General features: G+C 48.3%; 53 protein-coding genes (1 of these 53 running past the window's edge). 27 read left to right on the top strand and 26 right to left on the bottom strand.

Annotated elements, in window-relative coordinates:
• Window positions 1-50: the final stretch of an ABC transporter ATP-binding protein gene (locus tag ACKTR5_RS06135; RefSeq protein ID WP_407880016.1), read on the top strand. Its footprint begins 1372 nt before the window's first position; the window shows 50 of its 1422 coding nt (coding positions 1373-1422); its start codon lies beyond the left edge, outside the window; the stop codon is at window positions 48-50.
• A complete protein-coding gene (locus ACKTR5_RS06130) occupies window positions 47-703 on the top strand; it encodes an energy-coupling factor transporter transmembrane component T family protein (RefSeq protein WP_407880015.1) in 657 nt (218 codons plus the stop codon). Before ACKTR5_RS06135 ends, ACKTR5_RS06130 begins: the two co-directional genes overlap by 4 nt.
• 65 nt (window positions 704-768) lie before the next feature.
• Here ACKTR5_RS06130 and ACKTR5_RS06125 read toward each other — a convergent pair whose 3' ends face one another.
• The gene (locus ACKTR5_RS06125; RefSeq protein WP_407880014.1) at window positions 769-1746 is read right to left on the bottom strand and encodes an alpha/beta hydrolase; all 978 of its coding nucleotides are present in this window, start codon (window positions 1744-1746) and stop codon (window positions 769-771) included.
• A gap of 123 nt (window positions 1747-1869) precedes the next feature.
• Here ACKTR5_RS06125 and ACKTR5_RS06120 point away from each other — a divergent pair, with 123 nt between their 5' ends.
• The 7 genes from ACKTR5_RS06120 (at window position 1870) to ACKTR5_RS06090 (ending at window position 8856) form a co-directional block, all read left to right on the top strand.
• Entirely contained in the window at window positions 1870-3678 is a 1809-nt protein-coding gene (locus tag ACKTR5_RS06120; protein WP_407880013.1) for a M3 family oligoendopeptidase, read from the top strand.
• Between the two features lie 12 nt (window positions 3679-3690).
• Entirely contained in the window at window positions 3691-4629 is a 939-nt protein-coding gene (locus ACKTR5_RS06115) for an alpha/beta fold hydrolase (protein ID WP_407880012.1), read from the top strand.
• A gap of 4 nt (window positions 4630-4633) precedes the next feature.
• Complete coding sequence (locus ACKTR5_RS06110; RefSeq protein WP_407880010.1) at window positions 4634-5056, top strand: helix-turn-helix domain-containing protein; 423 nt, start codon at window positions 4634-4636, stop codon at window positions 5054-5056.
• A 13-nt stretch (window positions 5057-5069) separates the two neighbouring features.
• Complete coding sequence (locus ACKTR5_RS06105) at window positions 5070-5948, top strand: SAM-dependent methyltransferase (protein ID WP_407880009.1); 879 nt, start codon at window positions 5070-5072, stop codon at window positions 5946-5948.
• Between the two features lie 10 nt (window positions 5949-5958).
• Window positions 5959-6126, top strand: a complete 168-nt coding sequence (locus ACKTR5_RS06100) for a hypothetical protein (protein ID WP_407880007.1) — start codon at window positions 5959-5961, stop codon at window positions 6124-6126.
• A 188-nt stretch (window positions 6127-6314) separates the two neighbouring features.
• Complete coding sequence (locus tag ACKTR5_RS06095) at window positions 6315-7697, top strand: GntP family permease (protein ID WP_407880005.1); 1383 nt, start codon at window positions 6315-6317, stop codon at window positions 7695-7697.
• A 13-nt stretch (window positions 7698-7710) separates the two neighbouring features.
• A complete protein-coding gene (locus ACKTR5_RS06090) occupies window positions 7711-8856 on the top strand; it encodes a glycerate kinase family protein (protein ID WP_407880003.1) in 1146 nt (381 codons plus the stop codon).
• Between the two features lie 71 nt (window positions 8857-8927).
• On the opposite strand, the gene ACKTR5_RS06085 is transcribed toward ACKTR5_RS06090, so the two are convergent.
• Complete coding sequence (locus ACKTR5_RS06085; RefSeq protein WP_407880001.1) at window positions 8928-10976, bottom strand: amidase family protein; 2049 nt, start codon at window positions 10974-10976, stop codon at window positions 8928-8930.
• A 246-nt stretch (window positions 10977-11222) separates the two neighbouring features.
• The gene (locus ACKTR5_RS06080; protein WP_407880000.1) at window positions 11223-11630 is read right to left on the bottom strand and encodes a MarR family winged helix-turn-helix transcriptional regulator; all 408 of its coding nucleotides are present in this window, start codon (window positions 11628-11630) and stop codon (window positions 11223-11225) included.
• Window positions 11631-11705: 75 nt separating this feature from the next.
• Between ACKTR5_RS06080 and ACKTR5_RS06075 the strand changes: the two genes are divergently transcribed.
• Window positions 11706-12182, top strand: coding sequence for a GNAT family N-acetyltransferase (locus tag ACKTR5_RS06075; RefSeq protein WP_407879999.1), 477 nt, complete (start codon window positions 11706-11708; stop codon window positions 12180-12182).
• Here the strand turns inward: ACKTR5_RS06075 and gloA2 are convergent.
• Window positions 12139-12519 carry an SMU1112c/YaeR family gloxylase I-like metalloprotein gene (gloA2, locus tag ACKTR5_RS06070; protein ID WP_407879998.1) on the bottom strand — a complete coding sequence of 127 codons (381 nt, stop codon included), beginning with the start codon at window positions 12517-12519 and terminating at the stop codon, window positions 12139-12141. The genes ACKTR5_RS06075 and gloA2 overlap by 44 nt on opposite strands.
• A gap of 460 nt (window positions 12520-12979) precedes the next feature.
• Between gloA2 and ACKTR5_RS06065 the strand changes: the two genes are divergently transcribed.
• Complete coding sequence (locus ACKTR5_RS06065; RefSeq protein ID WP_407879996.1) at window positions 12980-13678, top strand: VTT domain-containing protein; 699 nt, start codon at window positions 12980-12982, stop codon at window positions 13676-13678.
• 57 nt (window positions 13679-13735) lie between these two features.
• On the opposite strand, the gene ACKTR5_RS06060 is transcribed toward ACKTR5_RS06065, so the two are convergent.
• Genes ACKTR5_RS06060 through ACKTR5_RS06050 form a run of 3 tightly spaced genes read right to left on the bottom strand, consistent with a single transcriptional unit; the run spans window position 13736 to window position 15714 of the window.
• Window positions 13736-14236 (bottom strand): hypothetical protein, encoded by a 501-nt coding sequence (locus ACKTR5_RS06060; protein WP_407879994.1) that lies wholly within the window; start codon window positions 14234-14236, stop codon window positions 13736-13738.
• Between the two features lie 23 nt (window positions 14237-14259).
• Window positions 14260-14688, bottom strand: a complete 429-nt coding sequence (locus ACKTR5_RS06055; RefSeq protein WP_407879992.1) for a hypothetical protein — start codon at window positions 14686-14688, stop codon at window positions 14260-14262.
• 15 nt (window positions 14689-14703) lie between these two features.
• Window positions 14704-15714 (bottom strand): lipoate--protein ligase, encoded by a 1011-nt coding sequence (locus ACKTR5_RS06050; RefSeq protein ID WP_407879990.1) that lies wholly within the window; start codon window positions 15712-15714, stop codon window positions 14704-14706.
• A 303-nt stretch (window positions 15715-16017) separates the two neighbouring features.
• On the opposite strand from ACKTR5_RS06050, the gene ACKTR5_RS06045 reads away from it, so the two are divergent.
• The 3 genes from ACKTR5_RS06045 to ACKTR5_RS06035 all read left to right on the top strand — a co-directional run bounded on the left by ACKTR5_RS06045 (window position 16018) and on the right by ACKTR5_RS06035 (window position 19950).
• Window positions 16018-16473, top strand: coding sequence for a universal stress protein (locus ACKTR5_RS06045; RefSeq protein WP_407879989.1), 456 nt, complete (start codon window positions 16018-16020; stop codon window positions 16471-16473).
• 242 nt (window positions 16474-16715) lie between these two features.
• Window positions 16716-18941, top strand: a complete 2226-nt coding sequence (locus tag ACKTR5_RS06040) for a mannosyltransferase YkcB-related protein (RefSeq protein WP_407879988.1) — start codon at window positions 16716-16718, stop codon at window positions 18939-18941.
• A 31-nt stretch (window positions 18942-18972) separates the two neighbouring features.
• Window positions 18973-19950: a glycosyltransferase family 2 protein gene (locus ACKTR5_RS06035; protein WP_407879987.1), complete on the top strand. Its 978-nt coding sequence runs from the start codon at window positions 18973-18975 to the stop codon at window positions 19948-19950.
• A gap of 81 nt (window positions 19951-20031) precedes the next feature.
• Here ACKTR5_RS06035 and ACKTR5_RS06030 read toward each other — a convergent pair whose 3' ends face one another.
• From ACKTR5_RS06030 to ACKTR5_RS06015, 4 genes are all read right to left on the bottom strand, one after another.
• Complete coding sequence (locus ACKTR5_RS06030) at window positions 20032-20913, bottom strand: DegV family protein (RefSeq protein WP_407879986.1); 882 nt, start codon at window positions 20911-20913, stop codon at window positions 20032-20034.
• A gap of 155 nt (window positions 20914-21068) precedes the next feature.
• The gene (locus tag ACKTR5_RS06025; protein WP_407879985.1) at window positions 21069-21515 is read right to left on the bottom strand and encodes an 8-oxo-dGTP diphosphatase; all 447 of its coding nucleotides are present in this window, start codon (window positions 21513-21515) and stop codon (window positions 21069-21071) included.
• Window positions 21516-21689: 174 nt separating this feature from the next.
• Complete coding sequence (locus ACKTR5_RS06020) at window positions 21690-24074, bottom strand: phosphoketolase family protein (RefSeq protein WP_407879984.1); 2385 nt, start codon at window positions 24072-24074, stop codon at window positions 21690-21692.
• Between the two features lie 302 nt (window positions 24075-24376).
• Window positions 24377-25105, bottom strand: a complete 729-nt coding sequence (locus tag ACKTR5_RS06015) for a GntR family transcriptional regulator (RefSeq protein ID WP_407879982.1) — start codon at window positions 25103-25105, stop codon at window positions 24377-24379.
• A gap of 134 nt (window positions 25106-25239) precedes the next feature.
• Between ACKTR5_RS06015 and ACKTR5_RS06010 the strand changes: the two genes are divergently transcribed.
• Complete coding sequence (locus tag ACKTR5_RS06010; RefSeq protein WP_407879981.1) at window positions 25240-25737, top strand: aminoacyl-tRNA deacylase; 498 nt, start codon at window positions 25240-25242, stop codon at window positions 25735-25737.
• Window positions 25738-25741: 4 nt separating this feature from the next.
• The gene (locus ACKTR5_RS06005) at window positions 25742-26530 is read left to right on the top strand and encodes a hypothetical protein (RefSeq protein ID WP_407879980.1); all 789 of its coding nucleotides are present in this window, start codon (window positions 25742-25744) and stop codon (window positions 26528-26530) included.
• A gap of 68 nt (window positions 26531-26598) precedes the next feature.
• Here the strand turns inward: ACKTR5_RS06005 and ACKTR5_RS06000 are convergent, their stop codons facing one another.
• Window positions 26599-27270 (bottom strand): HD domain-containing protein, encoded by a 672-nt coding sequence (locus tag ACKTR5_RS06000; protein ID WP_407880041.1) that lies wholly within the window; start codon window positions 27268-27270, stop codon window positions 26599-26601.
• Between the two features lie 202 nt (window positions 27271-27472).
• Here ACKTR5_RS06000 and ACKTR5_RS05995 point away from each other — a divergent pair, with 202 nt between their 5' ends.
• The 4 genes from ACKTR5_RS05995 to ACKTR5_RS05980 all read left to right on the top strand — a co-directional run bounded on the left by ACKTR5_RS05995 (window position 27473) and on the right by ACKTR5_RS05980 (window position 32410).
• On the top strand, window positions 27473-28423 hold the full coding sequence (locus ACKTR5_RS05995; protein WP_407879978.1) for an ABC transporter ATP-binding protein: 951 nt from the start codon (window positions 27473-27475) through the stop codon (window positions 28421-28423).
• Window positions 28416-30038: an ABC transporter permease gene (locus tag ACKTR5_RS05990; RefSeq protein ID WP_407879976.1), complete on the top strand. Its 1623-nt coding sequence runs from the start codon at window positions 28416-28418 to the stop codon at window positions 30036-30038. Before ACKTR5_RS05995 ends, ACKTR5_RS05990 begins: the two co-directional genes overlap by 8 nt.
• Before the next feature lie 216 nt (window positions 30039-30254).
• A complete protein-coding gene (locus tag ACKTR5_RS05985; RefSeq protein WP_407879974.1) occupies window positions 30255-31724 on the top strand; it encodes an MDR family MFS transporter in 1470 nt (489 codons plus the stop codon).
• The gene (locus ACKTR5_RS05980; RefSeq protein ID WP_407879972.1) at window positions 31724-32410 is read left to right on the top strand and encodes a DUF4811 domain-containing protein; all 687 of its coding nucleotides are present in this window, start codon (window positions 31724-31726) and stop codon (window positions 32408-32410) included. Before ACKTR5_RS05985 ends, ACKTR5_RS05980 begins: the two co-directional genes overlap by 1 nt.
• 68 nt (window positions 32411-32478) lie before the next feature.
• On the opposite strand, the gene ACKTR5_RS05975 is transcribed toward ACKTR5_RS05980, so the two are convergent.
• Genes ACKTR5_RS05975 through ACKTR5_RS05960 form a run of 4 tightly spaced genes read right to left on the bottom strand, consistent with a single transcriptional unit; the run spans window position 32479 to window position 38050 of the window.
• The gene (locus tag ACKTR5_RS05975) at window positions 32479-33420 is read right to left on the bottom strand and encodes a Ppx/GppA phosphatase family protein (RefSeq protein ID WP_407879970.1); all 942 of its coding nucleotides are present in this window, start codon (window positions 33418-33420) and stop codon (window positions 32479-32481) included.
• 23 nt (window positions 33421-33443) lie between these two features.
• Complete coding sequence (locus tag ACKTR5_RS05970) at window positions 33444-35609, bottom strand: RNA degradosome polyphosphate kinase (RefSeq protein ID WP_407879969.1); 2166 nt, start codon at window positions 35607-35609, stop codon at window positions 33444-33446.
• Window positions 35610-35621: 12 nt separating this feature from the next.
• Window positions 35622-37151, bottom strand: a complete 1530-nt coding sequence (locus ACKTR5_RS05965) for a Ppx/GppA phosphatase family protein (RefSeq protein WP_407879967.1) — start codon at window positions 37149-37151, stop codon at window positions 35622-35624.
• A gap of 11 nt (window positions 37152-37162) precedes the next feature.
• Complete coding sequence (locus ACKTR5_RS05960; protein ID WP_407879965.1) at window positions 37163-38050, bottom strand: polyphosphate kinase 2 family protein; 888 nt, start codon at window positions 38048-38050, stop codon at window positions 37163-37165.
• A 272-nt stretch (window positions 38051-38322) separates the two neighbouring features.
• Here ACKTR5_RS05960 and ACKTR5_RS05955 point away from each other — a divergent pair, with 272 nt between their 5' ends.
• The gene (locus ACKTR5_RS05955) at window positions 38323-39129 is read left to right on the top strand and encodes a Cof-type HAD-IIB family hydrolase (RefSeq protein ID WP_407879963.1); all 807 of its coding nucleotides are present in this window, start codon (window positions 38323-38325) and stop codon (window positions 39127-39129) included.
• A gap of 68 nt (window positions 39130-39197) precedes the next feature.
• Here the strand turns inward: ACKTR5_RS05955 and ACKTR5_RS05950 are convergent, their stop codons facing one another.
• Complete coding sequence (locus tag ACKTR5_RS05950; RefSeq protein ID WP_407879962.1) at window positions 39198-39983, bottom strand: alpha/beta fold hydrolase; 786 nt, start codon at window positions 39981-39983, stop codon at window positions 39198-39200.
• Window positions 39980-40735, bottom strand: a complete 756-nt coding sequence (locus ACKTR5_RS05945; RefSeq protein ID WP_407879960.1) for a type I pantothenate kinase — start codon at window positions 40733-40735, stop codon at window positions 39980-39982. Before ACKTR5_RS05945 ends, ACKTR5_RS05950 begins: the two co-directional genes overlap by 4 nt.
• Before the next feature lie 37 nt (window positions 40736-40772).
• Here ACKTR5_RS05945 and ACKTR5_RS05940 point away from each other — a divergent pair, with 37 nt between their 5' ends.
• On the top strand, window positions 40773-41678 hold the full coding sequence (locus tag ACKTR5_RS05940; protein WP_407879958.1) for a LysR family transcriptional regulator: 906 nt from the start codon (window positions 40773-40775) through the stop codon (window positions 41676-41678).
• A gap of 113 nt (window positions 41679-41791) precedes the next feature.
• On the opposite strand, the gene ACKTR5_RS05935 is transcribed toward ACKTR5_RS05940, so the two are convergent.
• The 3 genes from ACKTR5_RS05935 to ACKTR5_RS05925 all read right to left on the bottom strand — a co-directional run bounded on the left by ACKTR5_RS05935 (window position 41792) and on the right by ACKTR5_RS05925 (window position 45725).
• On the bottom strand, window positions 41792-43387 hold the full coding sequence (locus ACKTR5_RS05935) for an acyl CoA:acetate/3-ketoacid CoA transferase (RefSeq protein ID WP_407879957.1): 1596 nt from the start codon (window positions 43385-43387) through the stop codon (window positions 41792-41794).
• Between the two features lie 84 nt (window positions 43388-43471).
• Complete coding sequence (gene fabV, locus ACKTR5_RS05930; protein ID WP_407879956.1) at window positions 43472-44686, bottom strand: enoyl-ACP reductase FabV; 1215 nt, start codon at window positions 44684-44686, stop codon at window positions 43472-43474.
• Between the two features lie 286 nt (window positions 44687-44972).
• Window positions 44973-45725 carry an MIP/aquaporin family protein gene (locus ACKTR5_RS05925; RefSeq protein WP_407879954.1) on the bottom strand — a complete coding sequence of 251 codons (753 nt, stop codon included), beginning with the start codon at window positions 45723-45725 and terminating at the stop codon, window positions 44973-44975.
• A gap of 385 nt (window positions 45726-46110) precedes the next feature.
• Between ACKTR5_RS05925 and ACKTR5_RS05920 the strand changes: the two genes are divergently transcribed.
• A complete protein-coding gene (locus tag ACKTR5_RS05920; RefSeq protein ID WP_407879952.1) occupies window positions 46111-46908 on the top strand; it encodes an enoyl-CoA hydratase-related protein in 798 nt (265 codons plus the stop codon).
• A gap of 65 nt (window positions 46909-46973) precedes the next feature.
• On the opposite strand, the gene ACKTR5_RS05915 is transcribed toward ACKTR5_RS05920, so the two are convergent.
• Window positions 46974-47408 (bottom strand): MaoC family dehydratase, encoded by a 435-nt coding sequence (locus ACKTR5_RS05915; protein WP_407879950.1) that lies wholly within the window; start codon window positions 47406-47408, stop codon window positions 46974-46976.
• Between the two features lie 309 nt (window positions 47409-47717).
• A complete protein-coding gene (locus ACKTR5_RS05910; protein ID WP_407879949.1) occupies window positions 47718-48692 on the bottom strand; it encodes a DMT family transporter in 975 nt (324 codons plus the stop codon).
• A gap of 156 nt (window positions 48693-48848) precedes the next feature.
• Between ACKTR5_RS05910 and ACKTR5_RS05905 the strand changes: the two genes are divergently transcribed.
• Window positions 48849-49664, top strand: a complete 816-nt coding sequence (locus ACKTR5_RS05905) for a sugar phosphate isomerase/epimerase family protein (protein WP_407879948.1) — start codon at window positions 48849-48851, stop codon at window positions 49662-49664.
• On the opposite strand, the gene ACKTR5_RS05900 is transcribed toward ACKTR5_RS05905, so the two are convergent.
• The 3 genes from ACKTR5_RS05900 to adhE all read right to left on the bottom strand — a co-directional run bounded on the left by ACKTR5_RS05900 (window position 49659) and on the right by adhE (window position 53816).
• Window positions 49659-50342: a CPBP family intramembrane glutamic endopeptidase gene (locus tag ACKTR5_RS05900; RefSeq protein WP_407879947.1), complete on the bottom strand. Its 684-nt coding sequence runs from the start codon at window positions 50340-50342 to the stop codon at window positions 49659-49661. The two genes, ACKTR5_RS05905 and ACKTR5_RS05900, sit on opposite strands and share 6 nt — an antisense overlap.
• A gap of 70 nt (window positions 50343-50412) precedes the next feature.
• Window positions 50413-50976 (bottom strand): hypothetical protein, encoded by a 564-nt coding sequence (locus tag ACKTR5_RS05895; RefSeq protein ID WP_407879945.1) that lies wholly within the window; start codon window positions 50974-50976, stop codon window positions 50413-50415.
• 203 nt (window positions 50977-51179) lie between these two features.
• The gene (gene adhE / locus ACKTR5_RS05890) at window positions 51180-53816 is read right to left on the bottom strand and encodes a bifunctional acetaldehyde-CoA/alcohol dehydrogenase (RefSeq protein WP_407879943.1); all 2637 of its coding nucleotides are present in this window, start codon (window positions 53814-53816) and stop codon (window positions 51180-51182) included.
• A gap of 406 nt (window positions 53817-54222) precedes the next feature.
• Between adhE and ACKTR5_RS05885 the strand changes: the two genes are divergently transcribed.
• The 3 genes from ACKTR5_RS05885 to ACKTR5_RS05875 form a co-directional block, all read left to right on the top strand.
• Window positions 54223-54786: a L,D-transpeptidase gene (locus ACKTR5_RS05885; RefSeq protein ID WP_407879941.1), complete on the top strand. Its 564-nt coding sequence runs from the start codon at window positions 54223-54225 to the stop codon at window positions 54784-54786.
• Between the two features lie 30 nt (window positions 54787-54816).
• On the top strand, window positions 54817-55728 hold the full coding sequence (locus ACKTR5_RS05880; RefSeq protein ID WP_407879939.1) for a D-alanyl-D-alanine carboxypeptidase family protein: 912 nt from the start codon (window positions 54817-54819) through the stop codon (window positions 55726-55728).
• Between the two features lie 234 nt (window positions 55729-55962).
• Window positions 55963-57671: adhesive domain-containing protein (locus tag ACKTR5_RS05875; RefSeq protein ID WP_407879938.1), on the top strand; the 1709-nt coding region annotated here is incomplete at its 3' end.

Below are 57671 nucleotides of genomic sequence, written 5' to 3'. Positions count from 1 at the left end.
GGCACATCCACCTAATCAATCACCAACTCCACTACGAGGCTTCCCTATGAACCCAACCATTCTCCTCAGCTTAATTCTTTTGATCGGTATCGAAATTTCGTTTACCAGCGTCATCTGGGCCAATGTTTTGATTCTTATCATCAGTCTCTTTATTATGTGTTGGCGACGTGCGCCCTTAGTATCGTTTGTTCGTCTCGCCCTCATTCCACTCATCCCCGCAGTCGGGATTTGGTGTTCCATCCGGTTCACAACGAGTGGTCAAAACGCCCACTTTGCTTGGGTTCTTGCCACCCGGATCTACGCCTATGCTGGCCTCGGCGGCCTCTTTACGTTTTCAACGACCCCTGCAAAAACGTTGGCCTCACTGGAACAAAATGCCCACCTCCCGACAACCTTTGTTTACGGCATGGTTGGTGCGCTTAACTTTGTGCCACAGATTCGTCGCGAGGTCACCATCATTCGGGCCAGTGCTCAAATGCGCGGCATCACGCTTCATTTCTGGTCACCACAGCTGCTTTTCAAGGCCATCGTGGCCGCCCTTAACTGGTCCGAAAATTTGGCCGAGGCCATGACTTCTCACGGCTTTACTGAAAATGCGCCCCGAACACACGTGACTGTCGTTTCGGTTCCAATCTGGAATTATTGGGTCGCTGGCATTAGCTTACTTTGCCTACAGGCCGTGTTGTTTAGCTCGTTATCGTAAGTCTAAAAAAATCGCTTCTTCGTTGACGACAAGTCAATGAAGAAGCGATTTTTTTACGACAAGGATTATTTAAAATGTTGATCTAAAAACGCTTGGATGTGTGCTTGATAGGCCGTTGGATCATGCCGGAATGAGGCAGCGTGTTTTGCCCCCTTCACGATCCATAGCGATTTTGGTCCGCCAGCAGCGCGGTAATTTTTATAAACCATGCTGGTTGGCACGAACGTATCCTTATCACCGTGAATAAAGAACATCGGTTTATCATTTTTCTTCACCGCATTCACCGAGCTGGCTTCCGCATAATTATACCCGGCGCGAATCTGACTGATTTCACTCACGATCCCCACTAGTGGCCATGCGGGGAGTCCATACATCGACTTTGCCTGATAGCTGATTTCATCCTTCACCGATGTGTAGCCACAGTCCTCGATGTAGGCCCGAACTTGTTTAGGGACATCCGGTTCGCCGCTGACCATCATGGTCGTTGCGCCACCCATCGACACACCAAACATCAGCAGTTGACTGTCTGCGCCATTTTTTTGCACAACTTGTTTAAGCCATTTTACATAATCACGCCGATCTAGCCAGCCATAGCCAATGTACTTCCCCTGTGACTGCCCGGCCGCCCGATCATCCGGGATCAGCACGTTAAAGCCCATGTCATGAAACATGGTCCCATAGGCCGCCATTTTGTCTTTGTTCCCCCCAAACCCGTGCGCAATCACCACCGTTTTCTTTGTGGGAGTTGCTGCTGGCAAGTAATCAGCAACAAGCTTTAACTGCCCGGGTTGACCTGTAATGGTCCACCGCTGTTTGTGCTGCTTTTTAAACCACTGATCACGACCATACAGTGGATCACTATGTTTTAACGGTTGATTATTGATAAACGCTTTGTGGCTCCGCACCTCCGCCACCTGGAAAAAGTACGTCCCCGCGGCCAATAAACCACCGCAGACTAAACAAACCAGCACAATGAGACTAACGACCCATGCCCGGCGGTGACCATGAGAACTTTTGCCGTGGCGATTTTGATTCTGTTTCATTTATTGACCCCCTATACTAATTTGTTCACCTTACCACGCCTGCCAGCCTTCTTCAACGGGTGTTCCTCGCAAATGACTGCTATAATGGCCGTAACATAATGTTCACTTTTAGGAGGCACCATCATGAAATATCAACAAACGTGGGCTCTCGACAACATTTTCCCCGGTGGTTTCGAGTCACCAGAAGCCGCCGCGCGCTTAACAGCGCTGACCGCAAGTATCGCAACGTTAACACAGACCCTTGCTGAATTGGATCTGACCGCTGATGCACCCGCTTACTCAGCACTAACGGCCTACATTGTCACGCGTGATGAGACTGCCGATGGTTTAAAGGAACTCAGCGTCTTTTGGACTGCTCACCAATCTGCTGATTTCAATAACCACGCCATTGCGCCAAAAATCGCGCGGTTAAACGAGGTTTCCGCTAAGTTTGCCGATCTTGACGTAACACTTGGTAAACGTCTTGCGACGGTCAGTGATGACGCGTTCACCACGCTTGTTGCCACACCAGCCCTCGCACCGATTGCCTTTAACCTTACCGAACTACGCACTCATGCCAATGAACAATTAGATGAAGCCACCGAAAGTGTTATTAATCAGCTCTCTGTTGACGGCTTAACCGGGTGGAGTACGCACTATGACACCATTGCCGGTCAAGTCGCAGTGCCGTTTACCGATGCTTTTGGCCATCAGCAGACGCTTTCTGCTGGTCAAGCCCTAAACCAACTCACCGGGGCCGCTGATAATCAGACCAGAGACCACCTCATGGCCGCCTATGAATCTGCATGGGGGCAACAAGAGGCCGTGGCAGCGGACACACTCAATCACCTTGCTGGCTTCCGTTTACAAGTCGATCGGCTCCACAACACGACTGACTTCCTAAAGGCGCCGCTGGAACAAAACCGGATGAGCCGGCAGACACTTCAAGCCATGTGGAACGTTGTGGAAGCCAACAAGGAAATGTTTATTCCATACATGGATCGGAAGGCTGCCCTGCTTGGCAAGTCATCATACGACTGGCAGGATCAATCAGCGCCCATTACCGTTGCTGGTTTTACCCAACCACACATTGATTACGATGATGCCGCGGACTTCATCATCAAAAACTTTAATCACTTTAGCCCCCAAATGGCTCACCTGGCCCAAACCGCCTTTGACAATCAGTGGATCGAAGTTGAAGACCGCCCTGGCAAACAGCCTGGCGGTTACATGGAGGATGTGCCTGAACGACAGGAATCACGAATCTTTTTAACGTATACTGGCACACCAGAAGATGCGTCAGCCGTCGCTCATGAGCTGGGCCACGCCTTCCATTATAGTGTTGTGAAGGATCTGCCCACCATGCGCCGTGATTATGCCATGAACGTCGCTGAAACTGCTTCAACGTTTGCCGAATTGGTGGTCGCTGACGCAAACGTTCAGGCTGCTAGTTCCGTTGGCGAGCAGTTGAACCTATTGGACACAAAGCTCCTCAATCCAGTTGCCATGTTCATGAATATTCGTGCCCGGTACCTATTCGAGACCAACTACTATAAGGAACGACTGACTGGTCCCGTCACCCCTGCACGGTTAAACGATTTAATGCTTGCTGCTCAAAAGTGGGCCTTTTCCAATCACCTTGGTACGTATCATCCCCATTTCTGGGCCAGCAAGTTACATTTCTACATTGACGACGTTCCGTTTTATAACTTCCCGTACACCTTTGGCTACCTGTTTAGCCTCGGGATCTACGCCAAGGCCCAGGCTTCTGGGGATGATTTTGAGGACCAATACATCGCACTGCTTCGCGACACGGCCAACATGTCCACGGAAGAATTGGCGAAAAAGCACCTTGATGTTGATCTGACCCAGCCAGACTTTTGGCAAGCTGGTGCCGACCTTGTTAAAAAGGACATTGACGCCTTTATGAAGTTGTCTGATCCACTTGTTTAGGAGGTGAACCGTATGTCGAGTACGACGTTTACCTGCCCATCGACGGATCGTCACCACCAACTGGTTGGCCGCCAGTGGCTACCGACACCCCCAACCCCCATCGTTGGAACGCTACAAATCGTTCATGGAATGGCTGAACACATTAACCGCTATGCTCACTTTGCGACCTTCATGAGCGCGCACGGCTGGGTGGTTGCCGGTGCAGATCATCTGGGTCACGGTCAAACCGTTGGCCACTCCCCACTTGGTTACTTTGGGGCGCATGATCCGGTCACCCACCTTATTGACGATGAGCTCGTGGTGGCAAAACGACTCCGGCATGACTATCCTGACCAACCCCACATTCTTCTTGGGCACTCAATAGGTGCCATGATCGTGCAGCTGTTCTTAACCCGCTACGATAGCTGGGTGGACGGCGCTGTCATCATTGGCTCCGCTGCCCGTAATCCGGCGCTTATCCTTGGCCGGCCCGTAACAGCCCTCCTAAACAAACTGGCGCCAAAACGTCCCAACCATTTCCTCGACAACATGGCCTTTGGCGGTTACGCCCGGCGGTTTCCAGAATCCTGGCCGTTTCAGTGGCTCTCTGCAAATCCCGAAAATGTGCACGCTTATAACCATGATCCTCTCGCTGGTTTTACGTTTACCAACAATGGCTTTAATGTGCTGTTTGAACTTGCTGATCGATCAACGCGGCGGCACTGGTACCAAGGTATTGATTCCCACATGCCGATGCTTTTCATGAGTGGCCAAGATGATCCTGTCGGTGGCTTTGGTCACGGGCCAAAACGGCACACCGCACGCCTCCGTCATGCTGGCTTTAACGACGTAGCGTTACATTTATGGCCACAAATGCGCCACGAAATCCTAAATGAGGGTGACCGTGAACGGGTGTATGCGGTACTATTAGAGTGGTTAAGCAATCATCAGACTCCCCTAGAAAGAAAGTGACAGAATGTTTCCTGAACGTTTACGCGCGATTCGCCGCGGGCGCCACATTACGCTCGACCAACTGGCCAATGCTTTAAATCAGAATTTGACCCCCAGTGAAAAACCAAATACCGCTTCGCAAATTGGTAACTGGGAGCGTGGCATTCGGACCCCCTCGTACATTGAAGTCCGCAAACTCTCCGAATTTTTCGATGTTTCACTGGATTACCTTACGGGTAAGGCAGAGCTGGATGAATATGATCTTGGTCGGTTATTTCTTTCTGGTAAACGATTGACGTTTAATAACGACACCCTCAGCAGTCAGGATCGTTATGAAGTGTATCAACTCATTGAAGGTTACATGCACGGCCGCGAAAGTCGCCGCGAGGATGTGCCATTAGACCACCAGGAAGAACTTGATCTTGGCTACGACATGCCAACAAACTAAGGACGAGGCTGACATGACTCCCAAACAACTCCGTAAATTAAAGCAACAAGTCAAACACCATGAACCGGCACTCGATCAAAACGGACTTAATCCACACGCCGGTGCCCATAATGATTACATTCGGCAGCTGACCCATTTTCGTGAGCAGTTTGCTGATTTTAGTGAGGCCGTTTTTCTGATCAATCAGGTTTTAGAAGCAGACCGGTTACTCTCACGGGGCTTACTTCCCCAACCGCTTCCCGAGCTGCTACTGCCTGAAACGCTTCAGGACACGATTTATCAAACGATCCTTGCCCGTTACCCTCTTGGTGACCCGCGTGGTGATACGGTGTGGAATGCACTCTCAACGGCCTTGCCACAACTAGATGAGGCCCTTCGCGGGTTTCGGGACTACCTTGAAGCCACCTATGGGATGTGGGCCTACATTTCGGCCCCATTCGTGAACGACCTCAGCCAGTATCTGAACGGTCGGCCAACCCTCGAATTAATGGCTGGTAATGGGTACATTTCAAAAGGGCTCCGGGATAAACGGCCCCAGCAAACCATCTTCACCACTGATTCCAAGGACTGGACCAAAGAAAACGAAACGGGCAAACATCCGGTGACGGCCATTGAACCACTTGATGCGCTTGCCGCCATCGCCAAGTATGGCCACCAGGTCGACGCCATCATTATGAGCTGGTCACCTGATGGTCAAGACATTGATTGGCAGGTTCTTTCGGCCATTCGGCAACTGACACCCCAGCCCGAATTCATCGTGATCGGTGAACAAAACGGCGCCACTGATTCAAAAGTCTTCTGGACGAATGCCCATTTGACGGCACCAACCAGTCTAAACAAACATTTTAGTCACTTCGATCTCATTCATGATCACGTTTACCTAGTCAAGTGAGGCTTTTAAAATGAACAAACAACTTCGCGACGCGCTTTCATTCGCCGTTGCCGGACTCTTTTTATTGGCCTTTGGCTTATGGGCTAAGCAGCTCCCCTCAGGCGCATTCGGGGCGGTCTTGCTGGCCGTTGGTCTGTACAATCTCTATAATTACTGGCACGACCATCACACAGATTAGCATCATTCAATTAATCCAGGGCCCCCAGTTCACGCACCTAAGTGGTTGTGAACTGGGGGCCCTGGATTTTTAGCCCACCCGTTCGGGTAATTTCATATCCTTTTCAGGTGAGAAGTTTGCGCCACAGTAAGCCCAAATGAACGGTTGAATGTGGCGCATGACAAAAAAATACCATCGGTCACGCCGCGATGGCACTACAAAATGTAACCGCTTTATTTTATGCTAAGAATGAACTTAAACCCTTATTGGAGGTACACATTGTGGCAAACGTAACGGTTAGCTGGCTTGGGGCGGTTATCGGCCTGGCGTTAGCGATCTTTCTGATTTTACGAAAACTCAATCCGGTCTATTCATTATTACTTGGAACAATCGTTGGGGCCGTCATCGGTGGCGCCAACCTGGTTCAAACAACAAACATTGTGGTTGCTGGGACCCAAAGTGTGATGGGTACGGTAGTCCGCGTTTTGGCTGCCGGCGTTTTAGCTGGGGTCATGATGGAATCCGGCGCTGCCAACACCATCGCCAAAACAATCGTTAATCAATTTGGTGAGGGCCTTGCCATTTTTTCATTGGCCCTGTCAACCATGATCATTACGGCCGTTGGTGTGTTTATTCCCGTCGCTGTATTGATCGTGGCTCCGATTGCACTAGAAGTTGGTAGCCGTATGAAAATTTCTAAACTTGCGTTGCTAGTTGCCCTATCCGGCGGTGGCAAGGCTGGCAACATCATTTCACCCAATCCTAATACCATTGCGGCAGCACACGGGTTTCACTTAGAGCTAAGCGCCGTCATGGTGGCCGACTTTATTCCGGCACTCTTTGGCTTAGCAATGGCCGTCCTCCTCGCGACGTTATTAAAGAATCATGGCGCCATTGCCAGTGCAGAAGATATTGCGGCTAACCAGGCCACGGGCACAACCCCCGATCCCGCTGACTTACCTTCATTTAAGTCAGCAATCGTGGCCCCATTGATTGCCGTTATTTTATTGTTGATCAATCCTATTGGCAGTATTTTTCACATCAGTGCTTTAGAAAAATTCCAGGTGGACGCCATGTACATTCTCCCCCTCGCCGGCATCATCGGCATGTTTGCCATGCACCAGGGGCGAAAGATTTTGGCCTACACTAAGTCTGGCATGGCACGGATGACGGACGTTGTGTTAATTTTAATTGGTGCTGGTGCCATTGGTGGCCTGATCACCGCGTCAACACTTCCGGCGGCTATTGTCCATTTGATCAAGCTATCAGGGATTTCTGGAACCTTCCTGGCACCCATCGCCGGAATTCTAATGGCCGCCGCCACGGCCTCAACGTCAACGGGGGTCATTCTCGCCACCGGTTCGTTTGGCAAGGCAATTCTCGCATTTGGGACGGCCCCACTCGCTGCCGCTGTGATGGTCCACACCGGAGCAACGGTGATCGATCACCTGCCACAGGGAAACTACTTCCACGTGACCGCTAACGCGATGAACATGGATTTAAAGGGGCGGATGAAGTCTGTGCCTTACGAAACGGCTGTTGGACTCACCATGACAATTGTTGGCACCATCATGTATGGCTTTTTGTTCTAACGGAGGATAAAAAATGAAAATTGTTATCGCACCAGACTCATTTAAAGGGAGTGCCACGGCAAAGGAAGCCGCCGATGCCATCGAAGCAGGACTCAAACGTGTTTTCCCGGATGCGAACTATGAAAACATCCCCATGGCTGACGGCGGTGAAGGTACCGTTCAGTCGTTAGTGGATGCCACTCACGGCACATTTCGTACCATTACTGTTTCAAACCCGTTGCAAGAACCAGTTCCAGCACGCTACGGCATCCTTGGCGATGGAAAGACAGCCGTCATCGAAATGGCAGCTGCTAGTGGCCTTCAGTTTGTTAACGAGCAAACGAAAAATCCCCTGATCACAACCACTTACGGAACCGGTCAATTGATTGCAGATGCACTGGCTCAAGGACTGACCGACATCATCATCGGGATCGGCGGCAGTGCCACAACGGATGGTGGCGCGGGGATGGCCGAAGCACTGGGTGCTAAGCTCCTTGACGCAGCGGAAACCCCGATTAGCCGCGGTGGTGGCGGGCTCCGCGATTTAGCCACCATTGACGTTAGCGCCATGAATCCGCTACTGGCAAACGCCCACATCCGCATTGCCTCAGACGTCACCAACCCGTTAGTGGGCAAGACTGGTGCCGCCGTTGTGTTTGGCCCGCAGAAAGGCGCTACTCCAGCAATGGTCGCTCAATTAGATGCCAACCTAACTCATTATGCCCATGTCTTGAAGAACTGCTTAAAGATCGACCTCGCCGACCACCCCGGAGCCGGTGCTGCTGGCGGTTTGGGCGCTGGTTTACTCGCCTTCACCCACGCACACATGGAAAAGGGAATCGAAATTGTGGTCGAAATGACCCGGCTAAAAGAACGCGCAACGGACGCTGACTTTGTGTTCACCGGTGAAGGTGGCATTGATTTTCAAACGCAGTACGGCAAGACCCCCATGGGGACGGCTCAAGCAGCGCATCGTGTGAGCGATCACGTGACCGTGATTGCGCTGGCCGGTAACGTTGGCAGCGGCATTGACCAGTTGTATGACCTTGGGATCGACGTCATCATGGGCATTCTTCCCGGTGTTGAAGACCTCCCCACGGCAATCAGTCAGGTGCAGACTAATCTCACAACGGTCGCAGAAAATGTCGCCAGGTTGATTTACCGGTCACAACTAAACTAACGTTACTTCAATTCACGTACTAACTTAAAACGACTGACTTCTCGAAAAATCGAAAAGTCAGTCGTTTTAAATTAGTGAACCCTTTCAATATCACGCACTTTCTTCAAGCGCCGTTCATCCAGGGACGCCACAACAAATAGTAATAAGATGCCCCACGTAGTCATTTCGCCGCGGACCGTTTCGCCCGTTTGGGGAAGCGTTCCCGGCTTCAGCTGGGAGCGCCCGTCATTTGGGTCACCGACAGTCGTGGAACTTGGAGTGATTGATTGTAAGGACACCTGCTGAGACATCGTCCTGGTAGCCACCGCTGCCATCGCCGGCTTCATCACGGGAACTTCTGGGTTACCGGGATTGGTGGCACGACTTGTGGTCGGCTGTTGCTGTGCAGAAGCACCGCCTTGTGAATTTGGTGCTGATTGGCCGTTACCATTGGTGGTTGGCTCCGGTTGTTGCGTTGGCTGCGGCCACTCCTTAAAGAGCCCCGCCTGTTCAAACAACGTTCCTAAGGCCATTAAAAGATCATCCTGGTCGCGGCCTGCCTCAAACTGAACTCCGAGTGGCAAGCCCCCAGTTGTCACATAAGTTGGTAAACTAATGGCCGGTTCACCTGATAAATTGGCTAACTGCGTAAATGGTGTTTTTGATAACCCATATAACCATGCATCATAAATCAGTGCCATTTGCTGATCAAACGGTAATGACGCCATGGTTTCGATTCGGTCAACATCGGCCGGCAAAACAATTGGCTCCATGTTTTTCGGCGCCACCGTCGCCGTTGTTGGCGTTAGGTACAGCGGATATTCTTTGTGGAACGCGCTCATTTGTGCCGCAATGTTTGTGAGTTCCGTTTGGCGTCTTGTTGTAAACGTCGGGTCTGCCTGCTGCTGTTTTAAAGAAGCTTGGTACAGCGCGTAGGTGATGGGCGAAACCTGTTTATTAACCACGTCCTGCCAGATCAGGTTGCGATGGAACTTCTGATTAAAGAGGTAGTTAGCGATGCTACCCGTCGCGGTACTCGACTCATAATACAGTTTCATCAACTGAACCCCGTCAACCGGCGCCGCCTTCTCAACGACGGTGAACCCCTGCTTCCGTAGAAACGCCACCGTGTTCAGCACGGCTGCCTTAGCGTCATCACTGACGGGCGTTCCAACTGGCGAGGTAAGCGAATACGCCACCGGCACCTGCTTGAGATCACTCAGCAACGGGGCCGTTCCCGGTTTAGCCCGAAGCGCATTAAACAACGTTTCCGTATCTGCCATGGTCCGTGTCTCCGCAAAATTGACGGCCCCGATTGTCTTACTGTCCCAGGCTAAAATTCCCTGGGTTGGTTTCAAACCAACGACCCCAGTCCATGAAGCAGGAATACGAATGGAACCACCCTCGTCGTTTGCCAGTGCAATTGGAACGGTCCCGTTCGCCACGGCGGCTGCCGCACCACCAGAAGATCCACCGGGATTCCGCGTGACGTCCCACGGGTTACTAGCTGCCCCGTACAAATTGGAGTTTGTCACGTTAAACAGGCCTAGCTCCGGAAAATTTGTTTGTCCAACAACCACAAAGCCAAGATCTTTCATCTTTTTAACAAAGCGACTGTCAAAATTCGTCACGTTTCCCGCCTCAAACGGTAAACCATTTGTGTTCGGTTCACCCGCAACCGTGTGGGTGAGCCCCTTAACCAGAATTGGGACCCCGTAAAATGGCGCCGTTCGATCACTGATCGGTGTTGCATCATCTGCTTTAGCGTCCTGAAGCGCTGCGTCTTTTCGCACGGTAATCACATCGTTTAACGTTGGGTTGGACTGATCAATCGACGTTAACGTTTGGTTCACCAACGCTGTACTTGTTGTGGTGCCGTTACGAACGTCATTCGCCATCGAAACGGCCGATTGCGGCTGGGTTTGCGGCGGCGTAGTGGTTGTTTCAGCCGATTGGGACTGTTTGATTGGCGTCGCCGTGGTTTCTTGTGGCGTTTCTGCTGGTTGCTGAACCGCTGTGGTGGTTGGTTCGGTCCCCGTTGGTTGGTCACTAGCGAAGGCTGGTTCGATCGGTGCCGCAATCATACCGATCACCGCAGTTGATAGAACTAACTTTGTAATGGCTTTCTTTATAAACCGCATTTTCACACCCCTCAGTGCTGTTCGTTTTCTATGTAAGCGCTTAACGTTTCCATTTTAGCTCATTTCCAGCGATCAAACGTCAGCAATGCAAGAAAAATTCACAATCTTTCACGTGTGGCGTCTTGACCACATGATTTCAATAATCAGCGTGGTGGCTCGCCAACCATCCTTCACAGAAAAAACACCTGATCCCCGCGGTTACGGGAATCAGGTGCATTATTTTCTTATTGGCTGGTGGGAAACCACTCACAGCTGCTTATTGATTTTGGTCAGTAGTTCAGCCAGTAATTGCTGTTCACCAGGCGTCAACGAGCCGATTGTCCGTTCTGCAACACCACGCTCAAATGCATGAATGCTCGGATACAACGCCTGTGCTTGCGCCGTCGGGTATAACCGGCGCACCTTCTTATTAACGGCATCTGCACGTTTTTCAACGTAGCCTTCCGTGATTAACTTTTGAACTGCCCGAAAACTGGTGGTTCTATCCACCGCCATGTCCGTCGCTAATTCGTCAAAAAACAGTCCGGGCCGTTCGCAAATTCGCAGCAGGTACTGAAACCGATTATTATTTAATCCTTGTGCCGCAAATGCGTGGTTGGCACTGGTCGTTGCCCGTCTCGAAAAGGTACCCAACCGCCTTAATTCATCAATCATTGTAAACTCCTTGTTGCATTTGCAATAAAGCAAACCTATACTAGAGCGCAATCATTCAAAAGGGGTACTTCGCTTATGTGGCTTTTAAAATCATTCTCAGAACTCTCAACAACTGAATTATACGACATAATGGTGGCAAGAATCCAAACTTTCGTGGTTGATCAGCACCGTGTGTACCAAGAAGTCGATGAAATTGATCCCCGAGCGCGCCATCTTTTTAACTACGAAGACAATCATCTTGTTGCATACGCACGAATTTTCACAGAAGGCACGACCGTTACGTTTGGTCGTGTCCTGACCACCCCCGCCGTTCGTGGCCAGGGCTATGGACGGGTTCTTTTACAACACGTCATGGCAACCCTTGCCGCACGCTACCCAAATTACCTCATCCAAATTGAGGCACAGGTTCAGGTTCAAAATTTCTACCGTAAATTTGGGTTCCAACCCGCAGGCGAGGTGTTTCTTTTCAACACCACACCGCACATTCGCATGACCCATCAACCGCTGACTACTCGTGAAGTTCAATCGGCAAGCCATCTGGATCATGAATGAAGGTCATTGCCTTTCCCGTAAATTCATCGTTGCGAATTGGTTCGGCCTTAACCCCCAGTTCAGCGAGTTCAATGACCGTTTGGGCCACATCATCCACGGCAAACGCCACGTGACGAAGCCCCAACGCTTCAGGATACGTCAGCCGCTCCGGACTATTGGGCCGGATGAACAGTTCTAATTGAACGGTGCCTGAACACAGCATCATTACCGTATCGTGTTTAACGGGCCGATCATATTCGCTCACAAGTTGAAAACCAAGTTTGGTCATGTAAAAATCCTTCGCCCTGGCATAACTTGAAACCACAATCCCAATGTGGTGCATCTTGCTTAATTCCATTTCGACCCCCGCAACAACTCATAATAGTTTTTATATTTATAGTGTAGCATACACGCCGGCACCACAGCTTCTCCAAAGCTGTCCTCGCATTAGTTAGCAATTTAGTCACATATTCTTCATGACCAATAAAAAACGCCTACAGACGTAGGCGTTTGGTTGGCATGTTCAGTATTAACCTTCTGAACTTAAGGTCGCTCTTCAATAAAGAAGAACTGAGAACGTCAGTACCCAATAGTAGTCGGTGGGTAGACCGCCGGGTTCCACAACCCAAACGATCAAGCACTCCATATACGATGGAAAAACGTACCCCTGACTTCGATAGCCACTAGCCTCCGCAGAGGAACGACATCACTGTCGTCTGGCTGATCTCGACTCATCGCATGTCAATAATATAACACCTCTAAAATAAAAGCGCAAATCGCTAGGAAACTTAACTAAATATCGGTATGATAACCGTATTATGACAAAATTTATTGCATCTACACGCCTTGCCTGGGTCCTCGAATTTATTTTTAACCCACTCAAATTTTTAGTTCCCTGGACAAACCATCTCGATTACTGGGGTTACATCATCCTTTTTGCGGTGCTGTTTCTTGAAAGTGCCTACCTGCTCTTTTCCTTTCTCCCCGCTCAATCCTTGCTCTTCGTGGCCGGCGCCATTTCTGCCAGTCATCAATCGGTGCTGAACATCTACATTCTCCTGGTTGGTTTCATCCTCATGACCCTCTTGGGGTCGATCATAAAGTATCAGACTGGGTTGCGCCTCAAGGAGAAAGCCACGGCTAAAAAACAAGCTGATCCTGATGATCACCAACCAACAACAAAGACCATGCGGCGCTTATCGCAATCTGAAGAATACTTTCAAAAGTACGGTGGTAGTTTCTTGATCATCGCGCGCTTCATTCCCATTGTTGGCCTGTTCATGCCCCTAATTGCTGGTGAAACAGCCATGGATCGCCACGATTTCCATGTTTTTAATACCATTGGTGTCACAGCGTGGATCCTAATCGCAACCCTCGCTGGCTTCTTCTTCGGCAAAACCGAATTCGTCGAGAACTACTTCACCTTCATTTGTATCGGTATTGCCCTTCTTCCGGTTGTCATCCACGAAGCAAGCCGTTTTCTTCATGAATGGATCGATGCAGTTCGTGCCCGGTAATCTTCAAAATGAAAAAATGTCACGCCAACATTGGCGTGACATTTTTTACATTTTCAGTTAATCAGCTTCTGGTTCATCCGTGTCAGCTTCTTCAGCTGCGGCGGCCCGTTGTGCCAACTGGTTCAGTTGTTCTCGAACCCAATCTGTCACCCGTTCGGCTACAGTCTCCGGATCGTCCAAAAAGGCCTGAACGGAACTAATTAGATCAATCCGCATTTTAGAAACGTTAATTGCTGGTGAATCGAAGATGAGGTAAAGGTTCACCTCACGCTCCTCATCAGAATCCAGCATTTTATCAATTTCCTTTGCATAAGCAAACGGCAAGTTGATAACAGAACTTTCTAACCGGATGTTGATGGGTTCATCATGGTACCCTGTTACATCAAAGCGCGTTTGAACCAACTTTCCGTCCTGCAACTGTTCTTGTGCAAACGCCAAACTTCCCGTCATGATCATGGCTGGATCAGCAGTTAATTCATCAAACGTTGTGATGCCAGACGTTGCGGCGTACGTTTCTTCTTCCAGTGCTGTCAAAAAATCAGCGATGTTAATTTTCATTCGTTCTGACTCCCGTTTCTCTTTTAATGGTGCGACTTTTCTTCGCGTTCAACCCAAATCTGGTTGTTTTCCTCATAATCGTGCCGGAAACGCGCCCCTGCGACAAAGGCTTCAAAGTTGGTAATCAACCCAATAACCGCAAAGAGGTCGATCACTACCTTTGCAATCATCGCACCATGTTCAGTAAATGTTCGCATCATCGCCAACAGCAAGACCGCCGTTAAAATAATGAGGACCAGGGATTGTGGGTACACAGAAAAGCGCCAGTTAAAGGCAAACATCAGCACCGGGATCAACGTTAAAATGATCATCAACGCCTCATTGGCTAAAAATGCTGGCCACTGCTGACTGGCCGATCCGCCAAAACCAAAGTAACTCCCCGCGTTAACAATCGTATAAAAAAACCAGGCTGCAATGGTTAAACTAACCACACGTACACGTGCATCTCTCATCTAGTAAAACCCTTTCTATGCCAACAGATCAATGAGTTGTTCCTTTGAAATGCCAACGAAATATTTACTGAGGTCTACGTCACGTAATGCACCTTCTAAGTGATCACGGTCATACTTAATGTCCGTCAGCTGATCCGATAGGGTCGTCACATCTTCTGGCCCAAAGAAATCGCCATAGAATTTCAGGTTCACAATTTTCCCATCCTGAACGTCAAGCCGTGCATCAATCGTCCCGTAATCAAAGTGTTGACGTTTTTTCACCGTAAACGCTGGTGAATTTCCGTAAACCCAGTCCCAATTATTGTAATATTGTTCGTACAACTTGTCGATTTCTTTCTGATCTTCCGGGGTGACAACATATTCATGTGACTTGATGTCAGCTAGGTCGTTAACATCAAATAGTTCTTTCAGTAAAAGGTCCCGGAACGTTGGAACATCAATATCCTGATAGTCTGGAGCAAGGTACGGCCGCAGGTTCGTCACCCGTGAGCGAACTGATTTAATTCCCTTTGAGGCAATTTTATCTTCTGGAACGTTCAACGCATGGGTCACAACGTCCAGATCAACATCCAACATCAGGGTTCCATGAGAGAACGTCTTCCCGTTTCGTGTGTACATGGCGTTACCGGAGAATTTACGACCGTCCACCAAAATGTCATTTCGACCAGAAACTTGAACGGATTCAGCCCCCATCTTTTGCAAGGCCGTTACGATCGGCTTCGTGAATGACTTAAAGTCCCCAAAAGCTTCACTGTTTGAGTCCACCACAAAACTAAAGCACAGGTTCCCTAGATCCTGATAAACCGCTCCACCACCGGACAACCGGCGCGTTACCCGAATGTTATGTTCCTGAACGTACTTCTGGTTGATTTCTTCCATCGTGTTTTGATTCCGGCCCACGATGATACAAGGTTCTTCGTAATAGAACAAGAGTAATGGTTCGTCAAATTGCTTGTTATTCATTAAATATTGTTCAGTTGCTAAGTTTTCACCAATGTTGTGCGATGTCATCGAAACATAATACATAATGGTTAGCCCCCTAAGTCAAATCAACAATAACGGGTGAGACTTCATCCGCCCATTCTGCCGTTACGTTGATGTTAGCACTTTCTGAAAGCGGACACAATTGTGATGTTGCCGCGTTTCATCATTGTGACTTCACAAACTTTTTCTTGCCCGTTATCCCCCTCATTCCAGTTACCACAATGAAAAAACCACGCACTTTTTCTTCTCCAATGGAGTAAATCGCTTACATTATTAGTAATAAACGGTATAATAAATGTAAGGTACAATCAACGTTTTTAATCGAGAGAAGGGTGGCATGTAATCATGTTACAACAATATAAAAATATCCTCGCGCCAGTCGACGGTTCCAAGGCCACTGACCCAGTCCTTGAAAAAGCCATTGAAGTTGCAAAACGCAACGACACACATTTAGATATCCTGAACGTGTTGGAAGTTAACCAATTTTCTGACAGTTACGGTGGTGCTGTTAGTGGTGACGTCATTTACCGGTTGGTAGAAGACGTTCAAAACCGCTTAGAAGCCTTAAAAAAGCAGGCTGAAGATGCTGGTGTTAAAGATGTTGATATCCACGTCCGGTTCGGGAACCCGAAACCCGTCATCTCCCGTGAATTTCCTCATGATCACGGCAACGAATTGATTGTTATGGGAACCACCGGTCTAAACGCCGTTGAACGGTTAATGGTTGGTTCTGTAACCAACTACGTAAGCCGTAACGCCGACGTTGACGTTTTGATCGTTAAAATTAACGCCGATAAATAAGCATCAACAACAAATTGAATTCAAACTAAAGGGGCCAAAATCAATAATGATTTTGGCCCTTTTATTGTGCATTAATCCGTCACTTTTCCTCTACTCATTCACGCTATTCTCCCCGTTTAAGCTTTGGTTTAGGTTCAGTTAAGTCCACTTTATGCCTGCACGGCTATCCTAGAACGTAATGTTTTAGCAATTGGGACTTCTACTCATCGTTAATCCATAAACTCAACCTAGGAAGTGACGCTATGAAACAACGTTTAAAACACTGGGATTGGTGGCTCGTCGGGATTTTGATCCTCGCCGCCTTTCTTTACGGATGGAACATCTGGCAGGCTGGTTCTGCCAATGATTTCTACACCTCAGCCATTGTCAGCATGACGAAGAGTTGGAAAAACTTTTGGTATGCTAGTTTCGACCCTGCAGGCTTCATCACCGTGGATAAGCCGCCAGTCGCCTTATGGTTCATGGCCATCTCGGTTAAGATCTTTGGTCTGCACGGATGGAGCATTGTCCTCTCATCCGTCCTGTTCGGAATCGGTTCCGTGTGGTTGATCTACGCGATGGTTAAACCCTATTTTGGTCGCCTGGCTGCTAACCTGAGTGCCCTGTTCATGACCATTACCCCGGTCGTAGTCGCCGATTCGCGAACAAATAATATGGATGCGACCCTGGTCTTTTTCTTATTGTTAGCCGGTTACCTATTACAAAAAGCCGTTGTTAACAAAAAGACATGGTTAGTTGTCGTTTCGTTTGCCCTTATCGGGGTCTCCTTCAACATCAAAATGTTGCAAGCTTTCATGCTTCTACCAGCAATGTACTTCTTTTACTGGATTGCGAGCACGGTTGGCTGGAAGAAAAAGGTCCTTCACTTACTGTATGCGACAGCTGCCCTCGCCGTCTTCACCTTAGCGTGGCCACTTGCCGTTGATTCCACCAGTAAAAGTAGTCGCCCGTACATCGGTAGCTCATCGACAAACTCCGTTTTAAACCTTGCCTTTGGGTATAACGGGTCACAACGGTTACTCGGCCAATCGACCGGAACCGGGAGTCGTTTCCCCGGCATGGGCTCAACTGGTAAGTCTGAAGGATCAGCCTCGAAAACGGGCACCCCACCAACCGGGAGCAAGACGGGTAAAGCGCCATCCGGCACGAAAAAGCCAACGGGTAGCGCACCAACTGGGATGAAACAAACAACTGGTGGCAAAGCTGCGACCGGTGGCAAAGCTGCGACCGGTGGCGCAACAGCCGGTGGTGGCGGTGGTGCCTTTAACATCGGAACTGCTGGCCCATTCCGACTCTTCCAACAAGCGCTTGGTGGTCAGGTCAGCTGGTTCTTCCTACTCGCCCTAACCGGTTTGATTGGGAGCTACCTTTATGAATCCGACCGGAAGAAAAAGTGGTGGCAAACCACGAAGAATCAACAACAGCTTTGGTACTGGGCCGCATGGTTGGTTCCCGTCGCTGGCTTCTTCAGTATTGCCGGTTTCTTCCACCCCTACTACATGATTATGCTTGCACCGCCACTTGCCATTCTCGCTGGAATTGGTGTTGCGACCTACTTGAAAGCCATTAAGACAGGTCGGCAATTATGGCAACGGTTCATTTTTGCTGGTGGTCTTTTGGCCACGGCTGCACTTCAAGCCTGGTACGTTTATTCTGACTATCCATGGCTCAGTTGGCTCATTGGACTTGGATCAGTGGCAACAGCGGCCCTAGTTGCCTTTGTCTTTACCACCTATCGCAAAGCAATGGCAACAACGGCCACAGCCGTTACGATTTTATCGTTAGCCCCTGGATTTTGGTCCTTAACACCAACAATTGCCGCTGAATCCGCAGCGATTCCAACAGCTGGTCCTGATCTATTAACCAGTGGTGGTGCCTCCAGTGGCGGAATGGGCAGTGAATCAGCTAATACTAAACTGGTTAACTACCTTGAAAAACACAATGGGACCGCCAAGTATCTGTTTGCGACAATGGATTCTGGAACCGCAGCCCCGTACATCATCAAAACCGGGAAAGCGGTGATGACGATCGGCGGATTTAACGGAACTGATAACGCCATCTCTTTGAAGCAGTTCAAGAAGTTGGTCAAAGAAGGCCAAGTTAAATACTTCTACGTTGCTGGTAAGAGCAGTAGTAGCAGCGCCATCGTTAAGTGGGTTGAGAAAAACGGAACCAAAATTAGTGCCTCAAAATATGGCGGAACCTCAACAACAACCAGCAAATCAGCGGCTAAAACAGCCGCACCAACGAAAAAACAAGGGGCTGCGCCAAGTGACATGGGCGGTAATGGTGCCCCTGGTGGTGCACCGACTGGCATGAAGAAACCAAGTGGCACAAAACCATCTGGGACAAAACAACCAGGCGCAACAAAACCAACCACCAAGGGCGCGACCTCATCAACAAGCACAAAGAATGCCCAACCAATGGGTGGCGGCATGAGTAGCGGTACCCTTTACCAATTAAATTAATCTTGTTGCCTTTAGAAAGGACGTGAGGATCATGCCCGAAGCAATCCCACCGTTAATTTCCATCGTCATGCCCGTTTACAATGAAGAAGCGTTAATCATGAAGACGTTGCGCACCGTCCAGGGCTTCATCAACCAGCGACCTGAACGTTACGAAGTGATTTTTGTGGACGACGGGTCTAGTGACACAACCATTGATAAACTTAAAAAGGCCAGCGCGTTTTACCCTGACATGCGGTTAATTCGCTTTTCACGAAACTTTGGGCATCAGCTGGCCATTACCGCTGGCATCCGCTATGCCACAGGTGACGCAGTTGTCGTGATGGACGCAGATCTTCAGGACCCACCAGCCGTCATCGGTGACATGATCAATGCCTGGCAACGTGGCGCTGACGTTGTCTACGGTCAACGATCACAACGCGATGGTGAATCCTGGTTTAAAAAGACTTCCGCTAGTGCCTTTTACCGCTTATTACACGCCATTACGAACGTTGACATTCCCGTCGATACCGGCGACTTTCGGTTAATGGATCGTAAGGTCGTGAACGTTCTTGATCAAATGAACGAAGACGAACCGTTTGTCCGGGGCATGGTCAGCTGGATCGGTTTTAACCAACAGGCTGTTACGTACGAGCGCCAACCGCGAACAGACGGCGAATCCAAATATCCCCTCCGGAAGATGATTCGACTCGCAATGGATGGCGTCACCTCATTTTCAAACCTCCCGTTAAAACTTGCGACTTGGTTTGGAACCACGCTGTTTATTGCCGCCCTGGTCGATGTCATCAGCGCCATCTGGTTCGGCTTTACGCCAACCATCATCACCCTCTGCGCGCTTCTCATTATCGGCGGTATGATCCTCACTAGTATTGGCTTTCTCGGCCAATACCTGGGACGTATTTTTAATCAATCACGTGAACGGCCGCTGTACATTGTGGCGGAGACACGTGGCTTCCCCACTCTGGCTCAGCAACCCGCAAGCCAGCCAGTGTCCCTAAGTCACCAACAATAATGACCGATGCCCCTATTTCTACCGACACTAAAGCGACTGCCTTCCCAAAAATCTGGGAAAGCAGCCGCTTTTCTTTTGTGCTTATTCGCCGAGTGTCTGCCAGTCTTCTGCCCACACAAGGCCCATCACTTTTTCACCTGTATGAACACCGATAGACGCGCCGATGTGCGCAGTTTCAAAGGCTGGTGTAACGCCAGTCGCAGTTTCAGCGGAACTTGATAGATCCGTCAACCATTCCTCGCTGGCCGTTGGGTTATTCCCGTCGATGATTCCCACCCGGACTGGAGCGGTTATTGTCGTCAAGGACTGTTCAAAGTCCTGTTTCACCTTTTGAAACGCCCGTTTAGCCGTTCGTTCCTTCGTTAACCCGACGATTTTAGCATCTTCAAACGTCAAAATTGGTTTGATCCGCAATAAATTCCCCACAAAGGCCGAACTATTCGTAATTCGCCCCGTGCGCAATAAATGACTGAGGTCGTCGACAACAAAGTACACGTGTGTCGTCGCTCTCAGGTGTTCTAAGGCCGGTAAAATATCAGCGGCATTCTTCCCCGCCTTGGCCATCTTTGCGGCTAACAGCGCCAACCAGGCCTCACCTTCGCTGGCCATTTGTGAATCAAACGGATAAACCTTGATGCCAGTCACGGTCGGTGCGTACGCCGTGAGGTTCTGCAAAAAGGTCGTGATGCCACTAGAAAGATGAATGCAGATCACTTCATCATACCCGTCAGCAATCAGTTCATCGAACACCGCTTGCATTTGCATCATTGTCACTTGTGCCGTGGACGGCATCTTTTTTTCTTCCCGCATCCGTTGATAAAATTGTTCACTCGTAATGTCAACGTTTTCGAGGTATGTCTGGGTCCCAAAAATCACCGTGATGGGGACCACGTGAATGCCTGCTGCCATCGCAACCTCTGGGTCTAAATAACTGGCACTATCTGTAATGACTGCTGTCTTCATCGTCCTTGCCTCACTTTTGTATTCGGTCGGTGTCTTGTCGCAATCATTTCGCCAACAAACACGACGTTATCGAGCTTTTCACCCGGATATTCTCATGACTTTATTATACGCGCTTTGATAAACAATCACGAGTGAGCACTCACTTAAATTCGTTTTTATTTGAATTCACCCTTAGGGTCATTTAAGTAGCTGAGCTCAGAAATATTCCGTTTTTCAAACACTTCTAATAGCTTATCCACATCTGTTGCAAAGTGATGTTCAAAAAGTTCATCCCGGCGCATCCAGCAAACGGTCCCCTCAGAGGAGGAACGAACTTCTCCAGAAAAGGAGTCGGTCCGAAAAAGGGCCACGATGTAGCGACCATTGTCCGTCATAAATTCCTTGAATCCACAAAAAATCGGGTTATGGATCGTCAGCCCAGTCTCTTCTTTAACCTCGCGAATGGCTGAATCAACGAAACTCTCACCCTGCTTCACATGGCCACCAGGAAAGGTGTAGCCCGGCCAATCGGGATTTTTCCGATCTTCCACCAGAATTTGATTTGTTTCATTGTCAGACACAAGCACTAAGTTAGTCAGTTCCACTACTTCTGTTTTTGCCATTGGTTTCACCTCGCCCTGTTCGTTCAGATTAGTCCTAATATTTTATTATTAAACTAATCTCAAGGCGACGCAACGTTTAACACGAATTAATTCCCATTCGTAACACAAAAACGCACATCAATCCGAAGATTGATGTGCGTTTTCAAATCGGTCAACACTCAAGTAATCGCGAAATTACTTGATGTCTTTCCATTGCCATGCGTTTACTTCTGGCATGTCGGTACCTTCATCACGGATGAATTGGTTATGTTTAGCAACCATGTCGTCCATGTGTTGAGTGAATTCGCCGGCTTGTTCAGCAAACTTAGATGCGTTGATGGCATCCTTAGCCAAGTGGTAACGGTCCATTTCGTTCAGAACACGCATGTCAAATGGTGTCGTGATGTCCCCGTTTTCACGGTAACCATGGAAGTGAACGTTGTGGTTGTGACGGTCGTAAATCAAACCACGCAACGTGTTTTCGAAACCATGGAAAGCAAAGATAACTGGCTTGTCAGTTGTGAAGTAACGGTCGAATTCTTCGTCCGTCATTCCACGGTCGTCTTGGTCGTCACCCTTCTTACGAAGCTTCAACAGGTCAACAACGTTGATGAAGCGGAACTTCAATTCTGGGAAGCTTTCGTGCAGTAATGAAACGGCAGCTAAGCTTTCCATCATTGGTTCAGTCCCAGCTGCTGCAAAGACAACATCTGGTTCAACGTTATCGTCGTTAGAAGCCCAAGGAATGATTCCCAAACCGTTGTTAACCAATTCCGTAGCTTCGTCAATGGAGAACCATTGAGTCCGTGGGTGCTTGGAAGCAACGATCAAGTTGATCACTTCGCGACTTTGTAATGACTTGTTCATAACAGCTAACAATGAGTTAGCGTCAGCTGGCAAGTATTCGTTAACCAGTTCATGACCCTTTTCAGCCATGTGACCAAGCATACCTGGGTCTTGGTGAGTGTAACCATTGTGGTCTTGTTGGAACACAGTGGAAGTGTTGATGATGTTCAATGATGGGTAATCGTGACGCCAGTTTTGTTCTTGCGCCTTACGTAACCACTTGTAGTGTTGTGTCAACATTGAGTCGATAACACGCGTGAATGATTCGTATGAAGCGAAGAAACCATGACGACCAGTCAGAACGTAACCTTCTAACCAACCTTCAGCTTGGTGTTCTGACAATTGAGCGTCAAGAACACGGCCTGAATGAGCCACGTATTCATCGTTAGGTTCCTTGATGTCTTCCATCCATTGACGGTTGGTAACATCAAAGACATCCCAGAGACGGTTTGACATCGTTTCGTCAGGTCCCATGATCCGGAACGTGTTTTCGTTTTCTTTCATCGTGTCAGCAGTGAATTCTGATAACACTTGCATGTCCATCCGTTGCTTGCTGTTGTCCTTCAAATCACTTTCAGGAACGGCAAATTGACGAATGTCAGCTAACTTCAATGGTTCTGGGTGAACCCCACCGTTAGTGATTGGGTTCATAGCCATCCGACGGTCACCCTTAGGTTCAACGGCTGACAAGAATTCCTTAGGAGTTCCGTCTTCGTTGAACAATTCTTCAGGCTTGTATGACTTCAACCAGTCGATCAACAGATCAACGTGTTCCATGTGGTTAGCGTCAACAGGAAGTGGAATTTGGTGAGCACGGAATGAGTTTTCGATTGGGTTACCGTTCAAGTCCTTCTTAGGACCAGTCCAACCCTTAGGTGCGCGAAGCACGATCATTGGCCATACTGGTAATGAGTCGTCGTTGTTTTCACGAGCATTCTTTTGAATAGCTTGGATCTTTTCAACGGCTTCATCAACTGCCTTAGCCATGTCTTGGTGGGCAGTCTTGTGGTCGTCACCATCAGTTTCAACAAAGATTGGTGACCAGCCCATTCCTTCGTAGTACTTAGTTAAGTCAGCATCGCTCATCCGTGAAAGGATCGTTGGGTTAGAAATCTTGAACCCGTTAACTTGAACGATTGGCAAAACAGCACCGTCGTGGATTGGGTTGATGAACTTGCTTGACATCCATGAAGCAGCCAGTGGGCCAGTTTCTGATTCCCCGTCACCAATTTCAACAGCAGCAATAACGTCAGGGTTATCTAAGATAGCACCAACACCGTGTGAAAGTGAGTAACCAAGTTCGCCACCTTCGTGGATTGAACCTGGTGTTTCAGGAGCAGCATGTGAAGCAACCCCACCTGGGAATGAGAATTGCTTGAACAAGCGTTGCATACCTTCTTCATCCTGAGTGATACGTGGGTAACGCTCAGTGTATGAACCATCAAGGTAGGCGTTTGAAACCATGACCTGACCACCGTGACCTGAACCTTCGATGTAGAACATGTCCAAGTCGTACTTCAAGATGGCACGGTTCAAATGTGCGTAAATGAAGTTTTGAGGAACGATTGTCCCCCAGTGACCAATTGGCTTAACTTTAACGTCGTTTGCGGTTAAGTCACCCTTTAACAATGGGTTGTCCTTTAAGAACAATTGCCCAACTGAAAGGTAGTTAGCTGCGCGCCAGTAGGCGTCAACTGTGTCTAAGTATTCTTGTGAGTCGTAATCAACTGCCATGAATAGTTACACTCCTTCAATTTGTCTTTTTATCAACACGATATGCTGTGAAATCCACCGACTTTTGTCCGGTTAATTTACAGTTACTATAATAGCCGGTTTTAAATAAAAGTCAACCTTTCTGAAAATTGGTACGACCCAATTGTTCAAAATAAAACAATCGACCCTTATTTACATAGTGAAAACCGCTCCCTCATTCAGGTTTGCGATCCACTAATCTGCCGCCATGGTAACAAATTAGCGCTTAAAAAGAACATAAAAAATGCTAAGAATTAAAGATTCTTAGCATTTTTTAATATCTATCAGTCAGCATCAAGGTCGACGAATGTGTTGTACTTCATGTATTGGTAGTGAATTCGCATATTTGAAACTTCGAACGGTGTGCCATCATCTAGAAAAAAGATCCCACTCATGACGCCCACGGGTTCATTTTCGGCCAATGAAAGCAACGTTTGATCTTCCACTGTTGACGGTTCTGCCGCTACAGTCATAAAGGATTTCGTCACGGAAACGTGCTTAATGTCTTCTAGGTAGTTAAAGATGGAACCGGACACCACGGTGGACGACAATTCTGGCATGATTTTGATGGGAATAAATCCCGTTTCGATCATCACTGGTTGATCATCCAGCATCCGCAGCCGTTTGATTTGGTAAACAAAATCGTCTTCATTAAGGAAAAGATCTTGCTGCAATTCCGGCATCGCAGGAACAACCTGAAAATCCAGCAACTTAATGCTTGGCTGTTTACCGTCCACCCGCATGGAATCTGTAACTCCCAAATTACGCCCTTCATAACTAAAGACCGCTTGGTTTTTCAGATAGAGTGGGTTAACAAACGTGCCTGATCCCCGCTTTTTAAAAATGATCCCCTGCTGGGCCAGTACATTCAACGCGCGTTTCACGGAGGAGCGACTCACTTGGTACTCGTCGCTCAAACTCCGTTCGTCCGGTAGCCGTTTGTCTGGAAATTGATTATCATTAATGCGGCACTTCAAGTCCTGCATTACATTTTTATAAACTAAGTCCGCCATATCGACGCTCGGTTCCTTTCTTTGTATACTGGTTGATGAAAGTATATCAGAAATTATTGGTCCAGCCAATTGTTCATTAGGTCCGTACCAATATTTAAAACCAGCGTAAACGACCAACCACGGAGGTTAACACAGTGGCAAAAAAGAAAAAAATTCAAAAAACACTTGTTGAAAAAATTTTAGATAAGGCAAAAATCCCCTACACCCAAATCGAGTTTGCAACGCACCAACAAGGGGATGTCGCACAACTTGATGTGGATCACGAAAATTATGACGAACACCACATCTACAAAACGTTGGTGCTGACCGGTCCAACAACCGGGCCATTGGTCGGTGTTGTGCCCCTTGATACACACCTGAGTTATAAAAAGTTAGCCGCTGCTTCCGGCAATAAAAAGGTGGGGATGGTACCGTTAAAGGACCTCTTGAAGACCACCGGCTACGAACACGGGGCCAACACGCCCATTGGGATTTGGGAAAAATACCAGTACCCGATCTACTTTGATACGACCGCCCAAGAACAAGGCGAAATCGTCGTTTCATCTGGAAAAATTGGCCGCTCTGTCAAAGTGAACGCGGCGGCCGTTGCCGAGTTAGTTCACGGAACCTTCACAGATTTAGAAGAGGATTAATGCCATGTCAGCCAGCACGATTGGCCAACAGATCATCGTCAATTTACTGGCCACCTATCTCTATGCGCTCGGCCTTCCGCTCCTTTTTAGCTGGGCGCTGACCGTTATCAATCGCAACACCAAGCAACTGTTCACCAATAAATTCGGCGTGAATGCCCCCGTGTACTTTGGTGCACTCGGGATCATCCTTCACGAGTTGAGTCACCTCATCATGGCGCTTATTTTTGGCCATCGAATTGAAAGTTTCAAACTCCTACAACGCGCAACCGCCACCCCAGACGATCCTGACAACCTCACGTTAGGTTACGTTAACCACCGGTGGCACTCCGATAATAGCTACCAAGTCATCGGAAACTTCTTCATTGGGTTTGCCCCCATCGTTGGAATTAGCCTCGTCATTTTTGCATTGACCGCGTGGCTTTTGCCAGATGTTTATGGCAACTGGGTCACGTTTGCACAACAACCAAGTTTTGGCGCCCTGTTTCACGCTCCGGTAACCACCATCGCCTGGGGGCCGTTGACCCTCCGCTTACTCATCTGGATGGTTCTTGTAACCAACATTAGTGCTGGCGGCTTTGATCTGAGCCAAGCGGACCTCAAAAACTCAGTGACCGGGCTCTCCACGTACATCCTGTTATTAGGTCTCATCGGCCTGGCAACGGGAATGTTATCCTGGCCCATTGCCAGCTGGTTCCGGCTTCACCTGGTGCCACTGTACCTAGCCATTTCCTTTGTCGTGGTACTATCCATTTTGATCAACGCGATGACACGTCTTTTGTTTAAACGCCATTAACAATCCAAAAGCCGCCACATCCGGGCTAATAAAGCAGTCCGGATGTGGCGGTTTTATTTCACTCATGGTTAGGCCTCGCCGTTCCACTCCTGTTTAAATTCATCCAAAAAATTAAGCATTACTTGTTGCCGGTGATCAGCTAATTGACGCGCTGTCGCCGTGTTTAATTGATCCTTAATCAGCAGCAGTTTCTCATAAAAATGATTGATGGTTGTTCCTTCATCATTTCGATAATCGGCCTTGGTCATCTGTGTTCGGGGCGCAATGTCAGGATCATAGATCACCCGATCGTGGTGACCACCATACGTCAACGTCCGGGCAATTCCAATGGCCCCAATGGCGTCCATCCGGTCTGCATCCTGAACAATTTGCCCCGCCGCACTTAATGACTGGTGCCCCGCTAAATTCGCGCTAAACGACATGTGATCAATAATTGCAAACATCGCGGTAATCTGAGCTCCCGAAACACCCCACGTCGTTAACCGATCATGAAGGGCCTGGCGGGCAGCATTCGGGTCAGCAACCACTTTGTCATCCATAACGTCGTGCAAGTACGCCGTTGCAATCACAATAAACGGCTGCCCAGTTTGCTCCACAGATTCAATTCGCGCGGCCAATTTTGCCACCCGTTCAACGTGTTCAAAGTCATGGCCCGAGTGTTCTGCCCCCAGTTGACCACGTGCGTAATCAATAATTTTCACTAGCTGCTCTTGTTCACCTGCTGATAACCCAATTGTCATCATTATGCGCCACCATTTCCGTCATTCTGTCTGTTTTTGCACTGATTTTGATTACTTCTATCCTACCACGAGGCGGCCGTTTCCTCTGGTTTAATTTTTGTAAGCCAGCTTAATTGACACCGTTTTCGCGGCTCCGTACACTTGGGCTAAGACCAACGGAATCGCTTATTTGATGTCACATTTAGCTAAGGAGGATTGCATCATGACACTCAATACTCCGGTGGTGCACCTCGACCACCTTCAAAAACAGTTCGGCCGTGTTCACGCACTCAATGACGTCACCTTTGACGTTTATCCTGGCGAAGTCTTCGGGTTTATTGGTCCAAACGGGGCCGGTAAGTCAACGACCATTCGAACCCTGCTTGGCCTTTTACGCGCGTCTGGTGGCACCGCGACCATTTTTGATCAGGACGTCTTTAAGGACGCCGTTGCCATTCATAAACGGTTAGCCTATGTTCCCGGCGACGTTTACCTCTGGCCAAATTTAACTGGTGGCGAGATCATTGACCTCTTATTAAAGCTCAGTGGTCAACGTCATCAGCCAAAAACGGACGACCTCATCCACCAATTCGGCCTTGATCCCACCAAAAAGGCCCGCACATATTCCAAAGGGAACCGGCAAAAGGTGGCCCTGATTGCCGCCCTGTCACAGGACGCAGACCTTTACATCTTTGATGAACCCACTTCCGGCCTCGACCCCCTTAACGAACGCTTCTTTCAGGAAGCAGTGCTTCAACTGAAGCAACAGGGAAAAGCCGTGCTTCTTTCCAGTCATATCTTGTCTGAAGTGGAACGGATGTGTGACCGAATCGGCATCATTCGAAACGGGACCATCATTGAGACCGGAACGCTTGCCGACATGCGTCACCTGACCCGGACACAGATTGCCGTGACGACGACCCAGCCACTGACTGATTTATCTACTCACCAAGGTGTTCATCAGGTGGCCACGACCACGACGGATCGCCCCGGCTACCACACCACGTTTACCGTTGATTCAGAAGCCCTTGGCGCCGTTATGACACTGCTTACCGCTCATCAGATCACCGCCATTCAAAGTACACCACCAACGTTAGAGGATCTCTTTCTCCGTTATTATGATCAACAGCCCGTGACCGATCATAGCGGAAAGGACGTGAGTGACCATGCCTAACGCCGCGTTTTATCACACGAACCAGCTACTCAGGATCAACTTACGCCGGGATCGTTGGAAAATTCTTGTCTGGGTGCTCGTGTTGGTTAGCCTTTTCGCCAGCATCGCCGCGAAGTTTAGCGACCTTTATGGCTCAACTACGGCAATCGATCAGATCACCAATACATTGAACACTCCTGCCATGCGGGCCCTGTTCGGCTGCCTTCCCAGCGGGCCATACACCTCCGCCGACGTCTTTGCCGGTGAAATGACCGTTTTCATGGCCATCTTTGGCGTCATCATGAACTTCAACCTGGCCGTGAACTTAACCCGCGGCGATGAAGAGCGGGGTCTGACTGAACTGCTAGCCGCCCGCGGTGTTGGCCCCTATGCGCCACTTGCCGCTGCCATTAGCGAACTGCTCGTTGTTAACCTTGGCCTCGGCCTCCTCTACAGTGTCGGATTGCAGTTTGCCAACCTCACCGGCACCAATTCCAACGGAAATTTTGTTTTGGGCATTGGCTTAGGCTTAAACGGACTGTTATTTGGTCTTCTCGCAATCTTATGTGCTCAGCTAGCCGCTAGCAGTCGGGCCGCCACTGGCTTGTCATACGGACTCTTTGGCATCACATACATGATGCGCCTTGTTACCGATGTTAGTCACCCCGCGTACACGTGGCTTTCCCCGTTTGGGTGGGTCGAGAAATTTTCCACCTACCGAGCTAACAACTGGTGGCCAGCAGCGCTCATTGTGATTACCAGCATCATTCTCATTCTTGGTGCCATCGGCTTACGGGCCCACCGCGACCTTAACGCCGGCATCATTGCCAGTCGCCCTGGCCCTGCACGCGCGTCAGCACTCTTAAGTGGCCCCCTCGGCCTCTTTTGGCGGCTTGAGCGTAATCTCATTTGTGCATGGCTCATTGGGTTAATCATTTTCGGTGCGATGTATGGATCGGTGTTTAACACCGTGGCCAACGTCCTTCAGTCGAATCCCTTAACGGCAAAACTCTTGTCAGATCCGCAAACGGCAACTGCCGCAACGACAAGCGTCCTTAAAGCCTTCATTGCGGTTCTCATGATTGTCTTCACGACAGTCAGTGCCATCCCCGGTTTACAGATCCTTTACCGGTTAACAACCGATGAACACCGGGGCACCCTTGAAACGGTGTTTGCCCGGCCAATTGCACGGTGGCGGTTAAACATCACGCTGCTTGGCTTAGGGGTCTTGACCAGTTTGGCCGCCCTCATTGCCAGTGTCTCCGGGTTGGCAATCGCTGCCAATACCGTCCTCACCCACCCGCTAAGCACGACCATCTTCTACCACGCCATTTTGGCAAACATCCCCCCACTGCTGATCATGATTGGGATCGGCGCAATCCTTGTGGGGTGGTGGCCTCGCTGGACCCCTGTGATTTGGGGCTACCTGGGATTAGCCTTTGGAATTGGTTACTTCGGCCGGCTGTTTAACCTAGCCCACTGGGTCCCTAAGTTAACGCCGTTTGGGTACATCGGTAACGTGCCGTCCGTCGCCATTGATTGGCCAACCTTTTGGTGGCAGCTTGCCATTGCCGTTGCCCTCATGGTCGTGGGGTGGCTTGGCTACCAACGCCGCGACCTCATTAGCGCTTCGTAAGCAAACACCTTAAATAAAGATTGCTGGCTCCTAATGGACCCTGCAATCTTTTTTGTGCAACCTTCTCAAACGGTTTCCATCAAGCTATCTACTCATCAATAAATTAGCCACGAACTGCCACTAACATTTTATTAGTCAAAAGCGTATAATTATTCATTGGATTTTTTATTTCTGATTATTATTACCGCACTTTTTTTACGCTAAGGAGGCGTTCTTGTGTCTGAATCATCAACAGAATTTCACGTGGTGGACGCGAACGGCCGGCCGTTTAACCGGCTACTGCTCGTTTTAACCATGTTGATTGGGACCTTTAGTACATTTATCGTCCAAACCACCCTGACCACTGCCTTTCCAACGTTAATGCGGACGTTTAACATCGACGCCGATACCGTTCAGTGGTTAACAACCGGGTTCATGCTGGTCATGGGGATCACGATTCCCATTTCCGCTTTTTTACTCCAGCGGTTTAGTTCGAAGGCGTTATACCTGACGGCGATGGCCATTTTCTTCGCCGGGACATTCATTTGTATGATTGCGCCTAACTTCGGCACGCTTCTAACGGGACGATTGATCGAAGCTGTTGCCGTTGGAATCACTGCCCCAACATTTCAAACAACCATGCTAACCATTTTTCCACCAGAAAAACGGGGGTCCGCCATGGGCCTTGCCGGAATTGTTATCGGTTTAGCACCCGCCATCGGCCCAACCCTGTCTGGGTGGCTGTTATTAAACTATTCATGGCGGTCACTGTTTGTCGTCATTCTTCCGTTCCCAGTAATTGTTTTTATCCTTGCCTTATTCACCATGCGTAAACTCTTCCCAACCCGTCACGCACAGGCAGATTGGCTGTCCGTTCTCCTTTCAACAGTTGGTTTTGGGAGCATGCTGTACGCCTTTAGTAGTGTCGGCTCCAGCTCATGGACGTCACCAAAGGTTTACATCACCTTAATCATCGGGGCAATCTTTGTGGGCCTTTTCGTTTGGCGGTCACTGACCATTGAAAATCCTCTTCTCCAACTGCGGGTCTTTACTTCACCCGTTTACACCCTGTCCGTCATTGAAGTGGCCGTGGTTAACATGGCCATGATCGGGGCGGAAATGGTACTCCCACTTTACATTCAAACGGTTCGTGGCGAATCCGCCTTTCATTCTGGACTGATTTTACTGCCTGGGGCCCTCATGATGGGGATCATGAGTCCCATCACCGGGCGAATTTTTGACCGAATCGGTGCCCGGCGCTTAGCCATCACAGGGATGTTCTTATTGACGGCCGGAACCGCCTTTTTCATGACCTTGACTGAAGACACGCCCATCGTCTTTGTCACCCTGATGTACACAATTCGGATGTTCGGGATTGCCATGGTCATGATGCCCGTCACCACTACCGGGATGAACGCCCTGCCACTCAACTTGATGAGTCACGGAACGTCCGTCAATAACACCGGCCGGCAAGTCTTTTCATCAATGGGAACCGCCATTTTAATTTCCGTTTTGACCAACGTCACTAAATCAAACATGCCGGCTAAAGCCGTGTTGCACAAGACACCACTGGCCTACCGTGACCATGCCATCAGCGCAACGCTCTCCGGTTACCACGCTGCCTTCATGACGGCCACTCTGTTTGCATTAGTTGGTTTAGTTCTCGCATTTTGGATCAAATCTGGGAATTCACGGAGGGTCAACTAATGGTTATCAGTTTACTTGTTATTTCCACCCTCGGGATCTTTATGAGCATTGTTTTACTCGATAGCGGCGCGATTCGCCACTGTTTGATCGGCCTTTTCTTAATTGGTTTTCTTGGCATGATGGGGTTACTGATTGCTAACGATAACTACCACTACGGTTTGAAAAAAGTTAACACCAGTCAAACGGTCACGCTAGTTTCAAGCGTGAAGGGAAAGCTTCCCGTTAACATGTTGTTGTACCAACCCCTTGGAAACGGGACGGAAAAAGTGTACCTTTACCGGACGAACGCATCCGAAAAAAAGCCTCAACCGATTCCAACGAAAAAAATCACCACGACGGTTCATCAAACAACCGCCTCGGAGGCAACTCTCGTCAAAACGACGACCCGGTGGGAATACAAAAACCACTGGATGAAATTCCTCTTTGCGTTGTCTGGCGAGAAAAACACCGTTCAGCACCACCACTACACGTTTAACGTTCCCGCAACATGGTTGACTTTGAGCACCAGCCAGGCAAAGCAACTTGCCAAGGTGATGAAGGATCCTGCTAAACAACAGGCCATCACCGCCACCGTGGCCAAACAGGTCCTTGGCGCCGTTGCGAAAAATCCCCGGCTGACCGCTGCCCAACGCACTGACGTTCAACAACGGGCGTTAAAGCAGGCACTTGAAGCCGCGTTAAACTAAGCGTTCATAAACACAAAACGGCACCCATGAGTAGAACTTACTCATGGGTGCCGTTTTAACATCGTTGCTTATTCCACGTTTCGTGCTGCTAAATGTTCATACAGGACGCCTTCACGGACACCGTTTTCAGAAAAAATTACCCGGCCGGAATCTAAGTACCGCATGATGGTCACAATGGGGGCAAGCCCCGCCGCAATAATGTCTGCACGGTCCTTTGCCAGACCAGGAATTGCCTTGCGATCCTCAAGGTTTCGTTCAATGATCGTCGCGTACACATCATCCACCTCGGTGACACTCATCCGAAACCCATGAACGTCCTCAAAGTCCGCCACGTGCTTTTGCTTGCGACGGATTTTGGCAAGCGTTCGGTTCGATCCGCCCAGTGCGACAATGGGTAGATTCTGGCCCCGATGAAGCCACCATATGCCGTTAAACAACCGCTGCATGGTTGTTGTGAGTCGGAACTGATCCACTGCCGCTAAGGGTTCCGTTGTTCCATGTTTCAAAAAGCCCTCCGACAGATTAACGGAGCCAAACGGTAAACTAACCATTTCCTGAGCCCGACCGTTTTGAACCAGAACCAGTTCACAAGAGGCTCCACCCGTGTCGATCAACACGCAATTTGTTACTGGTAGTGTATTAATGACCCCAAGAAAATCGTAGTGGGCCTCTTCTTTTCCTGTAATCACTTGAATTGTCAGACCGTGCACTTCTGCCTTGATGCGGTCCAAAAATGCCGCCTGATTCGACGCACTCCGGACGGCAGCCGTTGCAACCGCCTTAAGCGTCAGGTTCGGCAATTGCGAATAAACGGCATAAAAGTCTTTCAGTGCCGCGATGGTTCGATCCATTGGTGCTTGTTGCAATGCACCGGTTTGCGCCATCCCTTCGGATAACCGGACAAACTGTTTCGTCATTTGCCCCCGTGTGAACTGACCATCATCGGCAATTTCCGTGATTGTCATCCGACAAGAGTTTGATCCGAGATCAATAACTGCGAAGTTTTCCATGTGGTTTACCCACCCCTTTGTGCTTATTCCTCGTTATTGTGGTGATCACCAGTCAACGTGTCGTCCGTTGGCCGCATCAGTGGTGTAAACGGCGTCTGTGGCTTTGCTGTTTCACGGTCAGCATCCTGTTGAACCTGCTCTTTGGCCGCCTCAATCAAGTGTTCCTGCACATCAAGTAGCGCCAATCCGCGCCGATCCACCTTTGTCCATGTGCCATCCTCATGAAGCACCCGCGTTTTCACCGTATCGTGCCACATTTGGTTGTAAATTCCGCTCACTTTGGCCTTAATGTCGTCCTGCAAAACAGGGAAAAGTAGTTCCACCCGCCGACTGATGTTTCGCGTCATTAAATCGGCTGATGACAGGTAGATCCGGTGCTCACCATTCGCATAAAAATCGTAAATCCGGCTGTGTTCAAGTAACCGGCCAACCAGTGAATGAACGGTGATGTTGTCGGAAACACCTGGGATTCTAACCTTCAAGCACACAATGCCCCGAACGATCAGATCGATTTTAACGCCGGCTGCTGACGCTGCGTACAACTTTTGGATCATCCCCCGGTCAGACAGAGAGTTCATCTTCATCCGAATGTGCGCTGGCCGGCCCGCCTTTGCGTTATCAATTTCATCATTGATTCGATCATATAAAAAGTCCCGTAACGTGGTTGGTGCAATGGCGACCCGTTCAAAATGATCTGGTTCGCTGAACCCCGATAACATGTTAAACACGTTGGACGCGTCCACGCCCATCAATGGATCGGCGGTAAAGATGCCCATATCCGTGTAGAGCTTAGCCGTGACATCATTATAATTCCCGGTTGCCATGTGCATGTAGCGCTTAATGCCATCCGCTTCTTGGCGGACGACTAGTAACAGTTTGCAATGGGTCTTTAACCCAACAAGGCCGTAAATAACGTGACACCCTTCATGTTCCAGTTGTTGGGCCCACTTCACGTTGTTTTCTTCATCAAACCGCGCCTTTAATTCAACAAGGACCGTCACCTGTTTCCCATTTCGCGCCGCCTGGGCCAAATACTTAATGATGGGTGATTGTGACGAGACCCGGTATAACGTCATTTTGATGGCGAGTGTGTCCGGGTCCGACGCCGCTTGCCGCACAAACCGCACAACCGGTTCGAAACTATCATAAGGGTGGTGCACAAACAAATCCTGTTTCTTAATTGCCGCAAACATGTCCTTTTGCCGCAGTGCTGGTTGAATCGCACCCTTAAACGCCGGGTATAACAGGTCTGTGTGTCCCTTGACCTGCTTAACCAGTTTACTCAAGAACCGTAAATCAATTGGCCCCTTGATGTCATAAACATCCGCCTCCCGGGCTTCCAGATCCTTAATCAACTGTTTCCGCAACTGCTTTGACATGCTGGCGTCAATCTCTAACCGCATCACCTGCGTGTGGTCGCGCAGTGCCAATTCGTGTTCAACTTCCTTGAGCAAGTCACTGGCGTCCTCTTCGGTAACATCCAGATCCATGTCGCGAATAACCCGGTACGTGTGGGCTTCCTTGACTTTAAACCCGGTAAACAGCTCGCCCGCAAAGTGCTTTAAAATTTCTTCAAGGAGAACGAATTCATTGGTCCCAGGAACGGCCACCACCCGGTTAAATGTTCCCGGAACTTGCATGGTGGCAAACCGGTGCTCCTTTTTACCGCTGGCTTCGTCCTTCGTATTCTTGACCAATCGAAAGGCAATGTTCAACGTATTATTGCTAATGAAGGGAAACGGTCGGGAAATGTCCACTGCCATCGGTGTCAAAACGGGGTAAAGGACCTCCCTGAAGTACTGCGTTAAGTAACTCACCTGTGTGGGCGTCAACTCATCGAACAAACGAACGTGCACACCAATCGCCTCTAGCTGTGGCAACAATGAACGGTTGAGCGTGCTGTACTGTTTTTCAACCAATTGGTGAACCTTAACACTGATCGCCGTGAGTTGATCTGAGGCCGTCATCCCCGACGCGTCCGGTTTCACGTAGTTTACATCTTCCATTTTCCGTAAGGACGCAACCCGCACCATGAAAAACTCATCAAGGTTGCTCTGGGTGATTCCTAAAAACCGGGCCCGTTCCAACAACGGGTTGGTCTTATCCCGTGCTTCTTCCAGGACACGATCATCAAAATCCACCCAGCTTAGTTCCCGGTTCACATATAACTCTGGTGTTGTGTAATCCATTGTTTTCTCCCTTTAGAAACGACCTGTCCGTTGCAAGACTGGCGTTAGTCCGTAGATTTCCTCAAAGAACCGGCGCTTTTTATTAAACGTCCAGGTCTCCAACTCAATGTCGTCATTGGCCGTTGCCCGAATTGTGATCGTCGGTTTTTTAATGGAAACACTGATCTTAGAAATCTTGTGTAGCCGGCTGTCATCCAGCGCGTCCGCCAACCGCAAAATCGCAGCCAGCTTGACCATCACCAACCGGTTATTCATCGCAATCCCAAACTGGCTTAAATCCGCAGAGACCGTTTCAGAACTGTGATAACGCGCAATGGCAGCCACTTCGATCTGCTCGTCAGCCCGCAAGCCCAGCATCTCCGAATGGTTAACAATGTACTCCGAGTGAAACGCGTGCTGTTCGCTATCAATAAATAACCCGGTATCCTGAAGAATTGCCGCTAACTGCAACAGCAGCCGTTCGCGAGCCCCGAGCCCATGCAGCTTTTTTAGCCGGTCAAATAGCTGGGTTGCAAACATCACCACCGATTGCTGGTGGGCCTCATCAACATGGAACCTGCGTGCTAGTTCATACGCCGAGCTCAGCATCACCTGACTGATAGCATCGTCATTATGTGCGTGGGTGGCCTGACTGGCCGCGGCATCTAAAACGCAGCCATCAATCAACTTGAAGTCCGTTAGGTGAATCGTTTTCACCTCAAAGTGATCAAAAACTTCGTCCAGCAATAAGAAGAGTGGTAAAACTTCGTTAACTTCCGCGGTCGGCAGATTGCTTTGGTTCAGCAAATCTTGCGGCGTCATCTGGATCACCGTTTGAAACTGCTGTTCAAAATCTGCATGACTCAGTTTGACATAGCGTTGATTTGTTGGGATCATCCCCTCCAAGAGGTTCAACTTTGAGCCCATCAAGATAACCTGGTCAAACGTTTGCTCTGGTAAGTATTGGTACAAGCTCACCAACTTGGAATGCAAGTAATCGCTGAGCACCTCTTGATACGATTCCACCCGGTGCTCTAACCCCTGCAATTGATTTGCCACCTGGAGTGGCCCCAAAAAGAGCTCACGGGTCAACGTCAAACGCCCATCCACGAAGATCATGAAATGGGCCATACTGGCACCCACCTGGATCAGGAGCGTCCGGTCACTAATCAACTGGTGGAAATTTGGCAAGAGATCTGCTGCGGCTTCGTATGAAAAGAGTGACTCTTCATTAACCGTCATAAAGTGAAGCGTAATCCCGGTCGTGATGTAAATATGGTCACGAATATAATCAATGTTTTCGGCCCGCGCAATCGTATGACTTGCCACCAACCGGTAGTTTGTCACGTTGTAGTCCTTTAACAACTGGAGAAAACGTTCCAAAATGGTGACGACATCGTCTGCGCGTTCCGGTTCAATTCGTTTGCCCTCAAATAGATCTGCCCCCAAATAAAGGGGCGCACTCACCCGTTCAAGCACCCGTTGTGTTTTTAATTCCACGATCATCAGCTGCATATCCTGTGCGCTGATCACCATGGCCCCGTACAATTTTTCCTTTGCCATAAGGACAACCCTCAACTATTTTCGTCAGTTTGTAAATGTTCCAAAATTCTGTGTAAGTCTTGCTTTTGTTCTGCTGTGACCGTTGGATACTTCGGATTTAACTCAGCTAAACGGGTGGTTAAAATGTTCGACACCACGACCCGTGAGCACCACTTGGAGTCCGATGGAATGATGTACCAGGGATTATCCTTGGTTGCCGTGTGGTTCAGCATTTCTTCATATGCTTTTTGATAGTCATCCCAGTAGGCCCGTTCTTTAATGTCGGCCGCTGAAAACTTCCAGTTCTTATCCGGAACTTCAATTCGTTTTTCAAAACGCCGCTTCTGTTCGGCCTTTGAATAGTGCAAGAAAAATTTAAGCAGCACAAAGCCGTTATGCTTCAGGTACGTTTCGTAGTGTTTAATGTCGTCATACCGTTCATGGAACAAGGCGGGTGTTACCTGGTCAACGCTCGTAATGCCCGGCAAGTGTTGGGTCGTCAAAATTTCTGGGTGCACCCGGCTGATCAAGACGTCTTCATACTGTGACCGGTTAAAAATCTGAATGCTTCCCCGCCGTGGGAGTGCTGCCGAAATACGCCACAGGTAATCATGCGCCAGTTCATTACTGGTTGGCTGCTTAAAACTCACCACGGAGGTTCCCTCTGGGTCCAAACCACTCATCACGTGACGAATCATGCTGTCCTTTCCGGCAGCATCCATGCCCTGTAACAGAACGATCACACCATGCGTTGATTGTGCATACAATTTGCTTTGCAGATCGGCAAGTTTTGATAAATTTTCCGCGAGTTGAGCCTGAATGGCTTCTTTTTCCGGCATTGGTTCAGATAAACTTGTCGGTTGCGTTGCTAACACTAATGATTTTTTACCATCGTAACGATACGTTGACTCATAATTCATGGTGGTCGCCCCCATTTTCTTGTTACCCTTATTCTACCGAGTTTCTTAACAAAGATAAATTATAAACAGTGGAAAGTTCGGTCTTTTGTTAATTTAGCTAATTGGCGCCGCCAGCACTTCTTAAATATGCTATTCTAGAATTAGTCGCGTTAAATTCGAGCAGGCACCGGTTTAACCGTTTTGCTCGTTTTAACACAAAAATCGTTGCGTTATCGCTACGCTCAACACCGATTTCGCAAACACCGAACGGTTACCATCAAGGAGGAACCCCCATGATTAAAATGGTTGCGTTGGATCTAGACGGAACGCTACTAACCAGTGACAAACGGATCAGTCCCCGAAATGAAGCAATCTTAAAACACCTTCATCAGCAAGGTGTCAAAATTGTGTTATGCACCGGCCGGCCGATCAACGCCATTTGGAAGTACATCGAACAGCTTGAATTGACAAATGACGAGGATTACACCATTACCTTTAACGGCGCACTGGTGATTCAAAACGTTGGCCATCACGAACTGTTTAAACGGGGGATTAGTAAGCAGGATCTCGCCCTCCTCCATGATTACAGTGCTGATCACGGGTACCCGTTAGATGTACTCGACTTCGACCAAGTTTACCCACTGGCTGACCTGAACCCCTCCATCTATCAGAAAATGTTGAATGCTAACCTCACGTTCACACCAACAGCATTTCCAGACCTTGCCGACCAAACATACAGCAAGGCGGTCATGGCCCTTGATCCTGCAACATTGGACGACGCAACAACCAACCTCACGGCAGCGATGCAGGCTCAGTACCACACCGTCCGTTCGCAACCGCAAATTCTCGAATTTTTGGCCGCTGGCATGGACAAACACGTCGGTTTAAGCGCCCTGTTAGCCCACTACGGCTGGACGTTTGATAACCTGATGACGTTTGGCGATGCCGAAAACGACCTTGGCATGCTAACGGCCGCTAAGGTGGGCGTCGTTATGGACAACGGGAAGCCTGAGATCAAAGCCGCTGAAACCCACGTCACCGGCAACAATGATGACGACGGCGTGGCCCAATTCCTCGAAACATTTGATTTTACTAAGTAAACCAACAAAAATCGTACGTCACCAGTTAGCGCTGGCGCCGTACGATTTTTTACTGCATTTAAACGGGCCTACTCATCTGCTAAGAACGTCAGCATCTGGTCATTAAACGCCGCCTGTTGTTCAGCCATGATGATATGCCCAGCCTCAGGTGCAATCCAAAACTGGCCCTTGGGGCAAAGTGCCGCTGACTTTTGGGCGTGTTCCGGATTCCAAAACGGGCTTTCAGCCCCCGCCATAAATAGAACGGGGACGCTCAGTTGCCGAATAACATCACGCCAATCTTGAAACGCATGGTCGTACAGCAACGGTTGGTTCAATTGATAATCAAAGGTCTTTCCCGCTTGCACATCCTTAACAGCCCGATAGGTTTCATCGTCAATTCGTTTAAACGTCGTGTGAACGCGGATCATGGCCGACGCTTCCGTTGGGAAATTGGCCCACGTTAGGTCTAGTAACCCATCCGACCACGTTTCGTCACTAATCATTTTGGGATATTGATCGACGCTGATCACCTTGTGCAGCCGGCGGTCGCCGTACAGGGAACAATAAGCCCAAATTGTGGCCGCCCCCATGGAATTTCCCATCACATCCACGTGATCCAGATCCAAATAATCCAGTAACTCGGCGACATCCTTCCCCTGGCGACTCATTCGTAACCCCTTGGTGGTCGTTTCAGACCGCCCGTGGTTGCGCCGGTCCAAGTTAATGACCCGGTAACCGTGACTAACCAACGTTTCGACCTGTGCACGCCAAATTTCCCGGTACCCGGCATACCCCGTCATGATGAGCACCGGTTGCCCCGTTCCAACGTCATCGTAGTCTAATTCAATTTGATCACTCGTTTTAAATTTCATTTCATTGCCTCACTTATTTCAATATCGCGCCGATCCTGCCGTTGAACCTGGGTTAGTGGATGCCTGACTGTCATGTTGACCATCCGATGATCCGCCGCGAGTTGAACGTTAATACTGGCAAACTGCCGTAACGGTTCGACGTTTTCCTCAAAGTTTTTCACGTTAACGTCGTGCCATGTCTTGGTCGCTAACGCCGTAAACACGTCCATTTCTAACTGGTAAACTGCCGGCAAGCCCAACGCGACACACCGGTCCAGGTACCACTGAAAATTAGCCGCCGCAGTGGTCTCAAGAAAAATCGTTTCATCACAAATCTCACGAAAAACGGGTTGCAAAACCATCAGACCCTCAAGGATAATGATATCAGGACAATTAATTAATAATCGTCGTGATTTATTTAAATCATCTTGTTGGTGGTCGTACACCGGTAACGATAAGTTTTGCCGATGACTTACTGCGCGCTTAAAGGCTGCAATTCGGTCGGCATCGTACGTTTCTGGAAACCCCTTGCGCGCAAACAGTCCCTGTTCACGCAGCGTTTTGTTTGTCATTAAGAAGTCATCCGTCGAAATTTTACATAACCGCTGTTTTGGCAACAGCTCCGTGAGGACACGGCTCATTTCAGCAGCACACGTCGTCTTTCCAGAAGCGATATTTCCAGTAATTCCAATAATAACCGGACCATCGCCTTGGTGCTGGCAGATAATTTCTGGAACAAGTTCTCGATATAAATGATCTTTTAACGATTTCATTTTGCTTCTCCACTTTAATGAATGAAGGGATTTTTACATGGATATTCATCAAATTCAGTATTTAATTACCATCGTTGATAACGGGTTTAATCTCACTAAAAGTGCCCGGGTCCTGAACGTTTCCCAACCCGCACTCAGTAAACTGATCAGTGAACTAGAGGACACCGAAAGTGTTCAAATTTTCATCCGCACCAAGGGCCGCATTATTGGACTAACCCCCGTTGGTGAGGATCTCATCAAGCACGGGCGGCTGGTTGCCACGGAGTACCAGGACATGTTGACCAGTATGCGCAACCATGCGACCGCCAAACGTGGGACCGTCAGGATCGGGATCGCGCCGGTCATCATTTCCACCGTTTTCAACCGTGCCATTCCAAAGTTCATTCAAGAAAACCCTGACATTGAGTTAAAAATCGTTGAAAAAGGGGCCTACGAGCTTCAAAAAATGCTTATTTTACAGGAAATTGACCTCGCCGTCCTGGTGGCACCCGCGACCTTTCCGGCCATTAAGGAAGACATCATTTACCGTGACTCCGTTGCCGTGTGGTTCAATAAGTCCCACCGGTTCCATGATTTTCCTGGCGCCATTCCCCTTAAAGAAATCGGGAAGGAGCGCATCGTCACTTTAGATGACAGCTTCATGGTGACGTTCCAAATGAAAAATCGTTTTGCGCAACAACACCTCAACCCCAACATTTTCTTCCAAACAACATCCTGGGACCTCATCCTCAACATGTGTCAGGAAATGCCCGTCGTCGGCATCATCGCCGCCCCAATTGGGGATAACTATGCGGGCACAAACATCGAGCACCGCGACGTTACCCCCGCCTTTCCGTGGAACATCAGCCTGTGCAGTCTCAGCGACGTTTCCCATAACAACCTGGCACGGTACACGCAAAAATGGATCTCCAATTACTTTAAAAACATCCGTTCAAAACCGTGACCACCACATAACTCAACTAAAAACGACTTCGATTGACAGTTTCTTGCCAACCGAAGTCGTTTTTTCAGCACTTGACGATCAACGCTTTCGTCATGTGCAGTCCAACCGCTTATCTAAACGGACATCCCGACTGGTTCGCCCGGCTGATTAATCACATCACCCATTAGCGCGTCTTGGAAAATCCGCGCATCCATGTAACTTAGCGTGGGACTAATTTGTGGCTCAAAGTCCATGTGGGCTAAAATATCTCGTTGCAAATCCATCCCCGGCGCAATTTCAATCAGTTCGATCCCGTTGGCAACCAACTTGAAGACGGCCCGTTCAGTGACGTAGTAAACGTTTTGCTGATTGCTGTAAGCAACCGGCCCCGAGAACGTAATCTGTTCCACGGCGTCCACCAGTTTGTTCCGGCGGCCCTCTTGGTCAATGACCAAGTTACCGTCTTGAATGCTTTCCCGTAAGCCGCCAGTGGTAAAGGTTCCCGTGTAAATTACCGTTGGCGTGTTTTGCGTGATGTTCACAAACCCACCGGTTCCGGCAATTTTCGGTCCAAACTTCGAGACATTAATGTTCCCCTTTTGGTCTAGTTCAGCAAGACCAAGGAACGTAATGTCGATCCCACCACCGTCATAGAAATCAAACATGTATGGTTGATCAATGGTTGCTTCTGGAGAAATGGCACACCCAAAGTCACCGCCACCCATTGGTACACCACCAAACGTTCCGGGTTCAACCGTGGTTGTAATGTTTTCAGCAGCGCCTTCTTCTTTTAGGACCAGTGACACTGTTTCTGGATACTTCCCGATTCCGTAATTGACGATCTGATCGGTATCCTTTTTAAACATTGCGGCCCGGCGTGCAATCACCTTTTTGGCGTCCAATGGTACGTTAATGGCGCCGGCTGGTTTAATCACATCTTGATTGATGTAGTCCGGGTTGTACTGCGTGGTGTTGCTTTGCATGGTCATCGTTTCATCGGCCGTTTCAACAACGTAGTCCACCAATAACCCCGGAATACGGATGTCTTTTGGCTTCATTGAACCTGCCTTCAGAACCCGTTTAACCTGGACAAAGACCTTCCCGCCGTTGTTATGCGCTGCCATGGCAATCGACGTTGATTCCAACGTTAGTGGTTCATCATCAAACGTGATGTTCCCATTTTCATCCGCAAACGTTCCCCGTAAAATAGCAACGTTGGGCTTTGGCACCTCATAAGCGAGGTAATCTTCGCCGTGAACCTTAATTTTCGACACCAAATCATGCTTCTTAGCGGCTGCGTTTAGGCGACCACCCTCAATGTCGGGATCAATAAACGTTCCCAATCCGACCCGGCTAATTTGAATTGGTTTATGTGCCGCAGAATCACGGAAGATTTGGGATAACACCCCTTGGGGGAAGTTATAGGCTTCAAAGTCGTTGGCTTCCACCAGTGGTTCCAACTGTGGCGCTAACGCCCAGTGACCCCCAACAAGCCGTTTAAGAAGCCCCTTGGCCGCCAAGTTATTGGTTCCCTTCGCGACGCCATCACCAACTCCGGAGGCATGCCACACTTCAAGCGCTTTGGGGTGGCCTTCCGTATCGTAGCGCGCCCGAATTGCCCGTAAGATTTCTTCCGCAACGTCAGAGCCTAAAAAGCCTTCGAGCGCAATCGTTGCGTCATCTGGAATCAGCTTAGCGGCCGCGTTACTATCAATAAATTGAACTGTCATTCTCGCCCATCTCCATTATTAGCAATTTCGTTATCATCATTTTGAGGCGATCATCTGTACCGGTGATCTCCCTAAAACGGTTGATTAGGGTTCAAGGTTTTTCAGTTCTTCAAGGTTAACAACATCTTGGTCAGCACCAGGAACTTCAAACCCGTTTAACTGAAGGAATTCACGCCGGAACTGTGCGTAACCCGTTAAATCAGTGTTAAAGATTTCTGGCGTAATTTTTGCCATCAAGTCTGTGACCTTCGCTTGAATGTCATCACGCAGTTCCCATGCGTCTGGCCGTAAACGTCCACGATCATCCAGTTCACGTTTTGTACCGTAGACCATGTCACGGAACAACCGGTCCTTGTGCATAATTGGTGTTTCGTGAGTGCCCGTTTCTTCTTCAACTTTATACAATGCCAAGCAGTACAGTGGGAAGATCGGAATCACGACTGAGGCCTTAGTGGTAACCGCCCGTGAAACAGAAATCAGTGCTTCACCATTTAAATCATTGATGTTGTCTTGGATCTTGTGAGACGAAGCTTCAGCAGCGTTCTTAGCAAGTCCCAGTGTTCCTTCATGGTAAAAGGCGTACGTGCTCTTTGGTCCGATGTATGAATACAAAATCGTCTTGAAGCCGCGTGCCAAAACACCGGCCTTTTTCAATTCGTTGACCCACAGTTCCCAATCTTCACCACCCATGACGTGCTTAGTTCCTTCGATTTCTTCGGGCGTTGCTGGTTCAACCGTTTGTTCAAATAACGAGTTCGTTTCTAAGTTAATGTTCTCACCCGTTACCGGTGCGCCCACCGTTTTAATGGCTGACCGCCAAACTTCATCCGGATTATCTGGGTTGGTCCGTTTTGGTGCCGCAACGGAATAAACGAGCAAATCAATTGAGCCACCAAATTCACTCTTGATGTACGCAATCACTTGGTCTTTCATTTCCTGAGTGAAACAATCGCCATTAAAGTTTTTCGCTTTCAGGCCCGCTTTTTCAGCTGCTTCACGGAAATAAATGTTGTTATACCAGCCAGCAGTTCCGAGCATTGAGGCATCCTTTGGTGGCCGTTCAAAGGCAACACTAATTGTGTCGGCGCCTTGACCAAAGGCCGCTGTGATGCGACTGGCAAGGCCATAACTTGATGACCCCCCAATAACCAACGCCTTTTTGGCCCCTTCGTAATGGCCCTTTCCCTGGACATAGGCAATTTGATCAAGGACTTCTTTCTGACACCCATACGGATTAACAGAGCGGGCAACGTTGCCCTTTAATTTTTCAGAGATTTTAACCATTACATCTTCTGACATTTTCAATTCCACCCTTTTTCAATTTATGTCGGTGCGTGCCACCAAACTGTCAGAGTGAAAGTGCCCGCTAATAAACGTCAGTTAGGCCTCTTTGAGCTTTTTGTCCGCACCGCCAGCGATAACATGATTGTTTCATCAAAAACAAATCCTTATCTCCAATCAAAATGTAAGCCCTTCCAAGATAAATAACCAATACGCATTTTTCATTTTTTCCATAACAACAAGTTATGATATTTACCCTAACCGGATTCAACGATATTTAAGCGTGATTTTTCACAAACTTTTCTTAAAGGCCGAAGAAGACCTTGTACGTAAAGATCCCGATCACAGCCCCCACGATTGAGCCTAAAACAGGAACCCAACTGTATTCCCAGTGCGAGGACCCCTTATTTGGGATCGGAAGCAACGCATGAATGATCCGTGGACCTAAATCACGCGCCGGATTCAATGCTGGCCCCGTTGGTCCCCCAAGTGAGATCACCATTGTGGCAATCAGTAAACCAACGCCGATGTTGGCAATATCAACGTTTTGATGAAAGAACATGCCACGATATAACCCCATTGCACCAAACACCAGCACAAACGTCCCGACTGTTTCTGCTAAGAAACCATTTAACTCACTACCAGCCGCATCCCCCGTTGCGAAGGTTCCAAACACAAGGTCTGCTTCGTGAGTCTTTTTATAGTATGGCCAATAAATCAAAATAATGAGTAATTGCCCCACCATCGCGCCAGCAAACTGCGCTAACAAGTAGCCCAGCACCTGTGACCACGGAAAGATTCCTGCCGCTGCTTGAGCCAGTGTAATTGCGGGATTAAGGTGGTTTCCTGAAATGGATCCAAACATCATCGCCGGGATCATGACCCCGAGGCCGTACCCAAATGCAATGAACAGCCACCCCCCATTAGCTTGACCAGCCGTTCCGTTCCCCGTTGTCCCCTTCAAAAACGAATTGGCAACGGCCCCGTTCCCGAATAAGACCAAAATCATCGTGCCAAAAAACTCTGCTGCTAACCGAACATCCCAACTACCTGTCATAAATATCCGCCTCCTTTAGTTTTCAACCTGCATAAAGTAACGTTTTGCACATTACTTTATATTTTAACCAATACGAACTATAAAGAAAACGCTTTCAGAAGTAAATGTTGATATTTTTTCATTATTTCGATTACAAAAAGTTATAGGCTGGTCAAAGCCTAATTCAACACCATTTTAATTCCATAAAAATTCGTTTTTTCACAAACTTTGCTGATGAACTTGTCTACCGTGGTGATTAACAGTTTCCTGCAAATCCCAACGTGACGCGATTTCCATTTTTTCGCTTTGCATGTGCATCATTGCATTTATTTAATTTCACGCTATCATGTGAATTGAAAGTGCTCGCTAGTATCACTCCCGGAATTACGAAAGGACGTTACTAACGATGATTAAAACAACAACGTTTAAAAACATTTTGCTTGATGTCTCTGATGGGATTGCAACCTTGACCATTAACCGGCCGCGGTCAATGAACGCCTTAAATTCAGCCACACTGATCGAAATTGGTCGGGCACTGGATAACGTCAAAATGAACGCCGCCGACATTAAGGTGCTTACCATCACAGGTGCCGGTAAAAAGGCCTTCGTCGCAGGCGCAGATATCGCCCAAATGCGTGACATGAATGCTCTGGAAGCCGCTGATTTATCAAAATTAGCGCACGAAACATTTGGTAAGATTGAAAACTTACCACAAGTCACCATTGCTGCCGTAAACGGTTACTGTTTAGGTGGTGGTCTTGAATTAGCCGCCTCATGCGACATGCGGGTGGCTTCAAATAAGGCCAAGTTTGGTCAACCTGAAGTGACGCTTGGGATCGTTCCTGGCTTTGGGGGAACCCAGCGCCTTACCCGGTTAGTCGGTCGTGGGAAAGCCAAGGAAATGATTGCAACGGGAACCATGGTGGATGCAGAAGAAGCTTACCGGACCGGGATCGTTGAAGAAGTGACGGAACCAGCCGCCTTAACGGACAAGGTGACGGAAATTGCGGACACCATTCAGAAGAATGGATTGATTGCCGTCGGGATGGCTAAGTACGTCATTGACCGTGCCGCTGATCTTCCCCTCGACACCGCCATCGACTTCGAAACCCAAATGTGGGCCCAAACATTTGCAACCGCTGATCAAACGGAAGGTATGACCGCCTTTCTTGAAAAACGGAAAGCAGAATTTCCTAACGAATAGCATCTAAATCACAATAGGAACGCCCCTCTCTTTTACCATGAGGGGGGCGTTCTTATTGTGGTGGCTTAATGTTTTGCTGGCATGATCGTCGCTTCGCCATCAGTAACGATCTCACCATTTTGATTTGTCACCGTTGTTGCAATCGTTGCAATCTTAAAGTGCTTTTTGGCTTCGATCTTGGTAACCTCAGCCGTAACAACCAGGACATCGTCAAAGTGAACTGGTTTCTCAAACCGTAACGTCTGTCCTAGGTAAATGGCTCCTGGTCCCGGCATTTTTGTTCCTAAGCAAGCCGAGATCATTCCCGCAGAAATCATGCCGTGCGCAATCCGGCCGTGAAATTGGGTTTGTTCAGCAAACTCATCGTCCATATGCATGGGGTTGTAGTCCCCGGTGACCTTCGCAAAGTCCTTCACGTCAGCTTCGGTGACCCGTTTTGAGAATTCGCCGCTCATCCCAACTTCTAATTCGTCTTCATAAATAATTTTGTAATCAACCATTTTACAGCCTCCATGATGTGTTTTAAATCACAAGATTACATCACCCTGTGATAACGTCTTCATTGTCTTCTGGAAGCGATTTCATATCCAATACGAATTATTTATTGACGCTATTTCTGCACGTAATAGGTTGGCTAAAAGCCCGTCAACTCGCGATAATCATCTTGATGGTCCGGCGTCCAGCACCTTCACATTGTGATAATTTTACTAAACTGGCGTCGGGCCGTTTCACCCGATCAGGGAATAAAAAACCGTCAATCCTAAATTGAATTGACGGTCTTAATGACGCGTTTCATTATTCGTTTAATCTTACGAGTGGTTATGACCACCGTTCGATGTGTTAAACCACTGGCCCATGGTCAACGCAATCTTTTCACCAACCAGTGTCACAACGGAACCGATCAGGATAACAACGATCCCAACGACCGTATTTTTATAAATCGGTTCCCCAAGCACGATCAGCGCTAACACTGGTGCCAAGGCTGGTTTAATGAAGAAGATCAGCGAGGCAACGGGAATCCCCGCCTCATCCATGACGATGAAGTATAAGCCAAATGCCACCCCGGTCACAAGGATACTAACGTAAGCCAACAGTGGCAGAGAACTCCAACTCAAGTTTGCAAAAAACGGCACGTCACTGAAACCTTTGATTCCGCGAAGGACGTTTGCCTCACCCGGAATGTGCGTTGATAACATGAACAAGCCCAATTCCATCGCTCCGGCAATGAACGAGAAACAGGTCATGGTCAACCCATCAAAGTGCCGCCGATTCGAATTCACCCGGGAAATAACGCCATAAAGACCAAACGTTATTGAACACAACAGGCCCAATAAAATGCCCACGGGATTCGTCAATTTAAAGGGGTTAATGATGATCACCAACCCAACTAGCGTTAAAATAACGGCAATCGTGTTGGTTCGCGTCATCCGTTCACCCAAGAAGATCAATCCAATCAACATCCCAAAAACAGGATTAGCACTTAATAAAATGGCAACTGTTGATGCGGTCGTTGCCTGGATTGCCATCTGATAGAGTGTCATACTGACAACAACACAGGTGAATCCAGTTAGGGCAAAGGCCCCCCAATCACGGAGATGCAGCTGCTGATTTTTCCGATGTAATGTATGTACTGCAATTGGTAATAATGCTAAACCACCGCATAAAAAGCGGATGAAGTTAAGTTCAATGGGGTTAAAGCTCCCACCTGCGATTTTCAGCGCGATCTCCATTGAACTGAATAAAAAGGTCGAAATAATAACGTAGACGAGTGTTTTGACTTTCACGATTAGACACAATTCCCTTCTTTTTACAAAGCGGGCGTTTGCCGAAGCGTCCGTCGAATCTTGTTAAAAACAATCCTCTTCCATCATACCACAACCTTCACGAACTTCTGGGTTCGATATTAAATTACTTATTATTGACTAATAAGGAGGTTACTCATGCACATTCAACTTGGTTTAAAGGGGAGTACCGCTCCCGCACAATACCGCGATCGTCTTGCCTACGCACCGGCAACGTTTGAATTCTTCCTCGACGAAGGTGACCTGACCCCTACTGGCTTAAAACACCTTCAAGACGCCATTGACGAGGTCAAAACGGTCACACCCCACATCGTGTTACACCACCCCATGAAGTATGGCAAGTGGGCCGTTGAAATGGTGACGCCAGAAAAAGAAATGCCGGAGCTCTACCGTTTTTTGCAGTTTAGCTCCGACACGCTTCTCGATCTCGCCGTCAAAAACGACATTCAATTACTATTACACGGCTCTTATTCTCGCCAAACACAGTTCTTTATTAATCACTATGACAGTTTGGCCACCGCACAAGCTGTCGTCTTTAACCGGCTGGATCATTACGCTGCTCAGGGTGGCGCTCACGTCATGTTGGAAAACTCAATTTCACCCCTGTTTTATTACGGTGACCCAATCATGGATCAAACAATCGCCGCCCACCATTACCGGCTGGCGTTTGACACCAGTCACTGCTTCATTAAGCAGCACGGTAGTAACGACGCATTAGCGGCTTCACTGACGACGCTTCGTGACCAAGTGGTTCACTACCACCTCGTTGACTCGTATGGTCAAACCCATGACAGTCTGCCATTAGGGACCGGTAAAATTGACTGGCGAACCATGTTACCGCTACTAAATCCGCAAGCCACACGGATCTATGAGGTCAACCTCGCCGACCAGACGCACGCCAACGAAATGCTTGAATCACACCGCTACCTCACTGCGCTAGCAAGCACATTATAAAAATGACGCCAGCATGGCAAACCCGTTGTTTAAGAAGTGGATCCCAATGTCAAAACGGATGTCCTTAGTCTTCAGGTAGGTGATCGCCAAGATCATCCCCATCGTGCCATAAACCCACGCACTTGGACTCCAGAGACTGGTATGCAACATGGCAAACAACACGCCGTTTAGCACCACACCAAGCCACCAGACCCACCGCTTTTGAAGCTTCATGAAGAAAAAGTCAAAGTACAACCCCCGAAAAATAAGTTCCTCTAGGATTGGTGCCCAGATCACGCCAAAGTACATGGTGAGCCAGGGCGTTTGCTTTAACATTTTGTCAATGGACCGCTCGTTGGCTGACGTCCCTGAGTGAATCAACGCTTCTGCCACAATGAGGGCCGCCAGTGCTAACACCATCAGCCCAAACCACAGCCATTTCGTCTTTCGTCGTGGCTGGGGCCGAAAATACTGGGGCTCTCGTTCAGCTAGCCCCTTTTGATAAACGCGCCAAATCACCCATAAAACAAATAAGCTTAAAATGGTAGTCAAGATGCCTAACCCCCATTGAACCGCCACTGCGTTCTTGCTGATCAAACTGGGCAGGTCCACCGGAACCATGGCCAGCTGTTCCAGAACAAACAAGCCAAACATGGCGCCGACACCAATCAAATAGCGTCGAATTTGGTCTGCAGTCATTGTCATCGCCTCAATTTCATTTTTATTCGTTAACCATTCGTGGCCCGCATTTCAATGTAACTGCGGGCTTTTAGTCCTTTGCACTGTTGTACAGCGTCAACTGAGTCACGGTATCGTCGTCTTTTTCAGCTGCGTTTGCGACTATTCTCAACAGTTTTGTTGGGACATACATCGAAGATGACGTTGGCCGGTAGTTAATGACATAACCACTTGTTGCAGACGTTGCCCCCACTGGTTTAACCCAAATTCGGTAATCCGTCCCCACATGAAGACCATCAAAACGATACATATCCGCCTCGCTTGTGCCCGCCAATGAACTAACACCAACCGTCAATGTAATTGGTGTTGACCAGCCTGTGGGGGCTGACGTTTCACTGAGTGCGCTTGGCAACTTACTAGCCGTTTTGGTCAACGTAAACCCGGCAACCGTTTCTGTTTCAACGGGCGCCTTCGTCGACTCTTTCACCGGCTTGTTTGATGACGTTTTCGTTTGATCCTGTGCTTGTTTTTTTGTCGATGAACTCGTTGCCACCGGTTGTTGTGGCTGATCCGTCACTGGATGAAGCGTCACAACCCCCACTAAAATGGCGACGACAACGATCACAATTGCTAACACACTTTTCGGTAACCGCATTGGTGTCTCCTCACGTTTAATGTCATTATTGGACACAGTAATCAATGCCCAAAGATATCGTGATTTTACCGCATCTACAGGCAAATCACTACCCAAAACGGTTAAACTAAATGGTTCTTTATCATGACACACAAAACGGCACATTCCACCGGGCGGTTCTCACCGCTCCATGGAATGTGCCGTTTAATAATCAGTTAGTGATTTTAGTAGGCACCGCGTGTCTTTGTTTCAACACCCTTACCGTCGAAGTCTTCTTCCATGATTTCCTTCAGTTCAGAAATCAGTGGTTCCTTCGGGTTGGCCGTTGTACATTGATCTTCGTAAGCTAATTCAGCCAAGTGGTCAACAGCTTCATCAAAGTGCTTCTTGTCCACACCGTTAGCCTTCAGGCTCAATTCAACCCCAACACTATGTGCTAAGTCGATGAATGCTTGAACAAGACTTTCAACTAATTCTTCCGTTGTGTTCCCCTTCAAACCAAGGTAACGCGCAACATCAGCGTAGTCTTCGTCAGCACGGTAGTATTCGTACTTCGCCCACATTGCCAACTTGTTTGGCATTTGTGCGTTGTAACGAATCGTGTGTGGCAAGGTGATGGCGATACATAACCCATGGGCTAAACCAAATTCACCACCAAGTTTGTGGGCAACGGAATGGTTGATCCCCAAGAAGGCGTTAGCAAAGGCCATCCCAGCTAAGGTTGAGGCATTGTGCATTTCTTCCTTCGCGTGCTTGTCACCGTTGTAAGAAGCCGTCAGGTTGTTCAAGACCAGCTTCAATGCTTGCAGTGACCATGGACGCGTGTAGTCTGAGGCCAAACTTGAAACGTATGATTCAAGGGCGTGACAGAAAACATCCAGTCCTGAGTAAGCAATTGTCCGCTTAGGAACCGTCATGATAAATTGAGGGTCCACAATGGCAACGTCTGGTGTCAGAGCGTAATCAGCCAGTGGGTACTTCACGTGGGTCTTGGAGTCAGTGATAACGGCGAATGGCGTTACTTCTGAACCAGTCCCTGAAGTCGTTGGGATCGCAACAAACTTAGCCTTGTTAGGCTTTTCGAATGTGTAGGTCCGCTTCCGGATGTCTAAGTACTTCTGCTTAGCACCGAAGAAGTCTGCATCTGGGTGCTCGTAGAACATCCACATGTTCTTTGCGGCATCAAGTGGTGACCCACCACCGATGGCAATAATCGTGTCAGGCTTAAATTCGTTCATCAAGCGAACACCGCGGTCAACCGTGTCTGTTGATGGGTCTGGTTCAACCTGGTCAAAGACTTCGATCTGAACGCTAGTGCCGTTTGGCCGTTTGCGAAGACGATCGCGGACGATGTCGACGTAACCGTTTTTAACCATGGATGGTGAAGCAACAACGAAGACTTTTTCAACGCCTTCCATGTCAGTCAGGTAACGAACTGAGTTTTTTTCAAAGTAAACTTTACTTGGGATCTTAATCCATTGCATGTTGTTTCTCCGTTTAGCGATCGTCTTAACGTTAATTAAGTCAAATGATGAAACGTTGTGAGAAACGGCATTCTTACCCCATGAACCAGTCCCTAACGTTAAGGAAGGAATCATGTTGTTGTAGATGTTCCCAATCCCACCAACAGCTGATGGTGTGTTGATCAGAACACGGCTGGCCTTCATGCGAACACCAAATGAAGTCATTAAGTCTTCATCTTCAGTTTGTAATGAAGCGGTGTGACCAAGGCCACCAAAGTCGAGTAAGTCTTCACAAAGCTTCAGGGCGTCTTCACGCGTTGCGGCCTTGTAAACAGACAGAACTGGTGACAATTTTTCAGCTGACAATGGGTAGTCAGGACCAACGCCATCGATTTCAGCTAACAGAACCTTTGTGTTTTCAGGAACTTTGATGCCGGCAAGCTTGGCAATGTCAAAGGCTGATTTCCCAGCGATTGGGCCCTTAACACCGTGGGTGCGAGGGTCAAACATTGCTTCACCCAAGGCCTTTTGATCTGACTTCTTAACTAAGTAAGAACCAAGGCGTTGGAATTCAGCCATCACGTCATCGTAGATGTCAGCGTCGATAACAGCTGAGTTTTCAGAAGCACAAACCATCCCGTTATCAAACGTCTTTGACAAAGTAATGTCGTTCACGGCACGTTTGATGTTTGCTGATTTTTCAATGTAAACGGGGCCGTTACCAGGTCCAACACCCAAGGCTGGTTTCCCAGTTGAGTAAGCGGCCTTAACCATTCCAGGACCACCAGTTGCCAACGTTGAGGCAATGCCATCGTTGTTGATCAACAAGTTTGTGGCTTCGATTGAAGGTTGGTCAATCCATTGAACCATGCCTTCAGGAGCACCAGCGGCAATGGCAGCGTCACGAACAACTTTGGCTGCGGCCACACATGATTGTTGTGCTTGTGGGTGGAAGGCAAAGATGATTGGGTTCCGTGTTTTCACGGCAATTTCTGCCTTGAAGATCACCGTTGATGTTGGGTTCGTAACGGGTGTAATCCCGGCGATAACACCAAGTGGTTCGGCAACTTCAGTGATTTCTTCCACTTCATCTTCACGGATGATGCCAACTGTCTTGTCATCCTTGATCTTGTGCCAAATGTTTTCTGAGGCGTAAATATTTTTAATTGCTTTATCTTCGACAATTCCGCGACCAGTTTCTTCAACAGCTAACTTAGCCAAGTCCATGTGCTTGTCCAGTGCTGCCATCGCCATTTCATGAACGATGTGGTCAATGCGTTTTTGATCAAAATCATCCATCTTGTCGAGCGCTTCGTGACCTTTGTCAACGAGCTTTTGAATCATGTCTGCTACATCATTTGTTTCTTTTTCGGCTTTTTTATCAGTCTTCACAACCATTGTTTGAATTCCTCCATCAATGTTGAAGTTATTGTTATCTCTTTCACAATTAGTAGTTTAGCACCTTGTAAAAACTTTGCAAGTCTTTTTGCTCAAAAAATAACAAAGGATTTTTAAGTAACCGCTTACATTAGTGATACCAGTGGATTACTGCTCGTAATGTTTTTTCATCCTTATTGGTTTTGTTATTAATGAACCTTTGTGAATAGTGAAACTTTATTATCTGCCAACATGTCCTTTCCCCAATTAATGGCTCATTTCCAGCCGTTAACTTAACCAACTAAATAATCAACTTTTTAGTTGGTTTGCCAGCTGCTAACTTCACACAGATGGTATAATATTTGGGTTAGTCAGCAAAACGCACACGTTTTAAACCCTTACATCATTCGTTTTATGGAGAAAAAATATGTCTTTACGCACTCATTTCGTCCTCAAACTCACCCTCGTCGTTTTCGTGAGCGTCCTTTTCAGTCAGTTTGCCGGCATTAGTTCAACCGGCCTCACGCCTGACCCCATTGTCGCCAGCGCGGCTACCCATGAAAAGCAATCACACCAAGCGACGTACCCAGATCTCATTAAGTATCCCCATGCGTGGTTGTTGGTTTCATTAAAGCACCAGCGCGTTTACGTGATGAACGGCAAAACAAAACTTTACACGATGCTGGCTTCTACCGGGATGCATGATTCAACACCAACCGGAACTTTTCACATTGAGGCCGAACGGGGAACCTATTTTTACGCGCCGCGCTTTAATGAAGGGGCTTATGATTGGGTGTCATGGAAGGATCACGGCGTCTACTTGTTCCACTCAACACCAACTGACGAACAAAAAAACATTCTCCCTGGCCCGAAAGCCGACTTAGGTAAACGCCCATCTTCCCACGGTTGTGTCCACCTTTCCATTCCGGATGCCCACTGGGTCTATGAAACCATTCCAACCGGCACCACTGTTAAAATCATTAAGGGGTAACCAATCATCATAACGGGGAACGCATCAACCATGAAAAAAACCATCATTCTGTTAATTCTTTTACTCACCTTTACGGGTACCAGTACCGTTCTTTGTACTAGGGGACACGCTGACACCAAATCTGTTTCCACGTTGGTCATGGACGCCAAATCTGGGCATGTCTATCAAAAAAGTGACGCCACCACACCACGACCAGTTGCTTCCATTTCGAAGCTCTTCATCATCTATCTCGCACTGCAAAAAATTAACCAGGGAAAATTAAAACTGGATCAGCAGGTCACAGCACCCGCAGATATTGCGGCCCTTTCTCATGAACCAGCTCTTGCAAACGTTCCACTTGAAAATGGTCAAAGCTATTCCGTCAGGGACTTACTATCTGCCTCGCTTATTCATTCTGCCAACGGTGCCATCATGCTACTGGCTCAGGCCATGTACGGAAACCAGGCAAATGCCGTTAAAGCCATCAACCACCAAGCGGCCAACTGGAAACTTCAGCACTACCAACTGGTCAACGTTACCGGCTTAAATAATCAGTCGTTGGGGTCACTCCGCGTCACCCACACCGGCGAAACCGCGGAAAACAAGCTTCGGGCAGTGGATGTTGCCACCGTGGCCCAGAAGCTTCTCGGTCGCTACGAAAAACAGGTTTTAAGCATTTCCAGTCAACCGCACGTTCAATTTGCACTTGCTAACGACTTTCCCACTGAAAATCGGATGTTGCCCACCCAAAGCGATTACTTTGAGGACACGCCAGTTGATGGGCTTAAAACTGGTTCTTCTGAAACAGCTGGTAACTGTTTCGTTGGCACGGCAAAACGGCATGGTCACCGGTTGATCACCGTTGTGCTAGGCGCCGATTATCAAGACAAAGATCAAGTCTTCAGGGCAACCCACCAACTCATGAATGATGCCTTTGCAAAAATAAGCAAAGCAAATAGTTAACACGCTACGTTTCAATAATAATTGTCCTTCAAACACCTCCGCAGTTGTCGTTTTCAACTTCGGGGGTGTTTTTATGTTATCGATAAAATTTGTATCAATATCCTCTCTAGAAAATATCTTATAAAAATCATATAATTTTTCTAATGGTAAACGACCTGCTATGCTGGAATCACTATCAAACCGATAGAATTTATTTACTGTTTCGTAATGCTTATGCCAAGAAAGGAGCTACGTATGTCATCAACGCCAACCCAATCTTCGACAAAAACAAAGTCCTCGTTTAAAAAGAACCTGACTCGATCAGTCTACCTTTGTGGTGCTGCTCTATTGATTGCCAGTGCAGCGGTCCCAAGCGCTGTTGCACTTGCTCAAACTGATGCGACACCACGGGTGGAACGAACTGGGCCTGGATTAGCTGGAATCAGCTTGCTAACAAATTCCCAATTAGTCTCGAATCTTGCTAATCCGCTCCAGCAAAATGCAGACGGCAACTATAACCTTGATCTAACCTATACTGGATCTGGTGTTGCCGATGTCGGCTTAGCCACTAAGAAAATCATCATGTTTGCGCTTGCTCAAGAACTTCGTGGAAAAGTAACTGGTGCCGCAAACATTGATGTTAGTGCTGCTTTAACAGATATTGATTTATCTAAGATACCCGGTGTTTCAGCAGAAATTGCTATCATCGAAGGGCTCTTAGGCACACTAAATGTGCCCGGAGTTGATCTAAATCCCCTTAAAAATGCCATTGCACAACTAACTGGTCCGCAGCCGCTGGGAACTTATACGGCCAACGTTGCCGGAACGGTAACCAACAATTACATTTCAGCAGACATTACTGATGGTTTGGGCAATTATGTCCGTCAAACCGTTAGTGGTCTGTTTACCGATGTTGAAGCAACATTAGCTGCGTTACCGCACGGGAATCCGTTATTCTTAACATTAATCGCCGCAGTTAACACGTTATTGAATATCTTAGAGGGTGCAGTTAGCTCTACCAGTACCGTTCTAGATGACTTACTAAACGTTAATTTGCTTGGCCACACCTCTGCACATTTAACGACGGCCGTTACAAATCCTAACGTTGCTGAATCACACATTTATGGTGCTTTAGTTAATCACGCTGCTGTCGATATTAATATTTTGACTCAAAATGGTGACCCTGTTGACCTTCAATTCGCACAGACTGCTGTTAATCCATTAGAAAATTATAACGTTGCAACGCCATCACTTGACCAAGCAACAGCTGGTGACACGGCGATTAAAGGAAACGTTGTATTAGAAGAACCAATTCCTGATGGAACAACATTTAAAGCAATCGCAACGTTGGGGGATGGTAGCACTGCTGAAGGAACCGTTAACCCAGATGGCTCTTTCACCATTAATACCAAATCTTTAACCGCTGAAGAAGTTGTCCAAGTTCACATTGAAGCAGCTAACGGTGAATACACTAAAGATGGCGCTAACGCTTCGGTAACAGTTCAAGCAGAAAACCCAACCAATCCGTTGGAAAACTATAATGTTGCAACGCCAACAATTGATCAAGGTCATGCTGGCGATACCAAAGTTACGGGATCAGTTAACCTTGAAACGCCAATTCCTGATGGAACAACATTTAAGGCCATCGCAACGTTAGGTGATGGAAGCACCGCTGAGGCTAATGTTGATGTTAACGGAGCAAACGGGACGTTTACCATTAATACTAACGAGCTAACTACAGACGAAATTGTTAGCGTCGCTATTCAAGCAGTTAATGGATCAACCAATAAAAACGGCCTTCCTGCTGAAATGACCGTTCAGGCAGGTCAACCAACCAATCCATTGGATGACTATAATGTTGCCTCTCCGACGGTGAACCCCGCTACTGCTGGTGATACGAGTGTCTCTGGTCACGTTGATCTAGAAACACCGATCCCTGACGGGACCACCTTCTCCGCCGTTGT

This window comes from Furfurilactobacillus entadae, from assembly GCF_045862745.1.
In the GTDB taxonomy this organism is placed as follows: Bacteria; Bacillota; Bacilli; order Lactobacillales; family Lactobacillaceae; genus Furfurilactobacillus; species Furfurilactobacillus entadae.
This window is presented reverse-complemented; position numbering and strand designations above follow the sequence as displayed.

Coding starts and splice junctions, on each gene's coding strand:
- ACKTR5_RS06130 (WP_407880015.1), top strand. CDS start 47: ATGAACCCAACCATTCTCCTCAGCTTAATTCTTTTGATCGGTATCGAA.
- ACKTR5_RS06125 (WP_407880014.1), bottom strand. CDS start 1,746: ATGAAACAGAATCAAAATCGCCACGGCAAAAGTTCTCATGGTCACCGC.
- ACKTR5_RS06120 (WP_407880013.1), top strand. CDS start 1,870: ATGAAATATCAACAAACGTGGGCTCTCGACAACATTTTCCCCGGTGGT.
- ACKTR5_RS06115 (WP_407880012.1), top strand. CDS start 3,691: ATGTCGAGTACGACGTTTACCTGCCCATCGACGGATCGTCACCACCAA.
- ACKTR5_RS06110 (WP_407880010.1), top strand. CDS start 4,634: ATGTTTCCTGAACGTTTACGCGCGATTCGCCGCGGGCGCCACATTACG.
- ACKTR5_RS06105 (WP_407880009.1), top strand. CDS start 5,070: ATGACTCCCAAACAACTCCGTAAATTAAAGCAACAAGTCAAACACCAT.
- ACKTR5_RS06100 (WP_407880007.1), top strand. CDS start 5,959: ATGAACAAACAACTTCGCGACGCGCTTTCATTCGCCGTTGCCGGACTC.
- ACKTR5_RS06095 (WP_407880005.1), top strand. CDS start 6,315: ATGGCACTACAAAATGTAACCGCTTTATTTTATGCTAAGAATGAACTT.
- ACKTR5_RS06090 (WP_407880003.1), top strand. CDS start 7,711: ATGAAAATTGTTATCGCACCAGACTCATTTAAAGGGAGTGCCACGGCA.
- ACKTR5_RS06085 (WP_407880001.1), bottom strand. CDS start 10,976: ATGCGGTTTATAAAGAAAGCCATTACAAAGTTAGTTCTATCAACTGCG.
- ACKTR5_RS06080 (WP_407880000.1), bottom strand. CDS start 11,630: ATGATTGATGAATTAAGGCGGTTGGGTACCTTTTCGAGACGGGCAACG.
- ACKTR5_RS06075 (WP_407879999.1), top strand. CDS start 11,706: ATGTGGCTTTTAAAATCATTCTCAGAACTCTCAACAACTGAATTATAC.
- gloA2 (WP_407879998.1), bottom strand. CDS start 12,519: ATGGAATTAAGCAAGATGCACCACATTGGGATTGTGGTTTCAAGTTAT.
- ACKTR5_RS06065 (WP_407879996.1), top strand. CDS start 12,980: ATGACAAAATTTATTGCATCTACACGCCTTGCCTGGGTCCTCGAATTT.
- ACKTR5_RS06060 (WP_407879994.1), bottom strand. CDS start 14,236: ATGAAAATTAACATCGCTGATTTTTTGACAGCACTGGAAGAAGAAACG.
- ACKTR5_RS06055 (WP_407879992.1), bottom strand. CDS start 14,688: ATGAGAGATGCACGTGTACGTGTGGTTAGTTTAACCATTGCAGCCTGG.
- ACKTR5_RS06050 (WP_407879990.1), bottom strand. CDS start 15,714: ATGTATTATGTTTCGATGACATCGCACAACATTGGTGAAAACTTAGCA.
- ACKTR5_RS06045 (WP_407879989.1), top strand. CDS start 16,018: ATGTTACAACAATATAAAAATATCCTCGCGCCAGTCGACGGTTCCAAG.
- ACKTR5_RS06040 (WP_407879988.1), top strand. CDS start 16,716: ATGAAACAACGTTTAAAACACTGGGATTGGTGGCTCGTCGGGATTTTG.
- ACKTR5_RS06035 (WP_407879987.1), top strand. CDS start 18,973: ATGCCCGAAGCAATCCCACCGTTAATTTCCATCGTCATGCCCGTTTAC.
- ACKTR5_RS06030 (WP_407879986.1), bottom strand. CDS start 20,913: ATGAAGACAGCAGTCATTACAGATAGTGCCAGTTATTTAGACCCAGAG.
- ACKTR5_RS06025 (WP_407879985.1), bottom strand. CDS start 21,515: ATGGCAAAAACAGAAGTAGTGGAACTGACTAACTTAGTGCTTGTGTCT.
- ACKTR5_RS06020 (WP_407879984.1), bottom strand. CDS start 24,074: ATGGCAGTTGATTACGACTCACAAGAATACTTAGACACAGTTGACGCC.
- ACKTR5_RS06015 (WP_407879982.1), bottom strand. CDS start 25,105: ATGGCGGACTTAGTTTATAAAAATGTAATGCAGGACTTGAAGTGCCGC.
- ACKTR5_RS06005 (WP_407879980.1), top strand. CDS start 25,742: ATGTCAGCCAGCACGATTGGCCAACAGATCATCGTCAATTTACTGGCC.
- ACKTR5_RS06000 (WP_407880041.1), bottom strand. CDS start 27,270: ATGACAATTGGGTTATCAGCAGGTGAACAAGAGCAGCTAGTGAAAATT.
- ACKTR5_RS05995 (WP_407879978.1), top strand. CDS start 27,473: ATGACACTCAATACTCCGGTGGTGCACCTCGACCACCTTCAAAAACAG.
- ACKTR5_RS05990 (WP_407879976.1), top strand. CDS start 28,416: ATGCCTAACGCCGCGTTTTATCACACGAACCAGCTACTCAGGATCAAC.
- ACKTR5_RS05980 (WP_407879972.1), top strand. CDS start 31,724: ATGGTTATCAGTTTACTTGTTATTTCCACCCTCGGGATCTTTATGAGC.
- ACKTR5_RS05975 (WP_407879970.1), bottom strand. CDS start 33,420: ATGGAAAACTTCGCAGTTATTGATCTCGGATCAAACTCTTGTCGGATG.
- ACKTR5_RS05970 (WP_407879969.1), bottom strand. CDS start 35,609: ATGGATTACACAACACCAGAGTTATATGTGAACCGGGAACTAAGCTGG.
- ACKTR5_RS05965 (WP_407879967.1), bottom strand. CDS start 37,151: ATGGCAAAGGAAAAATTGTACGGGGCCATGGTGATCAGCGCACAGGAT.
- ACKTR5_RS05960 (WP_407879965.1), bottom strand. CDS start 38,050: ATGAATTATGAGTCAACGTATCGTTACGATGGTAAAAAATCATTAGTG.
- ACKTR5_RS05955 (WP_407879963.1), top strand. CDS start 38,323: ATGATTAAAATGGTTGCGTTGGATCTAGACGGAACGCTACTAACCAGT.
- ACKTR5_RS05950 (WP_407879962.1), bottom strand. CDS start 39,983: ATGAAATTTAAAACGAGTGATCAAATTGAATTAGACTACGATGACGTT.
- ACKTR5_RS05945 (WP_407879960.1), bottom strand. CDS start 40,735: ATGAAATCGTTAAAAGATCATTTATATCGAGAACTTGTTCCAGAAATT.
- ACKTR5_RS05940 (WP_407879958.1), top strand. CDS start 40,773: ATGGATATTCATCAAATTCAGTATTTAATTACCATCGTTGATAACGGG.
- ACKTR5_RS05935 (WP_407879957.1), bottom strand. CDS start 43,387: ATGACAGTTCAATTTATTGATAGTAACGCGGCCGCTAAGCTGATTCCA.
- fabV (WP_407879956.1), bottom strand. CDS start 44,686: ATGTCAGAAGATGTAATGGTTAAAATCTCTGAAAAATTAAAGGGCAAC.
- ACKTR5_RS05925 (WP_407879954.1), bottom strand. CDS start 45,725: ATGACAGGTAGTTGGGATGTTCGGTTAGCAGCAGAGTTTTTTGGCACG.
- ACKTR5_RS05920 (WP_407879952.1), top strand. CDS start 46,111: ATGATTAAAACAACAACGTTTAAAAACATTTTGCTTGATGTCTCTGAT.
- ACKTR5_RS05915 (WP_407879950.1), bottom strand. CDS start 47,408: ATGGTTGATTACAAAATTATTTATGAAGACGAATTAGAAGTTGGGATG.
- ACKTR5_RS05905 (WP_407879948.1), top strand. CDS start 48,849: ATGCACATTCAACTTGGTTTAAAGGGGAGTACCGCTCCCGCACAATAC.
- ACKTR5_RS05900 (WP_407879947.1), bottom strand. CDS start 50,342: ATGACTGCAGACCAAATTCGACGCTATTTGATTGGTGTCGGCGCCATG.
- ACKTR5_RS05895 (WP_407879945.1), bottom strand. CDS start 50,976: ATGCGGTTACCGAAAAGTGTGTTAGCAATTGTGATCGTTGTCGTCGCC.
- adhE (WP_407879943.1), bottom strand. CDS start 53,816: ATGGTTGTGAAGACTGATAAAAAAGCCGAAAAAGAAACAAATGATGTA.
- ACKTR5_RS05885 (WP_407879941.1), top strand. CDS start 54,223: ATGTCTTTACGCACTCATTTCGTCCTCAAACTCACCCTCGTCGTTTTC.
- ACKTR5_RS05880 (WP_407879939.1), top strand. CDS start 54,817: ATGAAAAAAACCATCATTCTGTTAATTCTTTTACTCACCTTTACGGGT.